57 protein-coding genes (2 of these 57 running past the window's edge) are annotated in these 54,650 nt (G+C 74.0%); 28 read left to right on the top strand and 29 right to left on the bottom strand.

What is annotated here, in order from left to right; translation table 11 throughout:
- The 4 genes from IE108_RS06510 to IE108_RS06495 all read right to left on the bottom strand — a co-directional run.
- On the bottom strand, positions 1-48 hold the start of the coding sequence (locus IE108_RS06510; RefSeq protein WP_064726568.1) for an N-acetylglucosamine kinase. Its footprint begins 930 nt before the window's first position; only the first 48 of its 978 coding nucleotides appear in the window; the start codon lies at positions 46-48; its stop codon lies off the left edge, out of view.
- Positions 45-722 carry a uracil-DNA glycosylase gene (locus IE108_RS06505; protein WP_064726567.1) on the bottom strand — a complete coding sequence of 226 codons (678 nt, stop codon included), beginning with the start codon at positions 720-722 and terminating at the stop codon, positions 45-47. The genes IE108_RS06510 and IE108_RS06505 overlap by 4 nt, the downstream gene beginning before the upstream one ends.
- A gap of 70 nt (positions 723-792) precedes the next feature.
- On the bottom strand, positions 793-1,956 hold the full coding sequence (locus IE108_RS06500; protein WP_064726566.1) for a WD40/YVTN/BNR-like repeat-containing protein: 1,164 nt from the start codon (positions 1,954-1,956) through the stop codon (positions 793-795).
- 106 nt (positions 1,957-2,062) lie between these two features.
- A complete protein-coding gene (locus IE108_RS06495) occupies positions 2,063-3,808 on the bottom strand; it encodes an acyl-CoA dehydrogenase family protein (RefSeq protein ID WP_064726565.1) in 1,746 nt (581 codons plus the stop codon).
- A gap of 110 nt (positions 3,809-3,918) precedes the next feature.
- Between IE108_RS06495 and IE108_RS06490 the strand changes: the two genes are divergently transcribed.
- Positions 3,919-4,671, top strand: coding sequence for a PaaX family transcriptional regulator C-terminal domain-containing protein (locus tag IE108_RS06490; RefSeq protein ID WP_064726564.1), 753 nt, complete (start codon positions 3,919-3,921; stop codon positions 4,669-4,671).
- A gap of 52 nt (positions 4,672-4,723) precedes the next feature.
- On the opposite strand, the gene IE108_RS06485 is transcribed toward IE108_RS06490, so the two are convergent.
- Positions 4,724-5,803: an NADH:flavin oxidoreductase/NADH oxidase gene (locus IE108_RS06485; protein WP_064726563.1), complete on the bottom strand. Its 1,080-nt coding sequence runs from the start codon at positions 5,801-5,803 to the stop codon at positions 4,724-4,726.
- A gap of 121 nt (positions 5,804-5,924) precedes the next feature.
- Here IE108_RS06485 and IE108_RS06480 point away from each other — a divergent pair, with 121 nt between their 5' ends.
- Both IE108_RS06480 and IE108_RS06475 read left to right on the top strand, forming a co-directional pair.
- Positions 5,925-6,287: an ArsR/SmtB family transcription factor gene (locus IE108_RS06480; RefSeq protein WP_064726562.1), complete on the top strand. Its 363-nt coding sequence runs from the start codon at positions 5,925-5,927 to the stop codon at positions 6,285-6,287.
- A 116-nt stretch (positions 6,288-6,403) separates the two neighbouring features.
- The gene (locus IE108_RS06475; protein ID WP_064726561.1) at positions 6,404-6,859 is read left to right on the top strand and encodes a DUF6214 family protein; all 456 of its coding nucleotides are present in this window, start codon (positions 6,404-6,406) and stop codon (positions 6,857-6,859) included.
- Between the two features lie 51 nt (positions 6,860-6,910).
- Here IE108_RS06475 and IE108_RS06470 read toward each other — a convergent pair whose 3' ends face one another.
- Positions 6,911-7,561 (bottom strand): DUF305 domain-containing protein, encoded by a 651-nt coding sequence (locus tag IE108_RS06470; RefSeq protein ID WP_064731643.1) that lies wholly within the window; start codon positions 7,559-7,561, stop codon positions 6,911-6,913.
- 208 nt (positions 7,562-7,769) lie between these two features.
- Here IE108_RS06470 and IE108_RS06465 point away from each other — a divergent pair, with 208 nt between their 5' ends.
- Entirely contained in the window at positions 7,770-9,272 is a 1,503-nt protein-coding gene (locus tag IE108_RS06465) for an LVIVD repeat-containing protein (protein WP_064726560.1), read from the top strand.
- On the opposite strand, the gene IE108_RS06460 is transcribed toward IE108_RS06465, so the two are convergent.
- From IE108_RS06460 to IE108_RS06445, 4 genes are all read right to left on the bottom strand, one after another.
- Complete coding sequence (locus tag IE108_RS06460) at positions 9,260-9,958, bottom strand: TetR/AcrR family transcriptional regulator (RefSeq protein WP_064726559.1); 699 nt, start codon at positions 9,956-9,958, stop codon at positions 9,260-9,262. The genes IE108_RS06465 and IE108_RS06460 overlap by 13 nt on opposite strands.
- 288 nt (positions 9,959-10,246) lie before the next feature.
- Positions 10,247-10,918, bottom strand: a complete 672-nt coding sequence (locus tag IE108_RS06455) for a phosphatase PAP2 family protein (protein ID WP_064726558.1) — start codon at positions 10,916-10,918, stop codon at positions 10,247-10,249.
- 66 nt (positions 10,919-10,984) lie between these two features.
- The gene (locus tag IE108_RS06450) at positions 10,985-11,920 is read right to left on the bottom strand and encodes a M56 family metallopeptidase (protein WP_064726557.1); all 936 of its coding nucleotides are present in this window, start codon (positions 11,918-11,920) and stop codon (positions 10,985-10,987) included.
- A gap of 109 nt (positions 11,921-12,029) precedes the next feature.
- A complete protein-coding gene (locus IE108_RS06445) occupies positions 12,030-12,575 on the bottom strand; it encodes a DUF5134 domain-containing protein (protein WP_064726556.1) in 546 nt (181 codons plus the stop codon).
- 210 nt (positions 12,576-12,785) lie between these two features.
- On the opposite strand from IE108_RS06445, the gene IE108_RS06440 reads away from it, so the two are divergent.
- Positions 12,786-14,498, top strand: coding sequence for an FUSC family protein (locus tag IE108_RS06440; RefSeq protein WP_079163429.1), 1,713 nt, complete (start codon positions 12,786-12,788; stop codon positions 14,496-14,498).
- Positions 14,495-15,052, top strand: coding sequence for a MarR family winged helix-turn-helix transcriptional regulator (locus IE108_RS06435; RefSeq protein WP_064726554.1), 558 nt, complete (start codon positions 14,495-14,497; stop codon positions 15,050-15,052). Before IE108_RS06440 ends, IE108_RS06435 begins: the two co-directional genes overlap by 4 nt.
- A 19-nt stretch (positions 15,053-15,071) precedes the next feature.
- Here the strand turns inward: IE108_RS06435 and IE108_RS06430 are convergent, their stop codons facing one another.
- Both IE108_RS06430 and IE108_RS06425 read right to left on the bottom strand, forming a co-directional pair.
- Entirely contained in the window at positions 15,072-15,836 is a 765-nt protein-coding gene (locus IE108_RS06430; protein WP_064726553.1) for a VOC family protein, read from the bottom strand.
- Positions 15,837-15,945: 109 nt separating this feature from the next.
- On the bottom strand, positions 15,946-16,338 hold the full coding sequence (locus tag IE108_RS06425; protein WP_064726552.1) for a VOC family protein: 393 nt from the start codon (positions 16,336-16,338) through the stop codon (positions 15,946-15,948).
- Between the two features lie 79 nt (positions 16,339-16,417).
- Here IE108_RS06425 and IE108_RS06420 point away from each other — a divergent pair, with 79 nt between their 5' ends.
- Entirely contained in the window at positions 16,418-16,957 is a 540-nt protein-coding gene (locus IE108_RS06420) for a GNAT family N-acetyltransferase (RefSeq protein ID WP_064726551.1), read from the top strand.
- Between the two features lie 4 nt (positions 16,958-16,961).
- Here IE108_RS06420 and IE108_RS06415 read toward each other — a convergent pair whose 3' ends face one another.
- Entirely contained in the window at positions 16,962-17,645 is a 684-nt protein-coding gene (locus IE108_RS06415; RefSeq protein WP_064726550.1) for a glycerophosphodiester phosphodiesterase, read from the bottom strand.
- Between the two features lie 228 nt (positions 17,646-17,873).
- Between IE108_RS06415 and IE108_RS06410 the strand changes: the two genes are divergently transcribed.
- The 4 genes from IE108_RS06410 to IE108_RS06395 all read left to right on the top strand — a co-directional run bounded on the left by IE108_RS06410 (position 17,874) and on the right by IE108_RS06395 (position 21,801).
- Entirely contained in the window at positions 17,874-19,271 is a 1,398-nt protein-coding gene (locus tag IE108_RS06410) for a DUF6421 family protein (RefSeq protein WP_064726549.1), read from the top strand.
- Between the two features lie 56 nt (positions 19,272-19,327).
- Positions 19,328-20,074, top strand: coding sequence for an SDR family NAD(P)-dependent oxidoreductase (locus IE108_RS06405; RefSeq protein WP_064726548.1), 747 nt, complete (start codon positions 19,328-19,330; stop codon positions 20,072-20,074).
- Entirely contained in the window at positions 20,071-21,141 is a 1,071-nt protein-coding gene (locus tag IE108_RS06400) for a threonine aldolase family protein (protein WP_064726547.1), read from the top strand. The genes IE108_RS06405 and IE108_RS06400 overlap by 4 nt, the downstream gene beginning before the upstream one ends.
- An 87-nt stretch (positions 21,142-21,228) precedes the next feature.
- Complete coding sequence (locus IE108_RS06395) at positions 21,229-21,801, top strand: transglutaminase-like domain-containing protein (RefSeq protein WP_064726546.1); 573 nt, start codon at positions 21,229-21,231, stop codon at positions 21,799-21,801.
- Between the two features lie 10 nt (positions 21,802-21,811).
- On the opposite strand, the gene IE108_RS06390 is transcribed toward IE108_RS06395, so the two are convergent.
- On the bottom strand, positions 21,812-22,540 hold the full coding sequence (locus tag IE108_RS06390) for a lysophospholipid acyltransferase family protein (RefSeq protein WP_064726545.1): 729 nt from the start codon (positions 22,538-22,540) through the stop codon (positions 21,812-21,814).
- A gap of 264 nt (positions 22,541-22,804) precedes the next feature.
- Here IE108_RS06390 and IE108_RS06385 point away from each other — a divergent pair, with 264 nt between their 5' ends.
- From IE108_RS06385 to IE108_RS06365, 5 genes are all read left to right on the top strand, one after another.
- Positions 22,805-23,185 (top strand): TlpA family protein disulfide reductase, encoded by a 381-nt coding sequence (locus IE108_RS06385; protein WP_079163428.1) that lies wholly within the window; start codon positions 22,805-22,807, stop codon positions 23,183-23,185.
- Positions 23,186-23,330: 145 nt separating this feature from the next.
- Complete coding sequence (locus IE108_RS06380; RefSeq protein ID WP_064726543.1) at positions 23,331-23,840, top strand: flavin reductase family protein; 510 nt, start codon at positions 23,331-23,333, stop codon at positions 23,838-23,840.
- A gap of 224 nt (positions 23,841-24,064) precedes the next feature.
- Positions 24,065-24,853, top strand: coding sequence for an electron transfer flavoprotein subunit beta/FixA family protein (locus tag IE108_RS06375; protein WP_064726542.1), 789 nt, complete (start codon positions 24,065-24,067; stop codon positions 24,851-24,853).
- Positions 24,854-24,935: 82 nt separating this feature from the next.
- A complete protein-coding gene (locus IE108_RS06370; RefSeq protein WP_064726541.1) occupies positions 24,936-25,898 on the top strand; it encodes an electron transfer flavoprotein subunit alpha/FixB family protein in 963 nt (320 codons plus the stop codon).
- Between the two features lie 162 nt (positions 25,899-26,060).
- Positions 26,061-27,359, top strand: a complete 1,299-nt coding sequence (locus IE108_RS06365) for a DUF6986 family protein (protein ID WP_064726540.1) — start codon at positions 26,061-26,063, stop codon at positions 27,357-27,359.
- Positions 27,360-27,423: 64 nt separating this feature from the next.
- On the opposite strand, the gene IE108_RS06360 is transcribed toward IE108_RS06365, so the two are convergent.
- Entirely contained in the window at positions 27,424-28,293 is an 870-nt protein-coding gene (locus tag IE108_RS06360; RefSeq protein ID WP_229851681.1) for a hypothetical protein, read from the bottom strand.
- Between the two features lie 13 nt (positions 28,294-28,306).
- The gene (locus tag IE108_RS06355; RefSeq protein WP_064726539.1) at positions 28,307-29,383 is read right to left on the bottom strand and encodes a LacI family DNA-binding transcriptional regulator; all 1,077 of its coding nucleotides are present in this window, start codon (positions 29,381-29,383) and stop codon (positions 28,307-28,309) included.
- A gap of 237 nt (positions 29,384-29,620) precedes the next feature.
- On the opposite strand from IE108_RS06355, the gene IE108_RS06350 reads away from it, so the two are divergent.
- The 3 genes from IE108_RS06350 to IE108_RS06340 all read left to right on the top strand — a co-directional run bounded on the left by IE108_RS06350 (position 29,621) and on the right by IE108_RS06340 (position 32,107).
- Positions 29,621-30,574, top strand: coding sequence for an ROK family protein (locus IE108_RS06350; protein WP_064726538.1), 954 nt, complete (start codon positions 29,621-29,623; stop codon positions 30,572-30,574).
- Between the two features lie 138 nt (positions 30,575-30,712).
- A complete protein-coding gene (locus tag IE108_RS06345; protein ID WP_064726537.1) occupies positions 30,713-30,907 on the top strand; it encodes a hypothetical protein in 195 nt (64 codons plus the stop codon).
- Positions 30,908-31,063: 156 nt separating this feature from the next.
- Complete coding sequence (locus tag IE108_RS06340; protein WP_064726536.1) at positions 31,064-32,107, top strand: NUDIX hydrolase; 1,044 nt, start codon at positions 31,064-31,066, stop codon at positions 32,105-32,107.
- A gap of 116 nt (positions 32,108-32,223) precedes the next feature.
- On the opposite strand, the gene IE108_RS06335 is transcribed toward IE108_RS06340, so the two are convergent.
- On the bottom strand, positions 32,224-33,579 hold the full coding sequence (locus tag IE108_RS06335) for a dipeptidase (RefSeq protein ID WP_064726535.1): 1,356 nt from the start codon (positions 33,577-33,579) through the stop codon (positions 32,224-32,226).
- 144 nt (positions 33,580-33,723) lie between these two features.
- Between IE108_RS06335 and IE108_RS06330 the strand changes: the two genes are divergently transcribed.
- From IE108_RS06330 to IE108_RS06320, 3 genes are all read left to right on the top strand, one after another.
- On the top strand, positions 33,724-34,956 hold the full coding sequence (locus IE108_RS06330) for a geranylgeranyl reductase family protein (RefSeq protein ID WP_064726534.1): 1,233 nt from the start codon (positions 33,724-33,726) through the stop codon (positions 34,954-34,956).
- A 540-nt stretch (positions 34,957-35,496) separates the two neighbouring features.
- Positions 35,497-36,732: a sensor histidine kinase gene (locus IE108_RS06325; RefSeq protein WP_107420068.1), complete on the top strand. Its 1,236-nt coding sequence runs from the start codon at positions 35,497-35,499 to the stop codon at positions 36,730-36,732.
- The gene (locus IE108_RS06320; RefSeq protein WP_064726532.1) at positions 36,729-37,394 is read left to right on the top strand and encodes a response regulator transcription factor; all 666 of its coding nucleotides are present in this window, start codon (positions 36,729-36,731) and stop codon (positions 37,392-37,394) included. Before IE108_RS06325 ends, IE108_RS06320 begins: the two co-directional genes overlap by 4 nt.
- Here IE108_RS06320 and IE108_RS06315 read toward each other — a convergent pair.
- Entirely contained in the window at positions 37,355-37,639 is a 285-nt protein-coding gene (locus IE108_RS06315) for a DUF6332 family protein (RefSeq protein WP_064726531.1), read from the bottom strand. The two genes, IE108_RS06320 and IE108_RS06315, sit on opposite strands and share 40 nt — an antisense overlap.
- 73 nt (positions 37,640-37,712) lie before the next feature.
- Between IE108_RS06315 and IE108_RS06310 the strand changes: the two genes are divergently transcribed.
- Positions 37,713-38,105 carry a MarR family winged helix-turn-helix transcriptional regulator gene (locus IE108_RS06310; RefSeq protein WP_064726530.1) on the top strand — a complete coding sequence of 131 codons (393 nt, stop codon included), beginning with the start codon at positions 37,713-37,715 and terminating at the stop codon, positions 38,103-38,105.
- Between the two features lie 22 nt (positions 38,106-38,127).
- Here the strand turns inward: IE108_RS06310 and IE108_RS06305 are convergent, their stop codons facing one another.
- From IE108_RS06305 to IE108_RS06280, 6 genes are all read right to left on the bottom strand, one after another.
- Positions 38,128-39,303 (bottom strand): MFS transporter, encoded by a 1,176-nt coding sequence (locus IE108_RS06305; RefSeq protein WP_064726529.1) that lies wholly within the window; start codon positions 39,301-39,303, stop codon positions 38,128-38,130.
- 187 nt (positions 39,304-39,490) lie between these two features.
- Positions 39,491-40,696, bottom strand: coding sequence for a cysteine desulfurase-like protein (locus IE108_RS06300; RefSeq protein ID WP_064726528.1), 1,206 nt, complete (start codon positions 40,694-40,696; stop codon positions 39,491-39,493).
- A gap of 97 nt (positions 40,697-40,793) precedes the next feature.
- Positions 40,794-41,858: an ABC-2 transporter permease gene (locus tag IE108_RS06295; protein ID WP_079163427.1), complete on the bottom strand. Its 1,065-nt coding sequence runs from the start codon at positions 41,856-41,858 to the stop codon at positions 40,794-40,796.
- Positions 41,859-41,975: 117 nt separating this feature from the next.
- A complete protein-coding gene (locus IE108_RS06290) occupies positions 41,976-42,566 on the bottom strand; it encodes a Dps family protein (protein ID WP_064726527.1) in 591 nt (196 codons plus the stop codon).
- 147 nt (positions 42,567-42,713) lie between these two features.
- Positions 42,714-43,409, bottom strand: a complete 696-nt coding sequence (locus IE108_RS06285) for a phosphatase PAP2 family protein (protein ID WP_064726526.1) — start codon at positions 43,407-43,409, stop codon at positions 42,714-42,716.
- A 242-nt stretch (positions 43,410-43,651) separates the two neighbouring features.
- Positions 43,652-45,946 carry a heavy metal translocating P-type ATPase gene (locus IE108_RS06280; protein ID WP_064726525.1) on the bottom strand — a complete coding sequence of 765 codons (2,295 nt, stop codon included), beginning with the start codon at positions 45,944-45,946 and terminating at the stop codon, positions 43,652-43,654.
- Between the two features lie 212 nt (positions 45,947-46,158).
- Here IE108_RS06280 and IE108_RS06275 point away from each other — a divergent pair, with 212 nt between their 5' ends.
- Complete coding sequence (locus tag IE108_RS06275) at positions 46,159-47,133, top strand: DUF8832 domain-containing protein (protein WP_064726524.1); 975 nt, start codon at positions 46,159-46,161, stop codon at positions 47,131-47,133.
- Positions 47,134-47,150: 17 nt separating this feature from the next.
- Here the strand turns inward: IE108_RS06275 and IE108_RS06270 are convergent, their stop codons facing one another.
- Positions 47,151-47,936 (bottom strand): DeoR/GlpR family DNA-binding transcription regulator, encoded by a 786-nt coding sequence (locus IE108_RS06270; RefSeq protein ID WP_064726523.1) that lies wholly within the window; start codon positions 47,934-47,936, stop codon positions 47,151-47,153.
- Between the two features lie 130 nt (positions 47,937-48,066).
- Here IE108_RS06270 and IE108_RS06265 point away from each other — a divergent pair, with 130 nt between their 5' ends.
- Together IE108_RS06265 and IE108_RS06260 are read left to right on the top strand one after the other, a co-directional pair.
- Positions 48,067-48,948: an SIS domain-containing protein gene (locus IE108_RS06265; RefSeq protein ID WP_064726522.1), complete on the top strand. Its 882-nt coding sequence runs from the start codon at positions 48,067-48,069 to the stop codon at positions 48,946-48,948.
- A gap of 52 nt (positions 48,949-49,000) precedes the next feature.
- The gene (locus tag IE108_RS06260) at positions 49,001-49,861 is read left to right on the top strand and encodes a class II fructose-bisphosphate aldolase (protein WP_064726521.1); all 861 of its coding nucleotides are present in this window, start codon (positions 49,001-49,003) and stop codon (positions 49,859-49,861) included.
- On the opposite strand, the gene IE108_RS06255 is transcribed toward IE108_RS06260, so the two are convergent.
- Positions 49,851-50,987: a methyltransferase gene (locus IE108_RS06255; protein WP_064726520.1), complete on the bottom strand. Its 1,137-nt coding sequence runs from the start codon at positions 50,985-50,987 to the stop codon at positions 49,851-49,853. The two genes, IE108_RS06260 and IE108_RS06255, sit on opposite strands and share 11 nt — an antisense overlap.
- A 96-nt stretch (positions 50,988-51,083) precedes the next feature.
- Between IE108_RS06255 and IE108_RS06250 the strand changes: the two genes are divergently transcribed.
- The gene (locus tag IE108_RS06250; protein ID WP_064726519.1) at positions 51,084-51,734 is read left to right on the top strand and encodes an alpha-ketoglutarate-dependent dioxygenase AlkB family protein; all 651 of its coding nucleotides are present in this window, start codon (positions 51,084-51,086) and stop codon (positions 51,732-51,734) included.
- A gap of 37 nt (positions 51,735-51,771) precedes the next feature.
- A complete protein-coding gene (locus tag IE108_RS06245) occupies positions 51,772-53,010 on the top strand; it encodes an ROK family protein (protein WP_064726518.1) in 1,239 nt (412 codons plus the stop codon).
- Between the two features lie 60 nt (positions 53,011-53,070).
- On the opposite strand, the gene IE108_RS06240 is transcribed toward IE108_RS06245, so the two are convergent.
- The 3 genes from IE108_RS06240 to IE108_RS06230 all read right to left on the bottom strand — a co-directional run.
- Positions 53,071-53,469, bottom strand: coding sequence for a VOC family protein (locus IE108_RS06240; protein WP_064726517.1), 399 nt, complete (start codon positions 53,467-53,469; stop codon positions 53,071-53,073).
- Entirely contained in the window at positions 53,463-53,858 is a 396-nt protein-coding gene (locus tag IE108_RS06235) for a tautomerase family protein (RefSeq protein ID WP_064726516.1), read from the bottom strand. Before IE108_RS06235 ends, IE108_RS06240 begins: the two co-directional genes overlap by 7 nt.
- A gap of 218 nt (positions 53,859-54,076) precedes the next feature.
- Positions 54,077-54,650, bottom strand: the 3' portion of a protein-coding gene (locus IE108_RS06230) for a DUF4865 family protein (protein WP_064726515.1). 14 nt of this gene lie beyond the right edge of the window; 574 of the gene's 588 nt are visible here — the last part of the coding sequence; its start codon lies beyond the right edge, outside the window; the stop codon is at positions 54,077-54,079.

Below are 54,650 nucleotides of genomic sequence, written 5' to 3'. Positions count from 1 at the left end.
GACGCGCAGACCCGAGCCGCCGGAGTCCACGGCCAGGAAGCCGCTCACGGCAGCCGCCAGTCGACCGGTTGACCCCCGAGCCGCACCAGCAGGTCATTGGCCCGGCTGAACGGGCGGGAGCCGAAGAACCCCCGGTCCGCCGACATCGGCGACGGGTGCGCGGACTCCAGGGCCGGGAGGTCGCCGAGGAGCGGCCGCAGGTTGCGGGCGTCGCGGCCCCAGAGGATGGACACCATCGGCTTGCCGCGTGCCGCCAGGGCCCGTATCGCCTGCTCGGTGACCTCCTCCCAGCCCTTGCCGCGGTGGGCGGCGGGCTTGCGCGGGGCGGTGGTGAGCGCCCTGTTGAGGAGCAGCACGCCCTGCCGGGTCCACGGCGTCAGGTCGCCGTTGGAGGGCTGCGGCAGATTCAGGTCGGTGTTCAGCTCCCGGAAGATGTTGAGGAGGCTGCCGGGCAGCGGACGCACCTCGGGCGCGACCGAGAACGACAGCCCCACGGCGTGCCCCGGGGTCGGGTACGGGTCCTGTCCGACGATCAGGACCCGGACGTCGTCGAAGGGCTGCTGGAAGGCCCGCAGGACGTTGGCCCCGGCCGGGAGGTAGGTGCGTCCGGCGGCGATCTCCGCGCGCAGGAACTCACCCATCGAGGTGATCCGCCCGGCGACGGGTTCCAGCGCCTTCGCCCAGCCCGCTTCGACGATTTCATTCAAGGGTCGTGGTGCCACGGGCGTCACCCTACTGCCGTCCGGGTGACGCCGATCAAGCGGTGGCCAAGGCCGGATCCCCCCACCCGGTTCACGCCAGGACCGCGGCCCGCACGCACAGCACGTCCGGCAGGTGGGAGGCCAACTGCCGCCAGCTGTCGCCGTCGTCGTCCGACGCGAACACCTCGCCGTTGCGGTTGCCGAAGTACACGCCCGACCCTTCCGCGCCCTCCGCGTCGTCCGTGCACAGGGCGTCGCGCAGCACCGTGCCGTAGTGGTCCTCCGCGGGCAGGCCCCGGGACAGCGGCTCCCAGCTCTTCCCCGCGTCCGAGGTGCGGAAGACGCGGCAGCGCCGGTCCGCGGGCACCCGGTCGGCGTCGGCGTTGATCGGGAAGACGTACGCCGTGTCGCCGCGGTGCGGGTGGGCGGCCACGGCGAAACCGAAGGTGGAGGGCAGGCCCTCGCCGATGTCCGTCCAGTGGGAACCGGCGTCGTCGCTGCGGTACACCCCCCAGTGGTTCTGCAGGTACAGGCGGTCCGGATTGGCCGCGTCCCGTGCGACCTTGTGCACGCACTGTCCGAACTCGGGGTCGGGGTCCGGCAGGAAGACCGCGGAGACACCGGAGTTGGACGGCTCCCAGCTGGCGCCGCCGTCGGCGGTGCGGAACACGCCGGCGGTCGACACGGCGACCGTCACCGACCCCGGGTCGCGACGGTCGGTGAGGACGGTGTGCAGCCCCTCCCCGCCGCCGCCCGGCACCCACTGGGACCGGGTGGGGTGCTCCCACAGGGGCCGGACCAGTTCGAAGCTCTCGCCGCGGTCCTCCGAGCGGTACAGCGCCGCCGGTTCGGTCCCGGCGTAGACCACGTCCGGTTCGGCGGCGGCCGGGTGCAGCTGCCAGACCCGCTCCAGCGAGGCGCCGGTGTCCTTGGGGAACTTGACGGCCGGAGCGCTCGGTTCGGTCCAGGTGCGGCCCAGGTCGTCCGAGTGGAAGACGGACGGGCCCCAGTGCGCGCTGTCCCCGCCGGCCAGCAGGCGGGGGGTGCCGCCGCGGAGGTCGAGGGCGACGGAGTAGACCGCCTGGGCGTTGAAGTACGGGCTCTCGTCGAACTCCCAGGCGCCACCCCGCCGGCGCCCGATGAACAGGCCTTTTCGGGTGCCCACGGCGAGCAGAACCTCGGTCATGCCGATCACCTCCGCGGCGTCCTCGTCGACGCCTTTGTCTCGGACACGGGCCAGTCTGCACCCAGCCACTGACAGTCACCTCTGGAGTCGACGTCGTCGCAGGTCGCAGCGGTGATGCGGAGTTCTCACCCGGCCCGCGAAGAAGCCGGGCCCCGTCCGGAACCCGACCCTCCGGCTAGTCGGCCGCCGGCAGCGCCCGCGCCAGGACGCCGTCGAGGTCGGCGGAGTCCGGCAGCGTGCCGAAGGCGTGTCCCCAGTCGCCGCCGAGCCGCGTCGCGCAGAAGGCGTCCGCGACGGCGGGCGGCGCGTGCCGGACCAGCAGGGAAGCCTGCAGGGTCAGGGCCATCAGCTCCACCAGCCGGCGGGCGCCGGTCTCCGAGGCCCCGGTCAGTCCCGTCTCCAGCCGGGCCACCGCCGCGTCCAGGCGGGCGTCCGCCCCGCGGGCGAGGGCGAGTTCCGCGAACAGGGCGTGCGCGGTGGCGGGGGAGCGGCCCAGCGCCCGCAGGACGTCGAGGGCGTTGACGTTCCCCGAGCCCTCCCAGATGGACAGCAGCGGTGCCTCGCGGTAGTGGCGGGGCATGCCCGACTCCTCCACGTAGCCGTTGCCGCCGAGGCACTCCAGGGCCTCCGCCGTGAACGCCGGTCCGCGCTTGGTCACCCAGTACTTGCCGACGGCGGTCGCGATCCTGCGGAACGCCGCCTCCGCGGTGTCCCCGCGCACCGCCCGGTCCGCCGCGCCCGCCAGCCGCAGGGTGAGGGCCGTCGCGGCCTCGGACTCCAGCGCCAGGTCGGCCAGCACGTTGCGCATCAGCGGCTGGTCCACGAGCCGGGCGCCGAAGGCGGTGCGGTGCCGTACGTGGTGACCGGCCTCGACCAGCGTCTTGCGCATCAGGGTCGCCGAGGACATCACGCAGTCCAGACGCGTGCAGTTGACCATCTCAATGATCGTCTTCACGCCCCGGCCCTCGGGGCCGACCAGCCAGGCGACGGTGCCGTCGAACTCGGGCTCGGAGGAGGCGTTGGACCGGTTGCCGAGCTTGTCCTTCAGCCGCTGGATGCGGAACGTGTTGCGGGTGCCGTCCGGCAGCACGCGCGGCACCAGGAAGCACGACAGCCCTTCGGGCGCCTGGGCCAGCACCAGGAACACGTCGGACATCGGGGCCGACGTGAACCACTTGTGGCCGCGCAGCGTGTAGACGCCGGGCTCGGCGGTCGGGGTGGCCGTGGTGGTGTTCGTGCGGACGTCCGATCCGCCCTGTTTCTCGGTCATCCCCATCCCGGCCAGCAGCCCGCGCTTCTCCGTGGGCGTGCGCAGCGCCGGTTCGTACTCCCGGGCGGTGAGCAGCGGCTCGTAGACCTCGGCCAGCTCCGGTGTCGCGCGCAGCGCCGGGACGGCGGCGTACGTCATCGACGTGGGGCACCCGTGGCCCGCCTCGGTGTGGCCCCACACCAGTCCGCCCGCCGTGCGCGCCACATGGGCGCCGGGCCGGTCGTCCGCCCAGGGTGCCCCCGCCAGCCCCTCGGCGACCGCCGCGCGCAGCAGGTGGTGCCAGCTCGGGTGGTATTCGACCTCGTCGACCCGGTTGCCGTACCGGTCGTGGGTGCGCAGCACCGGCTCGTGGCGGTTGGCCAGGTCGCCCCACTCCTGGGCCTGCGCGCTGCCGGCCCGCAGCCCCAGCCGCCGCAGCCCGTCCTCGGCCCACCCGGCGCCCTCCCGCCGCAGCCCCTCCAGCAGGGCCGGGTCGTCGGAGGCGTCGTAGGGGGCGAGGGGCGGGGGCTGGTTGGCGACGTCGTGCGTGGCGTACCCACGGGGGCGACCGGCGCCCTCCCCGTACGCCCCGTACGCCTCGTACGCCCCGTACGCCCCGTACGCCTCGTGCTCCTCGGATTCCTCGTACGGCTCCTGCGCGAGTGTCGTCATGCCCCGAGTGTTGCACCCTCGCTACGACCGCAGCAATAGTGCAACACTCAGGGCGTGCGTACAGTACGTGCTCATGTGGACGGACGACACGCGCCCGCGCGGATGAGCGGATGAACGGTTCCGAGGCCGGTGGCGGCGCGCCGCTGCGCCCGCTGTCCGCGCGGTCGGTCGTGCTGAGCCTGCTGCTCGGCACGCATCCGCCGGAGTTGCCGGTCCGGGAGCTGGTGCGGCTCGTGGAGGGCTTCGACGTCGGCGCGTCCACGGCGCGCGCGGCACTCAGCCGCATGGCCGCCGCCGGCGACCTGGCGCGCACGGAGAGCGGCTACCGGCTCAGCGAGCGGCTGCTGGAACGCCAGCGGCGCCAGGACGAGGCCGTACACCCGCACACCCGCGCGTGGGACGGTGACTGGGAGACGCTCGTGATCACCGCCACGGGCCGCGGGCCGGCGGAACGCGCGGAGCTGCGCACCCGGCTGACCGCCCTGCGCCTCGCGGAACTCCGGGAAGGCGTCTGGCTCCGCCCCGCCAACCTGCGCCGCCCGCTCCCCGAGGAGCTGGACGGGGTGGCGGAGCGCCTGGTCACCCGGCCGAAGCGCCCCGCGCCCGAACTGGCCGCGTGCCTGTGGCCGTTGGACGCGTGGTCCCGCACCGCGCGGGACCTGCTCACGCGGGGCGCCGCCGCGCGACGGCCGGCCGACCGCCTCACCGCCTTCGCGGCCGTCGTCCGCCATCTGCTGGCCGACCCGGGACTTCCGGCGGAACTGCTCCCGCCCGACTGGCCCGGTGCGGACCTGCGGGAGGCCTACACGGAGTACCAGCGGGAGCAGTCCGGCCGGGTCCGGGCGGGCGGCACCCGGACCTGAGGGGCACCGACCGGGCCGGGCGGGCGCCGCGCGGCGCCCGCGGAGCGCCGACTCACATGCCCCAGCCGTACTGGTCGGGCATCCGGAGGTCCGCGCCCAGCTCACGCGCCGCGTGCTGCGCCCAGGACGGGTTGCGCAGCAGCTCGCGACCCAGCAGGACCGCGTCCGCCTCGCCGTTGGCCAGGATCTTCTCGGCCTGCTCCACCTCGGTGATCAGGCCGACGGCGGCAACCGGCACGCCGGCCTCCGCCTTCACGCGCGCGGCGAACGGCACCTGGTAGCCCGGCCCGGTCGGGATCCGCACGCGCGGGACGTTGCCGCCGGTGGAGACGTCGATGAGGTCGACGCCGTGGGCCCTGAGGTCGCCGGCCAGCCGGACGCTCTCCTCCGCCGTCCAGCCGCCCTCCTCGAGCCAGTCGGTGGCCGAGACGCGGAAGAACAGCGGCTTCTCGTCCGGCCACACCTCGCGCACGGCGTCGACGACCTCCAGCGCGAACCGGGACCGGTTCTCGTACGAGCCGCCGTAGGCGTCGGTGCGGTGGTTGGAGTGGGGCGACAGGAACTCGTGGATCAGGTAGCCGTGGGCGCCGTGCAGCTCGACGATCTCGAAGCCGGCGGCGAGGGCCCGGCGCGCGGCGTCCGCGAACCGGCCCACCAGTTCCCGGATCTGCGGGACCGTCAGCTCGGTCGGCACCGGGTGCCGGTCGTCGAACGGCACCGGGCTCGGGGCGACCGGCTGCCAGCCGTAGGCGTCCGGTCCCACCGGGGCTCCGCCCTTCCAGGGCTGAGCGGTCGACGCCTTGCGGCCCGCGTGGGCGAGCTGGACAGCCGGCACGGTTCCCTGGGAGCGCATGAAGTCGGTGATCCGGCGGAACGCCTCGACCTGGGTGTCGTTCCACAGCCCCAGGTCCTGCGGGGAGATCCGGCCCTCGGGCGTGACGGCGGTGGCCTCCACCACGATCAGGCCGGTGCCGCCGGCCGCGCGTGCGCCGTAGTGCGCGAAGTGCCAGTCGCCGGGGACGCCGGCCAGCGGCCCCTCGGGCGCGGCCGAGTACTGGCACATCGGCGGCATCCAGACCCGGTTCGGGATGGTGGTCTCGCGCAGGTGCAGAGGCTGGAAGAGGGCGCTCATGGCGGGCTGCTCCCTGGGGGTGTCGGGTCGGGGTCAGCTCGTACGATAGCTCTCGTAGTACGGCGGATGTCAAACTACGGCGATCCTCGTACAATGAAGGCCCTCGACGAACGGAGCCGCCGTGCCCCCCGCCGCCACCGCCTCGGGCGCCCGTGAACTTCCGCACCCCACGCGCGCGGAGATCCGCCTGGAGGGCGTGCTGCACGCGCTCTCCGATCCGGTGCGGCTGCGGATCGTGCGGGACCTCGCCGCCGACAGCGACGCGCTGTTCTCCTGCTCGCACTTCGACCTGCCGGTCACCAAGTCGACCACGACGCACCACTTCCGGGTGCTGCGCGAGAGCGGTGTGGTGCGGCAGACCTATCGGGGCACGGCCAAGATGAACGGGCTGCGCAGGGGGGATCTGGACGCGGTCTTCCCCGGCCTGCTCGACGCCCTGCTGGCGGCCGCCGCCCGGCAGGCCGCCGTCCTCGGTGGCGACTGACCCGCGTGTTCCGTTCGTATGGAATGTGATCATTCGGTTACGTTGCGTATGTGCTCGAAGCATCCTTCTTTGATCGTTCTCTTCAGCTTTCCGATCGCTGTCCGGACGACGGTGAGATGTCCGTGCGGCACGCCTGGGTGGTGCGGGACGGTGGCGCCACGGCCTCCTGGTTCGACGTCCGGCTGGCGTTCGCCGACGGCGCGCGCGTGGACGCCCTCGCCGTGCTGTCCGGCCGCGAGGTGCGGGTGGAGGGGGTGCGGGCCGAGCCGCCGCTGTCCATCGACGACCTCGCCGTGCTCGCCGAATGGCTGGAGAACCCGCTCTTCGAGGCCTGCGTGCCGCCGCCCGCCCGGGGTGTGCCCGCCCCGTCGCGCCGGACGCGTCCCGCCCGCCCGCGCGGCCGGGAGGAGCGCCGGCTCGTCGCACGGGAGTACCGGGAGGCCCGCGAGGACGGGGCCGACCCCGTCCTCGCGGTGATGCGGGCGACCGGGCACAGCAGGCGCAAGTCCCTCAGGCTGATCGGGCAGGCCCGCGACGAGGGGTTCCTGGCGCCGCGCCGCGCCCGCCGCTGATCCCGCGCCTGCCGCTGCCCCCGCGTCCGCCGCCCCCTCGCGGGCCGGACGTCAGAGCATCTCGCGCATCCGGGAGATCTCGCTCGTCTGCTGGGCGGCCACGTCGTCGGCCATCTCCTCGACCTGCACGTTGTTGCCTTCCGACTTGACGTCGGTGGCCATGGTGATCGCGCCCTCGTGGTGGGTGATCATCAGAGTGAGGAAGAGCCGGTCGAAGGCGTCGCCCCGCGCCGCGCGCAGCTTCTTCAGCTGCGCCTCGGTCGCCATGCCGGGCATCGCGGCGTGGTCGTGCGCGCCGCCCGTTGCGTCCTCCTTCTCGCCGTGGTTCTTCAGCCAGCCCCGCATCGCCTCGATCTCGGGCCCCTGGGCCGCGGAGATCCTCTCGGCGAGCTTCCTGACCCGCTCCGACTCGGCCTGCCGCGGCACGAGTTCGGTCATCTCCAGGGCCTGCGCGTGGTGCTGGATCATCATCCGCGCGTACGAGACGTCCGCGGAGTTGGGGGAGTCGTCGTCGGCCCGCTGCTTCTCGGCGTCCTCGGCGGACAGCGTCCGGTTCCCCTCGCCCGGCCGGCCGGGAGCGATCACCGAGGGGCCGGTCGCGGCGGCCGACCGGGTCTCCGAGTCCGAGTCCGAATCGCAGGCGCTCAGGCCGAGCACGGCCAGTGCGGCCAGCGAGGCCGCGGCGAGGGACGCGCCGGACATCGCGGGGCGGAAGGGCACAACAGCCTCCTGTTGCAGGCGGGATGTGGAACACCTCGTGGGTGCGATGACCGTCCTAGCACGCTTCCGCGCGTCACTGATCAAAAAACTTCATTGCGTGTTTGTTGCCCCCTGTTGGTATGAGCATGGCGAAGACGATACTGCGTCGTGTGTGAACCGTTCCAACGGGAACGGAGCTAGGGAGGAAACAGTGACCCTGTTGAACGACCCGCGAACGCGGCGCAGACGCCTGGGAGTCGCGGCGGTCGCCGCCGGACTGCTTTCCGCGCTGCTCACCGCCGGCCCGGCCGTCGCGACCCCCGACCCCGGGGACAGCCCGGCCACGTCGAAGGAGGTGTCCAAGAGCGCGCGCGCCGAGGTGCGCGAGGCGATAGAGAGCGGCGAGATACCCGGTCAGGACGAGATCGTCCACTCGGACAACATCGAGCACCTGACGAACATCCCCAAGGACGCGCTTCCGGGCACCAACTCGGACCTGGCCTTCCAGGGCCGGTACGCCTTCGCCGGCAACTACGACGGCTTCCGCATCTTCGACATCAAGAACCCGAAGAAGCCGAAGACCGTCGCCCAGGTGCTGTGTCCCGGCTCGCAGAACGACATCTCCGTCTCCGGCGATCTGCTGTTCCTGTCGACCGACTCCTCGCGCAGCGACAGCAGTTGCAACAGCACCACGCAGCCGGCGACCGAGAAGTCCTCCTGGGAGGGCATGAAGGTCTTCGACATCAGCGACAAGCGGAACCCGAAGTACGTCGCCGCCGTCGAGACCGCCTGCGGCTCGCACACCCACACGCTGGTGCCCGAGCGCAAGGACGTCTACGTCTACGTCTCGTCGTACTCGCCGAGCGCCGCGTACCCCGACTGCCAGCCGCCGCACGACGGCATCTCCGTCATCAAGGTGCCGCGCAAGGCGCCCGAGCGGGCTGCGGTCGTGGACTTCCCGGTGCTGTTCCCCGGTGAGGGCCCCGACGGCGGCGGCAACCCGGGCGGACCGACCAACCCGGGCGTCTCCAAGACCACCGGCTGCCACGACATCACCGTGCTGCCGTCCGAGGACCTGGCCGCCGGCGCCTGCATGGGTGACGGCATCCTGTTCTCCATCAAGGACCCCGAGCGCCCGAAGGTCATCGACCGGGTCCAGGACAACGTGAACTTCGCGTTCTGGCACTCGGCGACCTTCAACCAGAAGGCAGACAAGGTCGTCTTCACCGACGAGCTGGGCGGCGGCGGTGCGGCCACCTGCAACGCGGAGATCGGCCCGAACCGGGGCGCCGACGGCATCTACGACCTCGTCGGCCGAGGCGACCACCGCAAGCTGGTCTTCCGCAGCTACTTCAAGATCCCGCGCCACCAGGCGGACACCGAGAACTGCGTCGCCCACAACGGCTCGCTGATCCCGGTCAAGGGCCGCGACATCATGGTGCAGGCCTGGTACCAGGGCGGCATCTCCGTCTGGGAGTTCACCGACTCCAGGCGCCCGAAGGAGATCGCCTACTTCGAGCGCGGACCGCTGACCACGGACGGCATGACCACCGGCGGTTCCTGGTCGGCGTACTACTACAACGGCTACATCTACTCGAACGACATCGCCAAGGGCTTCGACGTCCTCAGGCTCGACGACCGGCGCACCGACCCGGCGAAGCGTGTCCGCCTCGACGAGCTGAACACGCAGACGCAGCCGGACTACTTCGACTGAGCCGCACCGTCCGGGCCGCCGGTCTCCGGACCGCCGGTCGCGAAGAACCGCGACAGATCCGTGTCGCACCCCGTCCCGTCGGGCGCCTCGGCGTCCGGCGGGACACCCGTCCTCCACTCCAGCCGGTAGCGCTTGAACAGCTCGGCGCGCAGCACCGGCACGGGCATCGGCACGCCCGGCACCAGGGCCGCGAAGACGGCGCCCATCAGCAGTGCGCGCAGCATCGGGTAGTCGCGGTCGACGTCCCGCGACCCGTGCCGGGCGACGGTGTCGCGCAGCAGCTCCGCCAGCCTGCGCTGCTCGGGGCACGGCACGAAACCCACCTCGGCTTGGAGCAGGCCCGCCATGTGCTGGCGCATCAGCACCGGCCGGTCACGGGCCAGGCCCAGGATCGCGTCGATGGCCCGTGCCATCCGCTCCGCGCCGTCGGAGGTGGCCGGCTCGCGTTCCAGCGCCTCCTCCAGCGTGCGGTGCATCAGCCGGTGCACGGCGGACTGCACGAGCTGGCGTTTGCCGGGGAAGTAGTAGGAGACCAGACCGCGTGCCGACCCCGCCCGGTCGGCGATGGCGCCCAGCGTGGTCGCCTCGTACCCGAACTCGCCGACCAGCTCCACCGCGGCCTGCAGAAGCCGCTCCTTCGAACGCCGCCGCAACTCTTCATTGACCGAGGCGCTGCGCGGGGACATGCTGTACTCCTGCGTTGACTGGCTGGCAGCCAACTATACTCGGCGCAGACCGACCGGCCCTCGTGGTCCGGTCCTGTCATCGTCCGTCCCGGGCGACACGGGGGATCGTCCGGGACGGACTCACCCCGGCGCGGTGGTTGCCCCGGGCTACGGCCTCCAGGTTGGGGCGCACCAGGTCGAGCACCGGCAGCGGTCCCGCCGGGCAGCGCCCCCGGCGGCCTCCAGGGGGAGAAGTCGAACAGCACGGCGTCCACGGGCGGATCCTGCGAGGCGCCGCGGGTGCCGGACTCAGGGATGGCGGCGCCGGTGCACCAGCACGGCGGCCACCGTGACCAGGACGCCGAGGAGCCAGCCGCCGGCCACGTCCGTCGCCCAGTGCACGCCCAGCCACACCCGGGTCACACCGACACCCGCCACGGAGACCGCGGCCACGGCCCAGGCGGCGCGGCGCAGGGCGGGAGAGGCGCCGTAGTAGTGGACGAGCCACACCAGGAGGCCGCACACGAAGGTCGCCGTCATGGCGTGGCCGGACGGGAAGGCCGCGTAGTGGGCGGAGTCCACGGGGTCGGGCCACACGGGGCGGGGGCGGTCCACCGCCGCCTTCAGGACCTGCTGGAGGAGGCTGCCCAGCACACAGGCGGCCCCCAGCCATACGGCGGTCCACCGGTCGCCGCGCCGGAACCACAGCCACAACACGACCACCGCGCACAGCAGTCGCATCGTCCAGGTGTCCCACACCCAGTCCGTGAGGACCCGCATGACCTGGGTGACACCGGGTTCGTCCACGGCCCAGCGGTGCGTCGTGGTGGCGATGTCGTCGTCGAGGCGGATCAGCGGCCCCCACTCGACGGCCACCAGCGTGAGCAGCAGCGCGGAGCACACCGCCAGCACCCAGGCGGCGCCGAGCGCCGTACGGGGGCGCGGTTCGGTGGGCGGGGAGTCGACCGGCGGCGTCTGCATGCTGCGATACTCGCCGACCAGGTGGCCCGGAGGCGAATTCCCGGGGTACGTGCGGTGTGCGGCCGGTCACCCCAGGGCGCGCAGCCCCGGCGCGAACGCCACCAGCACCGGCACCGCCGGCACCAGTGCGGCCGCCGCCGTCAGCCGCAGCCGGCGCGCCGCCGAGAGCCGGTCGGGCGGCGTGAGCAACCGGTGCACCCGCTGCGGGACCTGGGCCTGCGGGGTCGGGCACGGGCCGAACACGCCGCGGTCCTCGTTGAGTTCCACCAGCGCCAGGGCGGTCGTCAGGCGGCCGAAGCGGCGGGACGCCACGTCGTCGGCGGCCAGTTCCACCAGGCGGTGCATCTCGTCGCGGAACGCGGCGAAGACCGGAACCTGCGGGAACCCGTCCGCCAGCGCCGCCGAGCAGTGCAGCAGCCAGTCGTGCCGCGCCTGCGCGTGCCCCTTCTCGTGGGCGAGCACCGCGTCCAGCTGACGGCCCTTGAGGCGGGCCAGCGCGGCGGTGGTGACGACCAGTTGCGGGGGAGTGCCGGGCAGCCACCAGGCGTCCGGCCGTTCGCCCTCCAGCACGACGAGCCGGTCCGGGCCGGGCTCCTCACCCGGCAACAGCGGTGCGCGGAGCAGCAGTTCGGCCCGTCGGACCCGGCGCCTGGCCCGCGCCCGGACGACCTCCCGCACCAGCATCGCCGCGCTCCACAGCCCGGCGCAGGCCAGGGTGAGGGCGGTCGTGTCCGCCCAGAGGCCGGACGTGCCCAGGGCGTACGCCTCGACCACCGGGCCGGGCGCGGTCGCGAACACCGGTCCGCCCACCGCGTGCCAGGCCGCCGCCGCGCTGAACGTCATCGACAGCGCGCAGCACACCAGCACCGCCGCCACCACGCACTGCCACACCCACAGCGCGACCACCGGTTCGCGGTCCGGCCAGTCCGCCCGGGCCAGCAGCCTCGGGGCGAGCACGGCCGTCAGGGCGCCGAGCAGCAGCAGTGCCGCGGGGAGAATCATGGGGGCAGCCTATGAGCGCGGTACCGCCCGGCAGTACGGACCGGCGCGCAAAGTGACGCAGGCAACGATTGCGCCCCGGCGCCCCCGGTCACGGCGGGCCGGTGGCCGGTCACATCGGGGCCAGCATGGCCAGCATCGCGATGCCCATCGAGAGGCGGCAGGCCCGGGCCAGCTCCGGCCGGTCGCCCCACCCCGGCGCCGGTCCGCCCCCGGCGACGGCCGTCACCGGCAGCAGGCGCACTCCGGTCAGCAGGACGTACCCGGTGAAGTAGAGGAGCAGTGCGCCGGTCGCGGCCGGCGGGCCCGAGGCGCCGTGGGCGTGGGCGGGTGAGCCGGCCATCACCACCGCCATGTAGACCATCGCCGCGGCCCCGACGAGGTGGTGCAGGTGGTGTCCGCCGTACCGCGCGGCCGCCCACAGGGCACGCAGCCCGGCCGCGCCGAACACCGTCGCGTAGCCGGCCCAGGTCCACGCCGGCGGGGTGAAGACCGCCGCGGGCACGGCCATCACGGCCATGCCGAACCCCATCAGGGCCTCGCCGCCAGCCGCGCGGCGGGCCTCCTCGTCACGGCTGCGCATCCGCAGCAGGCAGTAGGCGCCGGTCGCCGCGCACAGCGCGACCAGCAGCCATCCGGGCGACGCCGGTCCGTGCACACGCACCTCCCCGTTCGGCGGTCCACGGTCGGACAAGGCCTGCCCCGGCCGTGCGGCGCGCACGCGAGCGCAAGGGGTCACGCAGGGGGTATTCGGGGGAGCGCGGGGGATCGCCGCTGGTCGGGGCGGTGGTGGGGGAGTGCGTCGAGGCGAGGGCGGTGCCGTCAACGTCAATAATTCACGGGTAAAACACCTGTTAAGCTCGTTGCCATGAGCAGTGCGCCCCCCTCCGCCCCTTCTGGTTCTCCCGGCTCTCCCGCCCCGCGGCGGCGCCGACACCTGTCCCTGACCGGAGTGCTGCGGCTGCGCCGGCCCTCCGAGATCTGGTTCAAGCCCGCCCTGAGTTCGGTCGCCGCCGTCGCCCCGCCCAACCTGCTCCTGCTGGCGCTCGGCCGGCTCGACCTGGCGATGTACACGATGGCCGGGTCCCTGTGCGCGCTCTACGCCCACAACCGCCCCTACGCCGCCCGCGCCCGGGTCCTCGCCGGGGTCGTCCTCGGCATGCTCGGCGGGGTCGCCGTCGCCCTGGTGACCGCCTCGCTCACCCGGAACGCCGTCGTCCTGGTCACCGTCGGGGCGCTGCTGGCGGCCGTGCAGAAGGCCCTGTGCGACGCCACCCGCGTCGGACCGCCGGGCAACGTGGTCCTGACCTTCATCAGCTCCGCCGCCCTCTTCGTCCCGCAGACCCTCGCGCAGATCCCCGCCCACCTGGCGCTGGCCGCGGCGGCCGGTGCCTGGGCGTGGCTGGTCGGCATGGCACCCTCCCTGGTCCGGCCGCACGGCCCGGAACGCCGGGCCACCGCCCAGGCCCTGAACGCGGCGGCCGCCTGCGCCGGCGACCGAGGTGCCGGTGACGGTCACGCCGCCGCCCGCGCGGCCGGGTACGCCGCGGTGCAGAACGCCTGGCAGACGCTGCTGGCCGTCCCCGCCACCGGCGCGCGGGCCGGCACCCGGCACGCCCTGGAGCGCCTCGTCGTCCGCGCCGAGGTGGCGCTCGCCGCCCCGGCCGACACCGACCCCGAGCCCCTGCGCGCCTGGGCCCGCGCGCTGCGCGGCTCCGGACGGGTCCCGCGCACCGGCGACGGTCCCGCCGTCGCAGACGAACTCCTCGGCGCCGACGCCGAACTCGCCGCCAGCCCGGCCCCCCTGCGGCGCCGGCTCGGCCCGACGGTCCCGGTCGCGGTACGCACCGCCCTGGGCTGCGCCCTGGCCGGCTACGCCTCGCTGGCCCTCGGCATCGGCCGCCCCTACTGGGCGCTGGTCACCGCCGCCGCCCTGTACCAGGCCAACCTCACCCTCACCTGGAGCCGGGCCGTGCAGCGCGTGGTCGGCAACCTCGCCGGAGTGCTGCTCTTCGCCGCCATAGCACCCCTCGCGCACCTGGGACCGGCGCCGCTCGTCCTGCTCTGCCTGGCCCTGAACTTCGGCGCCGAGGCACTCATCACCCGCAACTACTGGCTGGGCAGCGTCTGCGTGACCCCGATGGCGCTGCTCATCACCGAGTTCGCCGGGTATCAGGAACCGGGCTCCCTGATCACGGAGCGGGTGGTGGACACCGTCGTCGGCGCCCTGGTCGGCTTCCTGGCCGCCGTCGCCGTCACCGACCGGGGTGCCGGGAACCGGGTGGAGCGGGCCCTGCTCGCCGCCGACCGGGCCCGGGAGCACACCGCGCGCGTCCTGGCGGACCCGGAGCCGTCGCCCCGCGCCCTGGAGCCGGCCCGCCGGGCCCTCGCCGCCGCGCTGACCGACCTGCGGGCCACCGTCGACGCCGCGGCCGGCGAATGGTGGGGACGCGCGCTGCCGCAGGAGAGGGTCGTGCTCGCCGAGCAGTCCGGACACCGTACGCTCGCCGCAGCGGTGCGGCGCCGGGCGGCGCGCCCGGAACTGGACACGAGCGCGAGAGCGGAGGACGTACGGCCATGACGGCAACCGACGGGGGCTCGGCGACCGGGGGCGACCGGAGAGGGGGGCCGGGCGGCGACACCGTGGCCGCGGTCGTGCGGCAGTGGCGGGCGGTCCACCCGGACCTCGACACCGGGCCGATGGAGATCATCGGCCGGATCAACCGCTGCGCCGCGCTCCTCCAGCAGGCCGAGGACGCCCCGCTCCGCCGGGCGGGCCTGAGCCGGGCCGAGTTCGACCTGCTCGGCGCGTTGCGCCGCACCGGCCACGAGCTGACCCCTGGCGACCTCGCCCGCGAGACCTTCTCCTCCGGCGCCGCGGTCACCAAGCGCCTCAAGCAGCTCACCGAGCGAGGCCTGGTGGATCGGCGCGGCGACACCCGCGACCGCCGCGTCGCGCACGTCCGCCTCACGGACGGCGGACGCGACCTCGTCGACGGCATCCTGCCCGAGCAGCTCTCCTACGAGGCCGCCGTCCTCTCGGGGGTCGACGGGCGGCGGCAGGACGAGCTGGCGACGCTCCTCGGCGGGCTGCTCGGCCAGCTGGAGGGCCGGCTCGACGCGCTGCGGGTCTGAAGCCGCGGCGGCGACTCCCTCAGCGCTCGTCCCCCGCCCGGTACACGCCGAACATCGCGCCCCGCGGGTCGCGCAGTACCGCGATCCGCGGTCCGTCGGGCGGTGAGACGGGCTCCATCAGCACCGTGCCGCCGCCGTCGGTGGCGCCGGCCGCCGCGGTGTCCACGTCCGTCACGGCGAAATAGGGCAGCCAGTGCGCGGGCACCTCGTGCGGGAACTTGTCGTCCATGGTCACCATGCCCCCGAAGTCCGCGCCGCCGATGCCCCACTGCGGGTAGTACGCCGAGGCGGTGACGGTCCAGCCGAACACCGTGGTGTAGAAGTCGGCGGCGCGGTCGGGCTCGCGGGTCAGCAGCTCCACCCAGCCCAGCGAGCCGTGCGCGTTCAGCACTCCCGCGCCGGTGAAGGAGCCGGGTTGCCACAGCTGGAACAGCGCTCCGGTGGGGTCCACGACCACCACGAAGCGGCCGTGGCCGGGCACGTCCACGGGTCCCTCGGCCACCGTCCCGCCGGCCGCCGTCACCTGGCGGACCGCGGTGTCCGCGTCGCGCACGGCGAACACCACGTCCCACGCGACGGGCTGCCCGGGCCGCGACAGGGGGGTCAGGCCGGCCACCGCGGCGCCGCCGAGGCGGGCGACGGTGTGGCCACTCGCCCGCTGCCCCGGCTCCGTCTCGGGCCGCCAGCCGAAGAGTCCGCCGTAGAAGCGTTCGGCCGCCGCCAGGTCGTCGGTGCCCAGCTCCGCCCAGCAGGGGCCGCCGGTCACCGGTTCGTGGAGCTTCATCGCGTGGGGCCTCCTCCGCCGGGACACGAGCCGTCCGCCCCTCCCAGCACGCTAAGGCCGCCCCGGTGCCGGGGCCATCCGGCGGGGGACTGCGCCTTCCGCAGGCCCCTCAGATACCGGGCCGGTAACGCAGCGGGTGCCCTGCGGGCACCTCCACCAGGACGATCCGGGTTCCGTCCGGATCCGCGATCCACATCTCCACCAGCCCCCACGGCTCCTCGACCGGCGGCCGCACGATCTCGACGCCCTCGGCGCGCAGTTCGTCGTGGGCCGCCGCGGCGTCCTCGACCTGGAGCCACACCTGGAGCGCCGGGGACGGCGGGGCCTCGGAGCGCCCGGACACTTCGAGGAAGCCGCCGCCCAGGAAGTACACGGTGCCCCGCTCGGGGCCGGTGCCGAACTCCCGGTGGACGGCGAGGCCGAGCTGCTCGCCGTAGAAGGCGCGGGAGCGTTCGGGGTCGGTGGGCCGGAGCAGGATCCGGCTGCTGAGTACATGCACCATGCGTCCCGACCCTACTGGCGGCGTTACGCTCGTCGGTGCCCGCGCCGCGCCAGCGAACGAACCGGAGAACGCCCCACCCATGGACACCACCGCCAGCCCCCTGAGCTACCGCGACGCCACCGAAGCCGACGTGGACGGGATCGTGGCACTCATCCAGTCCGCGTACCGCGGCGAGTCCAGCCGGGCCGGGTGGACCACCGAGGCGGACATCCTCCAGGGACAGCGCACGGACCCCCAGGGCGTGCTGGACGTCGTGAAGTCGCCGGACAGCCGGCTGCTGACGGTCGAGCGGGAGGGCCGCGTCGTGGCCTGCTGCCAGCTGGAGCACCGCGGGACGAACGCCTACTTCGGCATGTTCGCCGTCAGCCCCGTGCTCCAGGGCGCGGGCCTGGGCAGGGCGATCCTCGCCGAGGCGGAACGGCGGGCCCGCGAGGAGTGGGGCGTCGCGGAGATGCACATGACCGTCATCTCCGTCCGAGAGGACCTCATCGCCTGGTACGAGCGCCGCGGCTACCGCCGTACGGGAGAGATGACCCCCTTCCCGTACGGCGACGAGCGCTTCGGCGTCCCCCAGCGCGACGACCTGCGGTTCGAGCTGCTGGTCAAGCCGCTGGCCTGAGCCTTCAGGCGGTGAAGCGGCCGGTGCGCTTGATCTCCGGGTAGTCGGTCGTCGCACCGTCGAGGCCGAGGGCGCGCACCAGCCGCAGCTGGTCCTGGGTGTTGACGGTCCAGGAGAAGACCCGCAGCCCCGCCTTGCGGGCGCGCTCCACGATCTCCAGCGTGATCCGGTTGATGTCCAGGCACAGGGTCCCGGCGCCCGCCTCCACGGCCCGGTCCACGACCTCGGGGCCGTAGTACTGCGCGACCAGGGCGGTGCGCACCCCCGGCACCAGCCGGGCGATCTCCACGATGGCCTCGTCGTGGAACGAGATCACCTCGACCCGGTCCACCAGGTCCCGGCGGAGCATCACCTCGGAGAGCGTGCGGGCGGCCGCCGCGTCCTTGATCTCGGCCTGCAGCGGCACGGAGACGGCGTCCAGCACCTCCTCGAAGACCGGGACGCGCTCCCCGCGGCCCGCGTCCAGCGCGCGCAGCTCCTCGAGGGTCTTCTCGGCGATCGCACCCGTGCCGTCGGTGGTGCGGTCCACCTCGGCGTCGTGCATGACGACGAGCGCGCCGTCCTTGCTGAGGTGCAGGTCCAGTTCGACGACGTCGAGGCCGGCCTGCTCGGCGGTGACGAAGGAGCGCAGGGTGTTCTCGGGTTCGAGACCCATCGCTCCGCGGTGACCGATGGTGAGGAAGTTCAAGGCTCGACTCGCTTCCGTCGACGTCGGCGGTGGCAGGGCGGCAGCCTAACGGCCCTGCGGGACCGTTTCCCCTCTGCCGCGCGTGGTATACGAGCCTGGGCGTCCCGCAGGAAAAAATGCGGTGGAGCACCGGGTGCGGCAGGATAATTTACGGGGGCTCCCCTTGCTGGGAGAAACCTCGTACGCATACGGTGTCCTGACGCAAGCTTCTCTTGTGGAGGATGGGACATGACGGAAATTCTTGTGCAGGTGGGTGCGGAGGGAAACATTCCTCCCGCGAGCAGGGTGGTGGAGCACCCGGCGTGGCCCGTGCTCAAGGATGCCGTGGAGCGGATCCGGCCATGGCAGTCCAAGGACGGGTCGATCGACTTCGACGCCGAGGGCGCGCCGGGGCGCGGTGCGGCCGAGGACGCCGTACGCCGTGTCGCCGAGGCGGTCCGCGAGCTGTCCCCGCTCCTGCCGCACGACCGTGCCTACCACGAGGCCCTGGTGACCGACCTCGGCCGCTGGGCCGACGGCGGCTTCGGGGTGCCCGACTTCCTCGACTCGCTGCTGGCCTTCCAGCCCGCCGCCAACCGCGCGGACGGCCTCCAGCACCTGGTCGTCTTCCCGATGTACACGCAGAACGGCAATCCGGACCGCAACTTCGAAGCGGTCGTGCTGCGCATGGTCTGGCCCGACTGGCTGGCCGAGCTGGAGCGCACCCGCTACGACAACCCGTTGTTCTGCGGCATCACCTTCGAGGACTTCACGGCCGGCTACGACACCAACTCGGCCGTCCTCTTCCCGGAGACGATCGCCGTGCGCGAGGCCCCCGAGCGCTTCTCCTGGGGCGGCATCTTCTGCGACCGCGAGGCCGCGCGCTTCCGCCGCGTCACGGAGGCCGCCGTCGGCATCCTGGGCGTCGAGCTGCCCGCGGACGTCGCCGCGATGGTGGACGACCAGAAGCGCTGCGAAGAGGCCTTCGTCCTGTGGGACATGGTCCACGACCGCACCCACAGCCACGGCGACCTGCCGTTCGACCCGTTCATGATCAAGCAGCGCCAGCCGTTCTGGATGTACGGCCTGGAGGAGCTGCGCTGCGACCTCACCGCCTTCCGCGAGGCCGTGCGGCTGGAGGCGGACGGCGTGCCGCAGGCCCGCGACGTGCAGATCGCGGTCCTCTTCGACCGCATGTTCCGCTTCCCGGTCACCGGTGAGCGCGTGCGCAACTACGACGGGCTCGGCGGTCAGCTCCTCTTCGCCTACCTGCACAAGCACGACGTCGTGCGCTGGACCGACAACAAGCTGTTCATCGACTGGCAGCGCGCCCCCGAGGTCACCAACCAGCTGTGCGCCGAGATCGAGACGCTCTACCGGGACGGCATCGACCGCCCGAAGATCGTCCACTGGTTCGCCGGCTACGAGCTGGTCTCCACCTACCTCGCCCCGCACCCGGGCTCGAAGTGGGCGAAGGGCCCCGACGCCCTCGACCTGACCCTGCCCCCGCGCAAGCTGGTCGACGACGTGCTGCCGGACGAGTTTCCGCTGAGCATGTTCTACGAGGCGCTGTCCAAGAAGCTGAAGAAGGTGATTGCCTCTACCCGGGGCATCACCGCGGCCGGCGCCGAGCGGGCCGCCGCGTGAGCGACGGCACCGGACAGGCACGGACGCGGCAGGCACAGGCTCGGGAGGCGAGGACCATGGGCAACGGGGCGCTCGACGGCGCGGTGATCGCGGTGGCCGGGGCGGGCGGACCCGCCGGACGGGCCGCCCTGCTGCGGCTCGCCGAGGCGGGCGCGACGGTCGTCGGCTCGGACAACGACCCGGAACGGCTCGCGGAGGCCGTCGACGCGGCCCGCTACGCGCACGGCGGCGCCAGCGTCACCGGCGAGACCGTGGACCTGCTCGACCGGGACGCTGCCCAGGCCTGGGCCGACCGCACCGAGCAGGAGTTCGGGCGGGTCGACGGCCTCGTCCACCTGGTCGGCGGCTGGCGCGGCAGCCAGAGCTTCACCAAGACCAACCTCGACGACTGGGACCTGCTGGAGCTGCTGCTGATCCGCACGGTCCAGCACACCTCCCTCGCCTTCCACGAGGCGCTCCAGCGCAGCGACCGGGGCCGGTACGTGCTGATCAGCGCCGCGGGCGCGAGCAACCCCACCGCGGGCAACGCCGCGTACTCCGCCGCCAAGGCCGCGGCCGAGGCCTGGACCCTGGCGATGGCGGACTACTTCCGCAAGGCGGGGGGCGAGCAGGGCCCGACGTCGGCGGCTGCGATCCTGGTGGTGAAGGCGTTGGTGCACGACGCGATGCGCGCCGAGCGTCCCAACGCGAAGTTCGCGGGCTTCACGGACGTGCGTGACCTCGCCGAGGCCGTCGCCGGAGTCTGGGACAAGCCCGCCGCGGAAGTGAACGGAAACCGTCTGTGGCTGACCGAGAAGCCGTGAACCCCCCGAAGACCGACGCGCGTCGCCATCACGACCCCGGGGTCCGCGGTTTCGCCAGCGACAACTACGCGGGCGCGCACCCGGAGGTGCTCGCCGCGCTGGCGCTGGCCAACGGCGGGCACCAGGTGGCGTACGGCGAGGACGAGTACACCGAGAACCTCCAGCGGGTGATCCGCAGCCACTTCGGCTCCGGCGCCGAGGCCTTCCCGGTCTTCAACGGGACCGGCGCCAACGTCGTCGCGCTCCAGGCGGTCACCGACCGCTGGGGCGCGGTGATCTGCGCCGAGAGCGCGCACATCAACGTCGACGAGGGCGGCGCCCCCGAGCGCATGGGCGGGCTGAAGCTGCTCACCGTGCCCACGCCCGACGGCAAGCTCACCCCCGACCTCATCGACCGGCAGGCGTACGGCTGGGACGACGAGCACCGCGCGATGCCGCAGGTCGTCTCGATCACCCAGAGCACCGAGCTGGGCACGCTCTACACGCCCGACGAGATCCGGGCCATCTGTGAACACGCCCACGCCCACGGCATGCGGGTGCACCTGGACGGCTCCCGCATAGCCAACGCGGCCGCCTCCCTGGACGTCCCCATGCGGACGTTCACCAACGCCGTCGGCGTCGACCTGCTCTCGCTCGGCGGCACCAAGAACGGCGCCCTGTTCGGCGAGGCGGTCGTCGTCCTGAACCGGGACGCCGTCCGCCACATGAAGCACCTGCGCAAGCTGTCCATGCAGCTCGCCTCCAAGATGCGCTTCGTGTCGGTGCAGCTGGAGGCGCTGCTCGCCAAGGACCTGTGGCTGCGCAACGCCCGGCACGGCAACGAGATGGCGCAGCGCCTCGCCGAGGGCGTGCGCGCCGTGCACGGCGTGGAGATCCTCTACCCGGTGCAGGCCAACGCGGTCTTCGCCCGGCTGCCGCACGACGTGAGCGAACGGCTCCAGAAGCGCTTCCGCTTCTACTTCTGGGACGAGGCCGCCGGCGACGTCCGCTGGATGTGCGCGTTCGACACCACCGAGGACGACGTCGACGCGTTCGTGGCGGCGCTCAAGGAGGAGATGGCGCGCTGACCGGCCCGGCCCGCATGTGTGCATAGATATGCGGTCACCTGAAAAGTCATTGACGTTCGGGTGGCCGCGTTTCTATGCTCTGCGGCCATGGAGCTGATCCAGAAGACGCCCGACCTGTCCGCCTATCTGGCCGCCGACGAGGTCATCGACCACGACCACCCGCGGGTGAGGGAGGTGGCCGGCGGACTGGCCAAGGAGGCGGCCGACTCGTATGCCTATGCACGCCTGGCCTTCGAATTCGTGCGGGACACCATCCCGCACTCCCAGGACTCCGGGGACCCGCGCGTCACCTGGCGGGCCTCCGACGTCCTGGAGCGCCGCACCGGCATCTGCTACGCCAAGGCCCATGCGCTGACCGCCCTGCTGCGGGCCGAGGACATCCCGACCGCCCTGTGCTACCAGCGCTTCGACGTGGTGCACGGACTGGTCGCCGTACGCTTCAACGGCGCCTGGCACCGCCAGGACCCGCGCGGCAACAAGCCCGGCGTCGACGCGCGGTTCTCCCTGGCGGGGGAGCGGCTCGCCTTCACGCCGGACCGCGCCGCCGGCGAGGAGGACTACCCCGAGCTGTACGCCGCGCCGCACCCGGCCGTCCTGGCCGCCCTGAAGGCGGCCACCGACCGGCCGCACCTGTGGGCGACCCTCCCCGCGGCGCTCTGACCCGCCCGGCTCAGTGCGCCTGGGCCGCGCGCAGCTGCTCCTGCGTCGGCGCCGTGCCGCCGAGGTGGGCCGGCATCCACCAGGTGTCGTCCGCGCCCTTGGGGCGCACCGGGTACGCGCGCTGCGCCGCCTCCAGCAGCTCCTGCACACGCTCGCGCAGCCGGCGGGTGATCGCGCCCGCGTACTGCTCGCGGGACGCCTCCATCGCCTCGCCCACCCGGATCGTGATCGGGGTGTGGCTGCGCTTGAAGTTGCGCGGGTGCCCCTTGGTCCACAGCCGCTGCGTGCCCCACAGCGCCATCGGGATCAGCGGGACGCCGGCCTCCTGGGCCAGGCGCGCGGCACCCGACTTGAAGCTCTTCAACGTGAACGACTCGGAGATCGTCGCTTCCGGGAACACCCCGACGATCTCGCCCGACCGCAGTGAGTCCAGGGCGTGCGCGTACGCCGCCTCGCCCTGCTTGCGGTCGACCGGGATGTGCTTCATGTTGCGCATCAGCGGCCCGGAGACCTTGTGCCGGAAGACCGACTCCTTCGCCATGAAGCGCACCAGCCGCTTCTGGGGCAGCGCCGCCAGGCCGTCGAAGATGAAGTCCAGGTAGCTGATGTGGTTGCTCACCAGCACGGCGCCGCCCGAGCGCGGGATGTTCTCCGAACCCTGGCAGTCGATCTTGAGGTCCCACACCTTGAACAGGGTGCGGGCGAGACCGATGGCCGGGCGGTAGGCGAGTTCTGCCATGGGCGGGTCGGACCCTTCCTTGTCAGCCTGGGAAGGGGGCTCCCAGTCGAAAGTTACGCAGCCGTAGGTTTACGGCTTGTCGCAGATCGTGCCCCAAGAACGGCCCGTGTACCAGCCTTGGTGCCCGTATGCGGCGAGATCCTCATCACTCGTCCGCCCGTCCGGTGGCCGGAAGACGATGGTCGACGGGAATCTCCACGCCGCCGCGGGTGCTGCACCTGGGGACGACCGAACCGGCGGTGCGCCATGTCGGCGTGCCCATGAGTGCCGCGCGAGCGGCGGAACGGGGGCGCGCCGGTGGGCGGGCAGGACGACGGCGGACGGTCCGGGCACCCCGGCCCGCGCATCGAGGCGGCCGACCTGGGGGAGGAACTGGGCGCCCGGGCGACGCTGGTGCAGTTCTCCAGCGCCTTCTGCGCCCCCTGCCGAGCCACCCGGCGGGTGCTCGGCGAGGTGGCCCGCATGGTCCCGGGGGTCGCCCACGTCGAGATCGACGCCGAGGCCCGCCTGGAACTCGTCCGCTCCCTCGGCGTACGGAAGACCCCGACCGTGCTGGTGCTCGACGCGGGCGGCCGGGTCGTGCGGCGCGCCGTCGGGCAGCCGCGCAAGGCGGACGTGATCGCCGCGCTGGGCGAGGCGGTGTGATCACCGCCACGCCGGAGGTGAGGCGCCCCCCACAGCCCCCACGCCCCGGTGCGTACTTGACTGTGCGGGCCATCCGTCGTCAGCCTGCCCCCATGACCGCTCCCCGCCGCCGGGACCGTCGCGCCACGCAGAAGGGCACCTCCGTATGACGGCCACATCCGACGTCGCCGCGCAGCGGCTCGCCACCGACGACCTGCTGCGGTCCGTCTTCCGGCGGCACGCTGCGGGGGTCGCCGTGATCACCGCGGCCGGCTCCTCCGGCCCGGTGGGCTTCACCGCCACGTCCCTCACGTCGGTCTCCGCGCGGCCCCCGCTGCTCTCCTTCGGCATCGGCACCGGCTCCTCCAGCTGGCCCGCGCTCGCCGCGGCCGAGTACGTCGGCGTGCACGTGCTGGGCGAGCACCAGCGGGAGCTGGCCGCCACGTTCGCGCGCAGCGGCGCCGACCGCTTCGGGGCCCCCACCGCCTGGCGCCCGGGCCCGCACGGTGTGCCCGTGCTGGACGGCGTGCTCGCCTGGCTCGTGTGCCGCGTCGCCGCCCGGGTGCCCGCGGGGGACCACCGCATCGTGCTGGCCGAGGTGCTGACCGGCGATCCGGCGGGCGCCGGCGGGCCGCTGCTGTACCACCAGGGCGGTTACACCGGTCTGCGCGACTGACCGCGGCCGGTGGCGGCCGCTTCTGCGGAGGCGTCGAGTTCCGGTTACGCTGCGTTGCGAAGGTCACAGTTCAAAGCGCTTGCTTAGCGGGAAAGAACTGGGTGTACTGACGAGTAATATTCCGGTGCGGAGCACAGGTCGCCCCGCCCGGGATCGGCCGCTTGGGGCGCCTATGCTGCCTGCAAGAGGCAGCACTGAAATGTCGACGCAGTAGGAGAGCCGGCGTGAGCTTGAGGATCGTTGTCACTGTGAAGTACGTGCCCGACGCCACCGGCGACCGGCACTTCGCCGATGACCTGACCGTCGACCGGGACGACGTGGACGGTCTGCTCTCCGAGCTCGACGAGTACGCGGTCGAGCAGGCGCTGCAGATCTCCGAGAATTCCGACGACGACGTGGAGATCACTGTCCTGACGGTGGGCCCGGAGGACGCCAAGGACGCCCTGCGCAAGGCGCTGTCCATGGGCGCCGACAAGGCGATCCACGTCGAGGACGACGACCTGCACGGCACCGACGCCATCGGCACCTCCCTGGTCCTGGCCAAGGCCGTCGAGAAGGCCGGCTACGACCTGGTCATCTCCGGCATGGCCTCCACCGACGGCACCATGGGCGTCGTCCCCGCGCTGCTCGCCGAGCGCCTGGGCGTGCCGCAGGTGACGCTGCTGTCCGAGGTCTCCGTGGACGGCGGCACGGTCAAGGGCCGCCGGGACGGCGACACGGCCACCGAGCAGCTGGAGGCCTCGCTGCCCGCCGTCGTGTCGGTCACCGACCAGTCGGGCGAGGCGCGTTACCCGTCCTTCAAGGGCATCATGGCGGCCAAGAAGAAGCCGGTCGAGTCCTGGGACCTCTCCGACCTCGACATCGACGAGGACGAGGTCGGCCTGGAGAACGCCTGGACCGCGGTGGACTCCGCGACCGAGCGCCCGGCGCGCACCGCGGGCACGATCGTCAAGGACGAGGGCGAGGGCGGCAAGCAGCTCGCCGCCTTCCTCGCGGAGCGAAAGTTCGTGTAACAGCCTGGCGGGCCAGAAGTTCATCTGAGCCCCGCTCCGCCGACCGCCCCTCATCTTTCGCAAGCAGGAGAGAAGAAGTCCCATGGCTGAAGTTCTCGTCTACGTCGATCACGTGGACGGTGCCGTCCGCAAGCCGACCCTGGAGCTGCTGACCCTGGCCCGCCGCATCGGCGAGCCGGTCGCCGTCGCGCTGGGCAACGGCGCCGCCGACACCGCCGCCGCGCTCGCCGAGCACGGCGCGGTCAAGGTCCTCACCCACGAGGCCGCCGAGTACGCCGACTACCTGGTCGTGCCGAAGGTCGACGCCCTCCAGGCGGCCGCCGAGGCCGTCTCCCCGGCCGCCGTGCTGGTCCCGTCCTCCGCCGAGGGCAAGGAGATCGCCGCCCGCTTGGCGCTGCGCCTGGGCTCCGGCGTCATCACCGACGCCGTCGACCTCGAGGCCGGCGACCAGGGCCCCGTGGCCACCCAGTCGGTGTTCGCCGCCGCCTTCACCACCAAGTCCCGCGTCTCCAAGGGCACCCCGGTCATCACGGTCAAGCCCAACAGCGCCGCAGTCGAGCCCGCCCCCGCCGCCGGTGCGGTCGAGGCGCTGTCGGTGTCCTTCTCCGCCGCCGCGACCGGCACCAAGGTCACCGCGCGCACGCCGCGCGAGTCGACCGGCCGCCCGGAGCTGACCGAGGCCGCGATCGTCGTCTCCGGCGGCCGCGGCGTCAACGGCGAGGAGAACTTCGCGATCATCGAGGCGCTCGCCGACTCCCTCGGCGCGGCCGTCGGCGCCTCGCGCGCCGCGGTGGACGCGGGCTGGTACCCGCACACCAACCAGGTGGGCCAGACCGGCAAGTCCGTCTCGCCGCAGCTGTACATCGCCTCGGGCATCTCCGGCGCGATCCAGCACCGCGCGGGCATGCAGACCTCGAAGACGATCGTGGCGATCAACAAGGACGCCGAGGCCCCGATCTTCGACCTGGTCGACTACGGCGTGGTCGGCGACCTCTTCGACGTCGTCCCGCAGCTCACCGAGGAAGTGAAGTCCCGCAAGGGCTGATCGTCCCGCCGCCTCGCCGAGGCCCCCGCGACCGTCGTCCTGGTCGCGGGGGCCTCGGCGTCTGCGCAGGATGGTGTTGACCGGCGGGGAACCGGCGGATAACTTCGCTCTACGGATGTTTGATTCCGGTCAGCGGAAAAGTAGTAGCCAGGAGGGTGTGGGATGGGTCAGCAGGAGAAGGTGGCAACGAGCCTCGCGGGCGCCGTCGGCGAGGAGATCAGTGCCTCCCTCGCACCGGTCGACGCGGAGCTGGAGCGCCGCTACCCCGGAGACCCGGGCACCCGCCAGCCCGTCCACACCGTGTACGTGCCCGGGGACGTCTTCGACGCCGGCACCATCCGCTCCTGGGGCGACCAGGCCCTCGCCGCCCTCGACGAACACGCCCCGGACGCCGCGTCCTTCGCCCGGGTCCTCGGGCTCACCGACGACCTCGCCGAGCCCGTGTACGGCCGCGTACGCGCCAAGCTGGAGCGCGAGCCGATCGAGGACCTGCGAGTCGACTTCGAGGACGGCTACGGCAACCGCACCGACGCCGAGGAGGACGAGGCCGCCGCGCGTGCCGCCCGTCTGATCGCCGAGGCGTACGAACAGGGCACGGCCGCCCCGTACATGGGCATCCGCATGAAGTGCATGGAGGCTCCGGTGCGGGCCCGCGGCATCCGCACCCTCGACGTGTTCCTCAGCGGCCTGATGGAGGCCGGCGGCCTGCCCGACGGGCTGGTCCTCACCCTGCCCAAGGTGACCTACCCCGAGCAGGTCACGGCCATGGTGCGGCTCCTGGAGGCCTTCGAGAAGGCGCGCGGTCTGACGCCCGGCCGGATCGGCTTCGAGATACAGATCGAGACCAGCCAGTCCATCCTGGCAGCCGACGGCACGGCCGCCGTCGCCCGCATGATCCAGGCCGCCGAGGGCCGCGCCACCGGCCTGCACTACGGCACCTTCGACTACAGCGCCTGCCTCGGCGTCTCCGCCGCCCACCAGGCCAGCGACCACCCCGCCGCCGACCACGCCAAGGCCGTCATGCAGGTCGCCGCCGCCGGCACCGGCGTACGCGTCTCGGACGGCTCGACCAACGTGCTGCCGGTCGGTCCCACCGCCAAGGTGCACGACGCCTGGCGCCTGCACTACGGCCTCACCCGCCGCGCCCTCGCCCGCGCCTACTACCAGGGCTGGGACATGCACCCCGGCCACATCCCCACCCGGTACGCGGCGGTCTTCGCCTTCTACCGCGAGGGCTTCGAGCAGGCCGCCGGCCGTCTCGCCCGCTACGTGAACCGCGCCGGCGGCGACGTCATGGACGAGCCCGCCACCGCCAAGGCCCTCAGCGGCTACCTCCTGCGCGGCCTGGACTGCGGCGCCCTCGACAACGGCGAGGTCGCCCGCCTCACCGGCCTGACCCGCACCGACCTGGAGTCCTTCTCGGCGCCCCGCCGCGGGGACCTGACGGCCTCGGCGCAGTAGGGCGCCCCGGCCGGCCGGACGACCGCTCCGGCCGGCGCCGCGCCGCGTCGCCCCCCCCGCCGCCCTACGGTGCCGGCGGGGCGGGCGGTGGGCCGGGTTCACCGTCCCGGTCCCGGCGCACGTACCGCTCCAGACCGGACGCCGTCACCCGCCGTTCCTCGGCGAACAGCCGCGTGCCCCGGTCGCACAGCGCGCGGTCGGCGCGGGCCCGTGCGCAGAACTCCTCGGGCGTGGTTCCGAACAGGGCGCGCAGCCGGGGCGACGCGCGCAGCAGGCCGGTGATCAGGGGCCGCTGCTCACCCGGGTGGCGGCGCGGGGCGCCGGTGCCGTCGTGCAGGACCCCGTGCCGGTTGACGTAGACGTGGGCGCCGCCGAGCACCGCGCCGTCGGGCGCCCGCACCTGGACGTCGTCCGCGGGGAGCCAGGCGCGGTCGAAGTTGCCCCCGGCCATGGGCACGCCCTCGCTCGCGTCGACCACGGCGAGCTGCTCGGGGTCCAGCCACAGGACGAACAGCTCCCGTACGACACCGGGGGCGCGCACCGGTGAGGCGGAGACGTAGCCCATCCGGCTCACGTGAGCGGAGACCCCGACGTCCAGGCCGGTGACCCGGCTGCGGACCATCGGGATCGGCGAGTCGACGCCGAACTCGGCCATCTTGTGGCGCAGCTGACCCGGGCTCGCGTTGGAGCCGATCGCCAGCACCGGGACCCGGTCGTCGCCGTCCCCGCGCACCGGCCGGTCCAGCGGCAGCAGCCGGTCGCCGTCGAGCAGCCCGGACTCCCGGGGCCACGCGCCGGGGTACAGCAGCGGCTGCTCACGCGGCACGCCGGCCAGGCCGAGCGCCTCCAGCGTCCGGTCGTCGCCGTCGGCCGGCGCGGCCGCGCGGGTTCCCTCGGGAGGCCGCCTCGGGGAGCCTTCGCCCGGTGGTGGCATCGGCACGGCCGCCTCAGACCGCGGGCGGCAGCTCGCCCGAGCCGCGGGTGACGAGCCTGGTCGGCAGCTCGATGCGGTCCGGGGCCAGGAGTGTGCCGTCCAGCTGGCGGAAGAGGCGCTCGGCGGCGGTCCGGCCGAGGGCGGCGGCGTCCTGCGCGACCACGGTGACGCCGGGCTGGAGCAGGTCGGCCAGCTCGATGTCGTCGAAGCCGACCAGCGCGACGCGGGCGGTGTGCTCCGCCAGGACGCGGATGACGGTGACGGTCACCCGGTTGTTGCCGGTGAAGACGGCGGTGACCGGACGCGGGTCCGCGAGCATCTCCTCGGCGGCCCGCCGCACCCGCTCGGGGTCGGTGACGCCGAGGGACATCCAGGAGTCCTCCACCGGGATGCCCGCGTCCTCCATGGCGGCCCGGTAGCCGCGCAGCCGCTCGGCGGCGGTGTGGATGCGGGGCATGTCGCCGATGAAGCCGATCCTGCGGTGCCCGTGCGCGATGAGGTGGGCCACGCCGTCGCGGGCGCCGCCGAAGTTGTCGGACACCACCACGTCCGCGTCGATCTGGCCCGCCGGGCGGTCCACGAACACCGTCGCGACCCCGGCCTTCAGCTCGGGTTCGAGGTACCGGTGGTCGTCCCCGGCCGGGATGACCACGAGACCGTCGACGCGGCGCGCGCACAGCGCCAGCACCAGCTCCTGCTCGCGGTCCGGGTCCTCCGCGCTCGACCCGTTGATCAGCAGTGCGCCGTGCGCGCGGGCGACCTCCTCGACGGCGCGGCTGAGCGGTCCGTAGAACGGGTCGGCCAGGTCCTCCAGGACCAGGCCGATGCTCGCGGTCCGGCCCTTGCGCAGCACCCGCGCGCTGTCGTTGCGGCGGAAGCCGAGGGCGTCGATGGCCTCCTGGACCCGGCGCTCGGTCTCCGGGGTGACGCCGGGCTCCCCATTGACGACCCGGGAGACGGTCTTCAGGCCGACCCCGGCACGGGCCGCGACGTCCTTCATGGTGGGGCGATTGCCGTAGCGGTTCCCGGGGAGGCGGTCTGCGCGGCGGGTCGTGTCGGGCACGATGCGGTGTCCTGTCCTGTCGTCCACGGGAGTGCGTCGGCTCCTGTCGTCCACGGGGGATGTGTCGGTCATGCGTTTGTATGAGGATGTGGCGTCGAGCATAGAGCCTGGACAACGTTGTCAGATGCGGGAGACACTGTCCATCGCACTCTCCGGTCCTCGTCCCCACCGGGGACCGGCCCCGGGTGCGCCCTTGTGTTCGCCTTCTTCGCTTGTTTTTTCGCTAGTTTTTCGTTTTCGGTCCGACGGGGAGATCCGACTCTGATGCACACCGACCTCGTGGCAGCGCTGGACATCGGCGGCACCAAGATCGCCGGCGCGCTGGTGGACGGCGACGGCCGCATCCACGCGCGTGCCCAGCGTCCGACGCCCGCCCAGGAGGCCGGCGACACCGTGATGGGCGCCGTCGAGGCCGTCCTCGCGGAGCTGACGGCGTCGCCGCTGTGGGGGCGGGCCACGGCCGTCGGCATCGGCAGCGCGGGCCCGGTGGACGCCTCCGCCGGCACGGTCAGCCCGGTGAACGTGCCCGGCTGGCGCGACTACCCCCTGGTCCGCCGGGTCCGGGACGCCGTCGGTGACCTGCCCGTCGAGCTGATCGGCGACGGCGTGGCCATCACGGCGGCCGAGCACTGGCAGGGTGCCGCCCGGGGGCACGACAACGCGCTCTGCATGGTGGTGTCCACGGGCGTCGGCGGCGGCCTGGTGCTCGGCGGCCGGCTCCACCCGGGGCCGACGGGGAACTCCGGCCACATCGGCCACATCAGCGTGGACCTGGACGGCGACCCCTGCCCGTGCGGTGCGCGCGGCTGCGTGGAGCGCATAGCGAGCGGCCCCAACATCGCCCGGCGCGCCCTGGACGCGGGCTGGCGGCCCGGGCCGGACGGCGACACCTCCGCCGCCGCGGTCGCCGCCGCGGCCCGCCTCGGCGACCCGGTGGCGGTCGCCTCCTTCGAACGCGCGGCACAGGCCCTCGCCGCCGGCATCGCCGCCACGGCGACCCTCGTCGAGATCGACATCGCCGTGGTGGGCGGCGGCGTGGGCAAGGCGGGCGACGTCCTCTTCACCCCGCTGCGCAAGGCGCTGACCGACTACGCCACGCTCTCCTTCGTGCAGCGCCTGGTCGTCGTACCCGCCCAGATGGGGACGGACGCCGGGCTCGTGGGCGCGGCGGCGGCCGCGCTGACCAAGGCGCCGGGGGCCAGGCCCGCGCACGTCTGAGTCCCGGCGGACGTGGCGCCGGGAGCGCGGCGTGGTGGCCGGTGGCAGCCGGGCGGGGCTTGCGGGCCCACCGGCCGGGCCGACGGCTTTCCCGGCGCGCACCCGTGACCACGGCGCCGCCCCGTAGTTGAACGGGGCATGAAGAAGCGCAGCATGCTCGCCCTCGCGTCCCTCGCCACCGGCTTCGTCGTCGCGGCCGTCACCCCGTCCCACGCCGCTCCGAGCGAGCTCCCGCTCGGCCTCGACGTGGAGGACACGGTCAGCACCGTCGAGGACACGGTGGCCACCGACAGCCTGACCCTGGACGAGGACTCCCTGGGCCGCCTGGGCTGACGCCCGCCGCACCTTCCGCACCCGCCCGGCCGCACGGCGCCGGTGCCCCTGTCCCCGGGGGCGCCGGCGCCGCTGTCGTAGGCCCTCAACTGGGCCTGGTTTCCGTGGCAGGGTGGAGCGGGCAAGCCACAGGGGGCCAACAGAAGAGGGGGACCTGTGACCGTCGTCTGGATCAACGGCGCGTTCGGTGCGGGGAAGACCACCACCGCACGGGAACTGATCGAACTGATCCCGAACAGCACGCTCTTCGACCCCGAGGTCATCGGCGGGGCACTGGTGCACCTGCTGCCGCCCAAGCGGCTGGCCGAGGTCGGCGACTACCAGGACCTGCCGATGTGGCGGCGCCTGGTGATCGACACGGCGGCCGCGATGCTCGCCGACCTCGGCGGGACCCTGGTGGTCCCGATGACCCTGCTCCGCCAGGAGTACCGGGACGAGATCTTCGGCGGCCTGGCCGCCCGCCGGATCGAGGTCCGCCACGTCCTGCTGGCCCCGGCCGAAACGATCCTGCGGGAGCGCATAGCGAGCCGCGAGACACCCGAGGACCTGCCGGACGGGGAGATACGCGTACGCCAGTGGTGCTACGACCACATCGAGCCGTACCGGTCCGCCCTGGCGTCCTGGCTCACGGCCGACGCCCACCCGGTCGACACCGGCACCCTCACGCCGTACGAGGCCGCCGCCCGGGTCGCGGAGGCCGTCGGCTCCGGCGCCGTCCCCGTGTGCGACATCGTGCAGACGCCCGAACCCACCGGTGAGACCGTCGCCGCCGGTGTCCTGCTCTTCGACGACCACGACCGCGTGCTGCTCGTCGACCCCACCTACAAGCCGGGCTGGGAGTTCCCCGGCGGCGTCGTCGAACCCGGCGAGGCGCCCGCCCGCGCGGGCATGCGGGAGGTCCGGGAGGAGACCGGCCTCCTCCTCGACGACGTACCCGCCCTTCTGGTCGTCGACTGGGAACGGCCCGCACCGCCCGCCTACGGCGGCCTGCGGATGCTCTTCGACGGCGGGCGCCTCGACTCCGCCGACGCCGGGCGGGTGCTGCTCCCCGGCCAGGAACTGCGCGACTGGCGCTTCGTCACCGAGGACGAGGCGGCGGGGCTGCTGCCCCCCGTCCGCTACGAGCGGCTGCGCTGGGCCCTGCGGGCCAGGGAACGCGGCGCCGCCCTCTACCTGGAGGCGGGCACCCCCGTCGGCTGAGGCCGGACGACCGCCCCGTGGCCCCGCGCGGCGCCCCGCTCGCGGCCGGCGCGAGCGGGGCCCCTCGTCGGCGAGGACCTCTGCCGCCGACGGTGTTCCCGGGCGGCGGCTCCGGCTCAGCTCGCCGCGTAGTTCCGCAGGAACAGCGCCTCGGCCACCGACAGCCGCTCCAGCTCCTGCGGGGACACGCTCTCGTTCACCGCGTGGATCTGCGCCTCCGGCTCGCTCAGTCCGATCAGCAGGATCTCGGCCTCCGGGTAGAGCGACGCCAGGGTGTTGCACAGCGGGATGGACCCGCCCTGGCCGGCGTACTGCATCTCCTCGCCGGGGTACGCCACTGCCATCGCGTCCGCCATGGCCTGGTAAGCCGGGCTGGTGGTGTCCGCGCGGAACGCCTGCCCCTGGCCGATCTGCTCGACGGCGACCCGGGCGCCCCACGGCGTCCGCGCCTCCAGGTGCGCCTGGAGCAGCTTCGTGGCCTCGGCGGCGTCGACGCCCGGCGGCACCCGGAGGCTCACCAGCGCGCGGGCGCCCGCCTGGACCGACGGGGTGGCGCCGACGACCGGCGGGCAGTCGATGCCGAGCACCGTGACGGAGGGCCGGGCCCAGATCCGGTCCGCGACCGAGCCGGAGCCGATCAGCTCCACGCCGTCCAGTACCCGCGCGTCACGGCGGAACTGCTCCTCGTCGTAGGCCAGGCCGTCCCAGGTGCTGTCCGCCGCCAGCCCGTCGACGGTCGTCGAGCCGTCCTCGGCGCGCAGCGAGTCCAGGACCCGGATGAGCGCGGCCAGCGCGTCGGGCGCGGCGCCGCCGAACTGGCCGGAGTGCAGGTTCCCTTGCAGCGTGTCCACGCGCACGCGCAGCAGGGTCATGCCGCGCAGCGTCGAGGTGACCGTCGGCAGGCCCACCCGGAAGTTGCCCGCGTCGCCGATGACGATCGTGTCGGCGGCCAGCAGCGCGGGGTGCGCCTCGGCGTACCGCTCCAGACCGCCGGTGCCCTGCTCCTCCGAGCCCTCGGCGATCACCTTGACGTGCACCGGCACACCGCCGTTGGCCTTGAGCGCGCGCAGCGCGAGCAGGTGCATCAGCACACCGCCCTTGCAGTCGGCCGCGCCGCGCCCGTACCAGCGGCCGTCGCGCTCGGTCAGCTCGAAGGGCGGGGTGTCCCAGCCGGCCTCGTCCAGCGGGGGCTGCACGTCGTAGTGCGCGTAGAGCAGCACCGTCTTGGCGCCCTCGGGCCCCGGCAGGTAGCCGTACACCGACTGCGTGCCGTCCGGCGTGTCGAGCAGGTCCACGTCCTGGAAGCCCTCGGCGCGCAGGGCCGACGCTATCCAGTTGGCGGCGCCGACGCTCTCGCTGCGCGGGAACTGGTCGAAGTCCGCCACCGATTTGAAGGCCACCAGCGCGGCGAGTTCCTCCTTCGCCCGGGGCAGCAGCGAGGAAACGGTCTCGGCGACCGGATTCGACGACATGGGCACGCTCCTTGTGGGTGCGACGTTGTACCAAGGAGTACTTGGATTGACGGGCCGATCCTCCCACAGTGGCCTGCGGCGATGGCCGCCGTAGGATGCGGGGGTCAGGTGCGGCATGCGGTTTGATCGGAGCAGTAGACCATCGTGAGCAGCGAGAACTCTTCGGCGGACGACGCGCGTCAGGTCTGGGACGTCGTCGTGGTGGGCGCGGGACCCGCGGGGGCCTCGGCCGCCTACGCGGCGGCGGTCGCGGGGCGCCGCGTGCTCGTGCTGGAGAAGGCGGAGCTGCCCCGCTACAAGACGTGCGGCGGCGGCATCATCGGTCCCTCGCGGGACACCCTCCCGCCCGGCTTCGACCTGCCCCTGCGGGACCGTGTGCACGCGGTGACCTTCTCGCACAACGGGCGCTTCACCCGGACCCGGCGCTCCCGGCAGATGCTCTTCGGGCTGATCAACCGGCCCGAGTTCGACCAGCAGCTCGTCGAGCACGCGCAGAAGGCCGGCGCGGAGGTGCGCACCGGGGTGACGGTGACGCGGGTGGAGCAGCACGGCTCGGCGGTTCCGGACCGGCGCACGGTCGCCGTCGTCCTCCAGGGCGGGGAGACGGTGCTGGCGCGGGCGGTCGTCGGCGCGGACGGCAGCGCCAGCCGGATAGGCGCGCACGTCGGGGTGAAGCTGGACCAGGTCGACCTCGGTCTGGAGGCGGAGATCCCGGTGCCGGACACGGTCGCCGAGGACTGGAAGGGGCGCGTCCTCATCGACTGGGGGCCGATGCCGGGCAGTTACGGCTGGGTGTTCCCCAAGGGCGACACGCTCACCGTCGGCGTGATCTCCGCGCGCGGTGAGGGCGCGGCGACCAAGCGGTACCTGGAGGACTTCGTCGGGCGGCTCGGCCTCGCCGGCTTCGAGCCCAGCATCTCCTCGGGCCACCTCACCCGCTGCCGCGCCGACGACTCACCGCTCTCCCGGGGCCGGGTCCTGGTGTGCGGCGACGCGGCGGGCCTCCTGGAGCCCTGGACCCGTGAGGGGATCTCCTTCGCGCTGCGGTCGGGCCGGCTCGCGGGGGAGTGGGCGGTCCGGATCTCCGAGGCGCACGACGCGGTGGACGCGCGCAGGCAGGCGCTGAACTACGCCTTCGCCATCAAGGCCGGGCTGGGCGTGGAGATGAGCGTCGGCAAGCGGATGCTGGCCGTCTTCGAGCGCCGCCCGGGCCTGTTCCACGCGGCGCTGACCGGCTTCCGGCCGGCCTGGAAGGCGTTCAAGGACATCACGCAGGGTTCGACCTCCCTGGGCGAACTGGTCCGCGGCCACCCGCTGGCCCAGCGCGCCCTGGCAGCGATGGACCGCCGCCCGTCTCCGACGGAGGACGCGACCTGACGGGGTAGTGGGGAGCTGCTCCGTAGCGGGCCCGCCGCCCCACGCATGGTCGTACGGCACGGGAGCAGCACCGTCGCCGGGCACTCTGGGGTCCCCCGAGCCCCTTGGTCGGCGGCCCCGCATGGACCCACCCGGGGGCGCGCAGCACGGAAGCTCCCCACCCCCTGGCCGGGTGTCGCGCGGACCCACCCAGGTACGCCGAGCAGGGAGGCTCCCCACCCCCTGGCCGGGTGTCGGGTGGACCCACCCAGGTACGCCGAGCAGGGAGGCTCCTCAGCTCTCAGGCCGGACGCCGCGTGCACCCACCCAGGCGCGCCGAGCACGGAGGCTCCCCACCCCCTGGCCGGCGCCGCGTGCACCCACCCAGGGGCGCGGGGAACTGCGCGCCCAGCCACATCCCACCCGCACCCGACCCCCGGCAGAAGCCCCCACCTCCGGACGCCCCACCCCGCGGAGCCCCGCCGTACTTCTCAGGGAGTACCCCTGATCACCCCACTCGGCTGACGCCGCCGCACGCCCCCGGCGTCTAGCGTGGCCGGCATGGACGCACAGCACGAGCGCGGCGCCGGGCCCCCGCGGTGGTGGCGGCACGGCCCCCCGTGGTGGGACCGGCGCGGCGACGAGGACCGCCCCCGGTGGCCCTGGCGTTCCACCGCGCTGATCACGGCGTTCGTGTTTATCGGCTCCAACTTCGCCGCCCACGCCCAGGAGGGCGAGCGCGCCGCCCTGGACCCCTTCGCGCGGGCGCTGCTCCTCGTCACCGGCGCCGCCCTGCTGTGGCGCCGGCGCCACCCCGTGGCCGTGGTGTTCTGCACGGCGGCCACCACCCTGGTCTACCTGGGCGCCGGATACCCGTACGGGCCGGTGTTCCTGGCCGTCGCGGTGGCCTGCTTCAGCGCCCTGGTCGCCGGGCACCGCCGCGCGGCGTGGGCGGCGATGGCGACGCTGTGGGCCGGACACGTGCTGGTGGCGCACTGGCTCTTCCGCTGGCTGCCGCCGTCCGGTGACGACGCCGCGCCCTGGGGGCAGGAGATCGTGATCGCCACCTGGGTCGTGGCGATCGTGGCCCTGTCGGAGCTGGTCAGGACCCGGCGCGAGCAGTGGGCGAGGGACCGGGCCGAACGCGCCGAGGCGGCGAAGCGCCGCGCGGACGAGGAGCGCCTGCGGATCGCCCGCGAACTCCACGACGTCCTCGCGCACAGCATCTCCGTCATCAACGTGCAGGCGGGCGTGGGTCTCGCCCTGCTCGACTCGGACCCGGAGCAGGCGCGCGCCGCGCTCACCACCATCAAGGACCAGAGCAAGGAGGCACTCGGCGAAGTGCGCCAGGTCCTCGACACCCTGCGCACCCCGGGCGACGCCCCACGCACCCCGGCCCCCGGGCTGGACCGGCTGCCCGAACTGGTCGAACAGGCGGCGAGCGCGGGCCTCACCGTGGAGGTCGAGGGGAAACCGCCACGGCTGTCACCGGGGACCGACCTGGCGGCGTTCCGCATCGTCCAGGAGGCGCTCACCAACGTGGTGCGGCACTCCGGTTCGCGGCACGCGCGCGTGCTGCTCGCCAGGGACGGCCGCACCCTGCGGCTGCGCGTCGACGACGACGGACCCGCCACCGGCGCCGACGCGGGCGGCGGCGGCAACGGGCTGGCCGGGATGCGGGAGCGGGCGGCGGCGCTGGGTGGCACCATCGAGGCGGGCCCGCGCGCCGACGGCGGCTTCCGCGTGCTCGCCGCCCTGCCGATCGACGTGGCCCGCACGAAGGAGGAGGACCGGTGATCCGCGTACTGCTCGCCGACGACCAGTCCCTGGTGAGGGCCGGCTTCCGGGCCCTGCTGGACGCCCAGGCCGACATCGAGGTGGTCGCCGAGGCCGCCGACGGCGAGGAGGCGGTGCGCCGGATCCGCGAACTGCGCCCCGACGTCGTCCTGATGGACATCCGCATGCCCGTGCTCGACGGCCTGGCGGCGACCCGCCGCATCACCGGGGAGGACACGCTGCGGGAGGTGCGGGTCGTCATGCTCACCACCTTCGAACTCGACGAGTACGTCTTCGAGGCGATCCGCTCGGGCGCCTCCGGCTTCCTGGTCAAGGACACCGAACCGGAGGAACTCCTGCGCGCCGTAAGGGCGGTGGTGGGCGGCGACGCACTGCTGTCGCCGGGGGTGACCCGGCGGCTGATCTCCGAGTTCGCCGCCCGCTCCAAGGAGCCCGCGGCGGCCGCCGGGATGGCCCGGCTCACCGAGCGGGAGCGGGAGGTGATGGCGCTGGTCGGCATCGGCCTGTCCAACGAGGAGATCGCCCGCAGACTGGTCGTCAGCCCGCTCACCGCGAAGACCCACGTGAGCCGCACCATGGTGAAGCTGGGCGCCCGCGACCGCGCCCAACTGGTCGTCCTCGCCTACGAGTCCGGGTTGGTCCGGCCGGGCTGGCTGGGCTGACCCCCGCGCCCGAACCGCACCAGCACGCTCACCACCCGCACCAGGAACACCACCCCGCCCAGCGCGGCCCCCACGGCGACGAGCGCGCTCCGCGCACCGTCCGGCAGGGAGAAGAGGTACGCCGGTCCGGCCACCGCGCCGAACAGCACCGCCGCCGCGAACGCCGCGCTGCACAGCGCGTAGCCGATCTCGACCGTCATGGCGTCCCGTTCGCCCTGGGTGCGCCGGCCCCCGTATGTCTCCATGCCGGCAAGTCTCCCAGAGCCGGCCCCCGTTGCGACCGGTCGTGGTCCGGGCGGGCGCTGCTACGGTGCGCCCATGGCGGGGGACGGGTCCGAACAGGCGCTGGTCGCGCGGTGGCGCGACATGCTGGCACTGCACGCCAGGACCCAGTGCGAACTCGACCGCGCGCTGCACCGGCACGGCCTGTGCGGAAGCGACTTCGAGGTACTCGACATCCTGGCGGCCTCACCGGACGACGACGGCTCCTGCGGCTACCGCGTGCAGCAGATCTCCGAGCGGGTCCACCTGAGCCAGAGCGCGCTGTCCCGGCTCGTCGCCCGCCTGGAGCGGGACGGTCTGGTCGAACGCTCGCTGTGCCCGGAGGACCGGCGCGGCGTACGCGTGGCCCTCACCCCGGAGGGACGCGCCCGGTACGGCGAGGCGCTCCCGGTGCAACGGGCGGTGCTGAACCGGATGCTGGCGCGCTGACCCTCCCTGGGGACCGCGCGGATCAGCCCGCCGCCGCGGCCCGCCGGGTGGCGACGGCGACTAGCACCGCCACGGCCGCGAGCGCCGCCACGCTGGTGAGCGCGGCCGACAGCGAGAACCAGTCCGCCATGAAACCGATCGCGGGCGGCCCGAGCAGCATGCCGCCGTAACCCAGCGTGGACGCGGTCGCGACCCCGCTCGGCCCGCCCAGGGCGCCGGCCCGCTCGACGGCGACCGGGAAGATGTTGGCGAGTCCGAGTCCGGTGATCGCGAAGCCGAACAGCGCCGCCCACACCGACGGGGCGAGCGCGCCGATGAGCATGCCGGCCACGGCGGTGGTGCCGCCCGCCACCACCGTGGTGGTCCGGCCCAGCCGCTCCAGCAGCGTGGTCCCCGTCAGTCGGCCGACGGTCATCGCGAGCGCGAAGCAGGAGTAGCCGGCCGCGGCCAGACCCGGCGAGGCGTCCAGGTCCTGCTCCAGGTGGAGCGCCCCCCAGTCGGCCATGGCTCCCTCGCCGTACGCGGTGCACAGGGCGATCAGGCCGAAGGTGATCACGAGGCGGCGGGTACGGCGGTCCGGGCGGCGCGGGGAGCCGTCGTCCCCGGCGGCCGGGCGGTCCGGCGGCGCGGCCGGCTCGCACCGGAGCAGGGCGCGGCCCGCGACGAGGGTCACGAGCAGCCCGATCAGGGTGAGCCCGAACAGGTGCCGCGTGGGGGACAGCGACCCGGCGACCAGTCCGCCCAGTCCGGCGCCGACCATGCCGCCGAGGCTGAACGCCGCGTGGAAGCTCGGCATGATCGGCCGCCGTAGCACGGCCACCAGGTCGACGGCGGCGCTGTTGAAGGCGACGTTGATCCCGCCGTACGCGCTGCCGAACACCAGCAGGACGGCGCCCAGGGCGAGCGCCGAGTGGGTGAGCGGGGGCAGCGCGATGCTGAGGCAGAGCAGGACCGCGCAGGCGACGGTGACGGGATGGCTGCCGTAGCGGCGGACCAGCCGTCCCGTGAGCGTCATGGTGACGACGGCACCGGCCGAGACGCCGAGCAGGGCCAGCCCGAGGGCGCTGGCGGAGGCGCCGGTCTGCTCCTTGATGGCGGGGATTCGGACCACCCAGCCGGCGAAGACGAAGCCGTCCAGGGCGAAGAAGGCGGTCAGGGCGATGCGGAGGCGGGTGAGATCGTCGCGGGAGCCCGGCACGGCGCTGTGCGAGCGGGTTTTGTTTATTGGCGGCACAAAGTCAGGCTAGGTGCCGGACGGGGACCGCGGCAAGGCACGGTTCCCGGTCCGTGCCACCCGGCGGACCCGCCGGTGATCCCGGACCGCGCCGGGGCGGGGGGCGCTGTGCACGGTCCCTCCCGGAGGAGCGCCGGTCGCGCGCCGCCGGTCAGCCGGTGGTGAGGGAGGCGAGAGCCGTCAGCAGGCGGTCCACGTCGTCGGCGCTGGTGTACGGGGCGAGGCCGACGCGGACGCCGCCCTCGTCGCCCAGGCCCAGGTGGCGTGCGGCCTCCAGCGCGTAGAAGGTGCCGGCGGGCGCGTCGACGCCGCGTTCGGCGAGCCGCCGGTACACCTCGGCCGGGCTCAGACCCGCCACGGTGAACAGCAGGGTGGGCGTGCGCCGCGCGGCGCGGGAGTGGACCGTGACCCCGTCGAGGCCGGCCAGGCCCTGCTCGATCCGGCCGCGCAGCGCGTCCTCGTGTGCCTCCAGGGCGGCGAAGGAGGCGACGAGGCGCTCCCTGCGCGTGCCGCCCGCCTCCGTTTCGAGTCCGGCGAGGAAGTCCACCGCGGCACGGGCGCCGGCCAGCAGCTCGTACGGCAGCGTGCCCAGCTCGAACCGCTCCGGCACGGCGTCGCTCGACGGCAGCAGCTTGTCCGGGCGCAGCGTCTCCAGGAACTCGGGCCGCGCCGCCAGCACGCCGAGGTGCGGGCCGAGGAACTTGTAGGGCGAGCAGACCAGCGTGTCCGCGCCGAGGGCCGCCGGGTCCACGACCGCGTGCGAGGCGTAGTGCACGGCGTCCACGTGCAGCAGCGCGCCGGCGCCGTGGGTCAGACGGGCGACGGCCGGCAGGTCGGGCATGGTGCCGATCAGATTGGAGGCCGCCGTCACGGCGACCAGCCGGGTGCGCGGGGAGAGCACCGCCTCGATGTGCTCGGGCAGCAGCTCCCCGGTGGCCGGGTCGAAGTCCGCCCACCGCACGCTCGCGCCCGCCGCCTCGGCCGCCTGGATCCAGGGCCGGATGTTGGAGTCGTGGTCGAGGCGTGTGACGACCACCTCGTCGCCCGGGCCCCAGTCCTTCGCGAGCGTGCGGGCCAGGTCGTAGGCGAGCTGGGTGGCGCTGCGGCCGAGGACGATCCCCCGCGGCTCGGTGCCCAGCAGGTCGCCCAGCGCACCGCGGGCGTCCGCGACGATGCCGTCCGCGTTGCGCTCGCCCTCGGTGGTCCGGCCCCGGTTGGCCAGCGGGTTGGCCAGCGCCTCGGTGATGGCGTCGATGACCGGCTGCGGGGTCTGGGTGCCGCCCGGCGCGTCGAAACGGGCCGAGCCGGACTTCAGAGCGGGTATCTGCGCGCGGATCGCGTCGACGTCCAGGGCCATGTGCACTCCAACCGAAGGCGGACAGTCCGCCCTCATGATCGCAGCCGGGGCGCGGTCGGAACAGACGGGGCGGTCGGCGGGCTCCCCGGCGCGCGGTTCAGGCGCCGTCCGCCGCCGCCGCGTCCTTCTCGCGCCCGCCGGGGTGCCGGTGCCGCCAGATCCAGAAGACCACGCAGGACAACAGGGCCCAGCCGCCCAGCACGAGGAAGGGGAACACGTGCTGGTGCCCCTGGAAGTACACGGCGGTGTGCTGCGCGTTGACCGACCCGCCCGGCGGCAGCCACCGGCCGATCACCCCCAGCGGGGACGGCAGCAGCGGCCAGGAGACCGCGCCGCCGGACGACGGATTGCCGAGGATCACCATCAGGCCCCAGGTCGGCAGCATCGCCCAGCGCCCGAACAGGGTGTTGAACATGGTGAAGACCATGCCGGAGGTGAACAGGGTGAGCGCCAGGATCAGCCACGACTCCGCGAACGGCAGGTCGAGCGCGCCCAGCAGCCAGTCCACCGTCGCCGCGATGGCGAAGCCGCCGAGCAGCGCGTAGGCCAGCGTGAACAGGATGCGCTCGAACGGCAGCAGGGACGACGCGTTGACACTGAGCTGGATCGCCCCGACGAAACCGATGATCACCGCCGCCAGCGAGATGTAGAAGATGGCCAGTCCGCGGGGGTCGCCCTCCTGGAGGGGGTTGATGTCCCGTACGGACACCTGGACCCCGGTCTTCCGCCCTACTGCCGGTGCCGCGTCGGAGAGCAGCTCGGCGACCGAGGCGCCCGACGCGCTGGACAGGTCGAGGACGGCGGTCCGGCCCCCTTCGCGCAACTCGAAGATCGCGAAGACCTCCTGGTCCTGCAGGGCCCCGACCGCCGCGGCCCGGGTGTCGTAGGTGTGCACCTTCACCGAGGCGCTCAGCGCCTGCTCCAGCCCGCCCAGGAAGGCCCGGCCGCGCGCCTGGTCGTACGACCCCACCACCGCCGTGGGGATCGAGCGGGGCGTCGGGTCCGCCATGGAGTAGGTGTACGAACCCGCGAAGAGGCCCGCGGCGGCGGCGAGGATCAGCACCAGCACGGTGGCCGGCCAGAACGGCGACTGCCGGAACGCGGACCAGCGCCGCCCGCGGGCCGGAGGCCTGCCGTGAGCGCCGTGGGACATGTGGGCCATGTCCCGGACGCTTCCACAGCCGTACCGAAAGGGCATCAGGAGCGCCCTCGCCCGGGGGTGCACGGAGCGTGAGGGGAGTGGCCCCCGGCGAGGGCGCGGGACTTCGGGGCGGTGGGGTCAGACGTGCACCAGCGGCGTGTCGACCAGGTGCTCCGCGACGAACCACGCCTGGAGTTCGTTGGTGCGGATCACTTCGGACACCAGCAGGTCGTTGGTGCCGTCGTCGCCCAGCTCCTGCGTGCGGGCCGCGGCGTCATGGCACTCCGTCAGGATCAGTTCGTGCGCCTCGAGGAGCCGCGAGAGCATCGCCGGCACCTCCTCCACGCCGTCCGGGGGGCGCGGCACGGTGGTGATCTCGGCGACGTGCCGGGGATCGCCGACCGCCACGCCGCCCAGCGTCTGGACGCGTTCGGCGAGGGTGTCGACCAGTTCGAGCTGTTCACCGGCGTGCTTGTCCAGCAGCAGGTGCAGTTGGTAGAACGTCGCACCGCGCATCAGCCAGTGGTACTTCTTGTACAGGTCGTGCAGGATCCGGGTGTCCGCCAGGACCTTGTTGAGCCGCTGGCCGGAGTAGAGGCGCGTCTCCATGCTCAGCGCCACGGGGAACTGCTTGACGGTGCCGAACTCCTGGATGATCCGGCCCTTCTGGTGCAGCCACGGCTGGCTGCCGTCGGACCGGTGTTCCGCCGACGACGACTTCGACCTCACGCCTGGACTCCTTCGGGAGGGGACTGAAGAGCGGACCGGCGCCCGGCGCCGGCTTCGGTTCCCCCCGCGCGACAGTCGACCAGCACCGCGCCGACCCCGCAAACGCTGGCCGCGCCCCGGGCGGCGGCGTGGGCCCGCCGCCGCCGACTACCGGGGGGCGACGGGGGCCGGCGGTGCGGTGTCGGGGGCGTAGACCGACCGGACGCCCGATACCGGCGCCGCCGCCGCGGCGGCCAGCGCGGCGGCGGCGCTGGCGATGCCCACGACGGCGCCCGCGGCGACGTCGCCCGGGTAGTGGACGCCGGTGTGGACCCGGGAGTAGCCGACCGCGCTCGCCAGGGCGCCCAGGGGCACGGCGGCCGCCGGCAGGACGACGCCGACGGCCGTGGCGAAGGCGACGGCGGCGGCCGTGTGCCCAGAGGGGAAGGAGGCCGACGCGGGCATCGGCACGTACCGGTCCACGGTCACCCGCGCCGACTCGCGGTCCGGCCGCGCCCGGTGCACCAGGCGCTTGCCCAGCAGGTTGGTGGTGGCCGAGGCCACGGCGACCGCACCCGCCCCGACGAGGGCGGCCCGCCGCGCCCGCGCACCGCTCAGGGAGAGGGCGGCGGCGATCCCGAGGGAGACCTTCGAGTGGTCGGCGGCGTGGGAGAGGCGGCGCAGCGCCCGGTCGAGGGTGGGCGTGGGGGTGGCGGCGACGGCCGCGTAGAGGGCGCCGTCGACCGCGCGCAGGTCCCCGAGCACGGCCGCTACGGCCCGGCCCGGGGTGCGCCGGACGGACGGGCGCGGGACTCGTGGGCCACGGGTGGTGCCGGCCCGGCCGGTGCTGGTCGGTTCGGTCATCGGCTCCTGCTCCCTGGGGAGACGGCCGGGATCGCCCGGTGCGTCGAGTAACGGGGTGCCGGGCGTGGTCCGTCGCCGTACCACCCTGGTCCGCCTCGGCGCCCGCGGCGCGTCGGCGGGGTCCGTCCGGGGGAGCCGGGGACCCGTCCGGGGGACGCGGGCATCCGGCGCCCCTCGGGTGCGGGGGGCGAAGCCTTGCCGGGACCGGGCCCGCCCCCGCCGCCCGTCGCGGCGGCGGCCGGTCAGCCGACGGGCCGGAAGGACCGCAGGCGCAGGGAGTTCCCCACGACGAAGACCGAGGAGAAGGCCATGGCCGCCCCCGCGATCATCGGGTTGAGGAGCCCGGCCGCGGCGAGCGGCAGCGCGGCGACGTTGTAGGCGAAGGCCCAGAACAGGTTGGACCGGATGGTGCCCAGCGTCCTGCGGGCCAGCCGGATCGCGTCGGCGGCGGCGCGCAGGTCGCCGCGGACCAGGGTGAGGTCGCCGGCCTCGATCGCGGCGTCGGTGCCGGTGCCCATGGCGAGCCCCAGGTCGGCCTGTGCGAGCGCCGCCGCGTCGTTCACCCCGTCGCCGACCATCGCCACCGAACGCCCCTCGGCCTGGAGGCGCTTGACCACGTCGACCTTGTCCTGCGGCAGCACCTCGGCGACGACGTCGCCGGCGTCGATGCCGACCTCGCGGGCGACGGAGGCGGCCACGGCACGGTTGTCGCCGGTGAGCAGCACCGGCCGCAGCCCGAGTGCGCGCAGCCGGCGGACCGCTTCGGCGCTGGTCTCCTTGACCGCGTCGGCGACCTCCAGGACCGCGCGTGCCTCCCCGTCCCAGGCGACGGCGATCGCGGTCCGCCCGGCCGCCTCGGCCTCCTCCCGCGCCCGGGCCAGGTCGGCCGGCAGGGTCATCGCCCACTCGCCGAGCAGCCGTTCGCGGCCGACCAGGACCGCGTGGCCGTCGACGACACCCTGCACGCCGAGCCCGGGGACGTTGGCGAAGTCCTCGGGCGTGGGCAGGGTGCCGCCCAGCCGTTCCCGCGCCCCGTCGGCGACGGCGCGTGCGACCGGGTGCTCCGACGCGTGCTCCAGGGCACCGGCCAGCCGCAGTACGTCGGCCTCGTCGGTGGCGCCGGTGGTGTGTACGGCGAGCAGGGTCATCCGGCCGGTGGTGACGGTGCCGGTCTTGTCGAGGACGACGGTGTCGACGGAGCGGGTGGACTCCAGCACCTCGGGTCCCTTGATGAGGATGCCGAGCTGGGCACCGCGGCCGGTGCCGACCATGAGGGCGGTGGGCGTGGCCAGTCCCAGGGCGCAGGGGCAGGCGATGATCAGCACGGCGACGGCGGCCGTGAACGCGGCCGTGGGCCCCGCGCCGTTGCCGAGCCAGAAGCCCAGGGTGGCCAGGGCCAGCGCGATGACGACGGGGACGAAGACGCCGGAGACGCGGTCGGCGAGACGCTGCGCTGCGGCCTTGCCGTTCTGCGCGTCCTCGACGAGCCGCGCCATCCGGGCCAGCTGCGTGTCGGCGCCGACCCGGATCGCCTCGACCACCAGCCGGCCGCCCGCGTTCACGGTCGCGCCCGTGACGCCGTCACCGACACCGACCTCGACGGGCACCGACTCGCCCGTGAGCATGGAGGCGTCGACCGCCGAGGAGCCCTCCACGACGGTGCCGTCCGTGGCGATCTTCTCGCCGGGGCGGACCAGGAAGCGGTCGCCCACCGCCAACTCGGCGGTGGGAACGGTCCGTTCCCGTCCATCGGCGCCGAGGACGGTGACCTCCCGGGCGCCCAGCTCCAGCAGGGCCCGCAGTGCGGCGCCCGCCTTGCGCTTGGCGCGGGCCTCGAAGTAGCGCCCGGCCAGGAGGAAGGCGGTCACGCCCGCGGCCGCCTCCAGGTAGATGTTCCCGGAGCCGTCGCCGCGCGCGATGGTCAGCTCGAAGGGGTGGGTCATGCCCGGCGTCCCCGCCGTTCCGAGGAACAGGGCCCACAGCGACCACAGGAACGCCGCCGACGTGCCGACCGAGATCAGCGTGTCCATGGTGGCCGCGCCGTGCCGGGCGTTGGTGAGCGCGGCGCGGTGGAAGGGCCACGCGGCGTACGTCACCACGGGTGCCGCGAGGGTCAGCGAGAGCCACTGCCAGTACTCGAACTGCAGCGCCGGCACCATCGCCATCGCGATGACGGGGACGGCGAGCACCACGGCGGTGACGAGCCGCTGCCGCAGGGGCCGCAGCGCGTCTGTGTCTCCTCCGGACTCCGCGGACCCGGAGGCCGCGCTCGTTCCGTCGCCGGGCGCGGGACCCGCGCGTACCGGCTCGGGTTCGCGGGCCGTGTACCCGGTCGCCTCGACCGTGGCGATCAGGTCCGGTACGGAGACCTCGCCCGCGTAACTGACCTTCGCCTTCTCGGTGGCGTAGTTGACGGTGGCGCTGACCCCGTCCATCCGGTTCAGCTTCTTCTCGATCCGGGCGGCGCACGAGGCACAGGTCATGCCGCCGATGGCGAGTTCCACCTCGGACGGTGCGCTGGTCGTGCTGGTGGTCATGGCTGCTCCTGACGGATGCGCGGCACACGGCTGCGTGCTGCTGCGTGCGAATACGGGGAGGGGGTACCCTCGCCGTAGCTCCATGTATACCCAGAGGGGGTATCGAACGCAAGGCTTCCCCGGGCTTGACTGAGTACCCCCTAGGGGTATCGTGAAATGCAAGAAGGGTCACCCCGTCCGCCGGGACCCCGGAATCCGAGGAGACGACCGCCATGCACACCGGACTGAGGATCACCGCGTTCGCCGCGGCGCTCGCCGCGACCTTCGGCACCGCCTACGGGGTCGGTCAGGGAGTGGGCCCCGTCGTCAAGGAGAGCGCCCCGCCCGCGCCCCACGACGAGCACGACGGGCCGGCTGCCCGAGAGCCGGACGGTGGCGGCCACCAGGGACACGAGAGCACCCCGCCCGGCGGCCTCCAGGTCTCCGAGAAGGGCTACACGCTCGACCTCGGCACCCCGCGCGTCAAGGCCGGAGAACGCACCGAACTGCGCTTCACCGTCCGGGACTCGGCCGGCCGGCCCGTCACCGGGTACCAGCGCGAACACGAGAAGGAGCTGCACCTCGTCGTGGCCTCACGCGACCTGGTCACCTACCGCCACCTGCACCCCGTCCGCGCCGCCGACGGCACCTGGAGCACACCCGTCGACCTGCCCCGGGCCGGCGGCTACCGCGTCTTCGCCGACTTCACCCCGGCGGCGAAGGGCGCCGAAAACCTCACCCTCGGCGCCGACCTGGCCGCCTCCGGCCGCTACGAGCCGGCCCGCGTGCCTGCCCCCGACGACACCGCACGGACCCATGGCTACCAGGTCGAACTCGCCGGATCCCTGCGCCCGGGCAAGGCGAGCGAGCTGAAGTTCCGGGTGTCCCGCGACGGCGAGCCCGTGAACGACCTCCAGCCGTACCTCGGCGCCTACGGCCACCTCGTCGCCCTGCGCTCCGGTGACCTCGCCTACCTGCACGTCCACCCGCGCGGCGAGGCCGGCGACGGGACCACCGCGCCGGGCCCGGACGTCTCCTTCACGGCCACCGCGCCCAGCGACGGCACCTACCGCCTCTTCCTCGACTTCAAGCACCGCGGCGAGGTCCACACCGCCGCCTTCACGGTCCGGGCCGGATCCGCCACCCCCGACGCCTCCGGAACGGCCCCCTCCGCGCCCGCCGACCACGTGGGCGGACACGGGCACTGAGGCCGCGACGCCTGTTCCTAGGAGCCGGCCGTGACCACCCGGACCCCGCACTCCTCGAACCGCCGCACCAGGTCCGGGTCGGCCGCGGTGTCCGTGACCAGCGTGTCCACCGCCTCGGTCGCGCAGATCCGGGCGAACGCCCTGCGGCCCAGCTTGCTGGAGTCGGCGGCCACCACCACGCGCTCGGCGCGCTCGCAGAGCACCCGGTTGATCGCCGCCTCCGCCTCGTCGTGCGCGGCGGCGCCGTGCACCGCGTCGAAGGCGACGACCCCCAGCACCGCCACGTCCAGCGTCACCTGGCCGAGCACGCCGTCCGCGAGCGGCCCGATCAGCTCGTACGACTGCGCGCGGGCCACCCCGCCGGTCACCACGATCTTGAACTGCGGCCGAACGGCCAGCTCGTTGGCGATGTTGAGCGCGTTGGTGACCACCGTCAGCGCCGGCGTGCCCGCGGCCAGGTCGGCGCGCACGGCCAGGGCCCGCGCGACCTCCGTGGTGGTCGTGCCCCCGGTCAGCCCGACCGCCTCACCGGGCGCCACCAGGGCGGCCACCGCCCGTGCGACGTGCTGCTTCTCCGAGACGCGGCGCGCGGTCTTGTAGCGCAGCGGCAGCTCGTACGACACGCCGTGCACGACCGCGCCCCCGCGCGTGCGCACGAGCATCTGCTGCTCGGCGAGCCGGTCGAAGTCGCGGCGGATGGTCGCGGCCGAGACCTCCAGCTCGGTCGCCGCCTCCTCGACGTCCAGCCGGCCCCGCTCCACGAGCAGTTCCAGCAGCGCCTTCCAGCGGGCGTCGCGCGACATCCGCGCCTCCGTTCCTCGATCTCCCGCCGACCCTAGCGCACGGTGCTCTTCCCCAGATTGCTTGATTGTGCTCGAAAGCTCGCTATATCTTGCAGGAACAAGCAGATCGGTCGATCGGGGAGTGTGCGGCATGACGCATGTCGAGGACGAACTCAACAGCCAGCCCGAGTGCTGGACCCGCGCCGCCGCGGAGGCGGCCCGGCACACCACGGCGCTGCCCGCCGCGGGGGAGCGCGTGGCCGTCGTCGGCTGCGGCACCTCGTACTTCATGGCGCAGTCCGCGGCGGCGCTGCGCGAGGGCGCCGGACAGGGCGAGACCGACGCCTTCGCCGCCTCCGAGTTCCCGCGGGGGCGCGCGTACGACCGGGTGGTCGCCCTCACCCGGTCCGGCACCACCACCGAAGTGCTGGAGCTGCTGGCGGACCTGAAGGGCCGCACCCGCACCGTCGCCCTCACCGCGGACCCCGAGACGCCGGTCATGGCCGCCGCCGACGACGTGGTCGTCCTCGACTTCGCCGACGAACGGTCGGTCGTGCAGACCCGGTTCGCCACCACCGCCCTCACCCTGCTCCGCGCCCACCTGGGCCTGCACACGGACGCGGTCGTCGCCGACGCCCGCACGGCGCTCTCCGCCGCGCTGCCCGAAGGGCTGGTCGACCGCACCCAGTTCACCTTCCTCGGCCGGGGCTGGACCGTGGGGCTGGCCAACGAGGCCGGGCTGAAGATGCGCGAGGCCTCCCTGTCCTGGACCGAGGCGTATCCGGCGATGGAGTACCGGCACGGGCCCATCAGCATCAGCACCGCCGGCACGGCCACCTGGATGTTCGGCGAGGCCCCCGAGGGGCTGGCCGAGCAGGTCCGCGACACCGGCGCGATGTGGGTGCCGGGGGAGCTGGACCCGCTCGCCGAACTGGTCCGCGCCCAGCGGCTCGCCGTCGCCGTCGCCGCCGCCCGCGGCCTCGACCCGGACCGCCCGCGCCACCTCACCCGCTCGGTGATCCTCGCTCCCTGACCCCCCAACCGCACCCGACGCCCGTGCCGAAACGCGCGGGAAGGGAGACACCGTGCCCCTCGCCAGCACCGGCGACCTGGTCGGCCGCGCCGCCGCCGCGCGCTCCGCCGTGGCCGCCTTCAACATCATCACCCTGGAGCACATCGAGGCCGTCGTCGCCGGCGCCGAGTCCGCGGGCATGCCCGTCGTGCTCCAGGTCAGCGAGAACGCCGTCAAGTACCGCTACGGCCGCCTGCTGCCGCTCGCGGCCGCGGCCGTCGCCGCCGCCGAGGGCGCCGCCGTGCCCGTCGCGCTGCACCTCGACCACGTCCAGAGCGACGCCCTGCTGCGCCAGGCACCGGACGCCGGCTTCAGCTCCGTGATGTACGACGCCTCCCGGCTGCCCTACGCGGAGAACCTCGCGGCGACCCGGGCCGCGGCCGACTGGGCGCACGCCCAAGGGCTCTGGATCGAGGCCGAACTGGGGGAGGTCGGCGGCAAGGACGGCGCCGCGCCGCTGGACGCCCACGCCCCCGGCGCCCGCACCGACCCCGCCGAGGCCCGCGCCTACGTCGCCGACTCCGCAGTGGACGCCCTCGCGGTCGCCGTCGGCAGCTCCCACGCCATGACCACCCGCACCGCGGCCCTCGACCACGACCTGCTCAAGGAGCTGTCGGGCGCGCTGGACGTACCCCTCGTCCTGCACGGCTCGTCCGGCGTCCCCGACGCCGAACTCGCCTCGGCCGTCGCGGGCGGCATCGCCAAGGTCAACGTCGGTACCGCCCTCAACATCGCCATGACCGGCGCGATCCGCGAACACCTCACCGCCCGCCCCGACGCGGTCGACTCACGGGGCTATCTCACCGCCGGGAGGGAGGCCATGGCCCGGACGGTGGCGACGATCATCCAGGTCGTCGCCGGCGCTAGGTCCTGACGGCCCTCAGCACCACGAACCGGCTGTCACCGGCCACCAGGTCGCAGTCGCCGAACAGGCGCTTCAGTTTGACGTGGTGGCCCAGGTGCCGGTTGCCGACCACCCACAGCTCGCCGCCGGGGCGCAGCACGCGCCGCGCCCCGGTGAACATGCGCCACGCGGTGGCGTCGGTCGTCGCCTGGTGGGAGTGGAAGGGCGGGTTGTTGAGCACCAGGTCGACACTGCCGTCGGGCACCCCGGTCAGTCCGTCGCCGACCCGGAACTCCGCCTGGCCGGTCGCCCCGTTGGCCTTGTACGTCGCCTCCGCCGAGGCCGCGGCCTGGAACGACTCGTCGGTGAACAGCACTTCCGCACCGGGGTCGGCAAGCGCCATCGCCGTACCGACCACTCCGTTGCCGCAGCCCAGGTCGACCACGCGGCGGGCCCCGCCGGCCGACGGCAGGTGCCGCAGGAAGAAGCGGGTGCCGACGTCCAGCCGGTCGGCGCAGAACACGCCCGCGTGGTTCACGACCGTCCGCCCCGAGAGCAGCGGGCCGACGTCGTCGGGGAGCCGGTAGGTGAGCGGCCAGGGACTGACCGGCCGCCGCAGCGCGGGGTCCGGCGTGGCGAAGATCAGCCGGGCCTTCTTCACGGCCAGCGAGGTCCTGGTCGGGCCGACGATCCGCTCGAACAGCCGGAGCGTCGAGGTGTGGATCTCCTTGACCATCCCGGTGCCGACGACGACCGTGCCCTCGTGCAGCGCGGGCGCGAGCCGCAGCAACTGGTCCTCCAGCAGCCCGAGGCTCTTCGGCACCCGCACCAGCAGCACGTCGACACGGTCCGGCGGCGGGTCCTGCGTGGTCAGCAGGCGCACGGTGCCGGGCTCGGCGCCGGCCCGCTCCAGGTTGATCCGCGTCGCCTCCCGGGTGAGGTGGGAGTCGGTGATCTGCACCGGCCCGTGGGCGGCCAGCGCCGTCACCAGAGCGCCCCAGCGGTCCCCGACCGCGACGACCGTGCCGGTCAGCGGCACCTCCCGCTCCGCGAGGTGCCCGAGCAGGTACTCGTCGGAGGCGTCCCAGGCGCGGAGCCGGTCGCGCGGGTCCTCGGGGAAGCGGGTCAGCACCTGCTCGCCCCATGGCGTCGTCATACGGTCGCTGCGGTCGTTCATCGTGTGCCCAGGCTAACCGAGCCGCAGCTCAGGCCCCTCGCGCGGACGGCGGGGCGACGGAGGCAGGATGGAGGCATGGACGCCGAGCTGTTCCCCAGGGACCGTACCGAGCCCGCGCCCGGCGCCGTCCACCTGCCGGACTGGCTCCCGCCCGCACGGCAGCGCGAGCTGCTGAGGGCCTGCCGCGAGTGGGCCCGCCCCCCGGCCGGACTGCGCACCGTCCACACCCCGGGCGGCGGCACCATGACCGCTCGGCAGGTCTGCCTCGGCTGGCACTGGCATCCGTACGCCTACGCCCGCACCGTCGTCGACGGGGACGGTGCGCCGGTGAAGCCCTTCCCGGCCTGGCTCGGCGAGCTGGGCCGGGGCGCGGTGACCGACGCGCTGGGCGCCGACGCCGCCGCGTCCGCGCCGTACGACATCGCGCTGATCAACTTCTACGACGCCGACGCCCGGATGGGCATGCACCGCGACGCCGACGAGCGGTCCGACGCGCCCGTGGTCTCCCTGAGCCTCGGCGACACCTGCGTCTTCCGCTTCGGCAACCCGCGGACCCGGACCCGCCCCTACACCGACGTCGAACTGCGCAGCGGAGACCTGTTCGTCTTCGGCGGCCCCTCCCGCCTCGCGTACCACGGGGTGCCGAGGGTGCACGCGGGCACCGCACCACCGGAGTTGGGCCTCACCGGGCGGCTGAACATCACGCTGAGGGTCAGCGGCCTCTAGGCACGCCACCCCGGCGGATCATGGGAGACTCCCCTCCATGAGCGGCAAGGCGGACCCCCGGACGGCGGGGGAAGGGACCACCTCCAGGACGCGGCTGGAACGGGGGCGCGGCGCGCTCGGACCCGCGTTGGAGCTCGTGCACACCGGACGAGCCCCCACCCGGGCCGTCCTCACCGCGGAACTGGGCGTCACCCGCGCCACCGCAGGCGCCGTCGCCGCCGAACTGGAGGCGCTCGGCCTGATCCGGGTCGACGCCCGCCCCGGCGCGGCGGCCGGTTCGCAGGGCCGCCCCTCGCACCGCCTCGAGGTCGCGGACGACGGCCCCGTCGCGCTCGCCGCGCAGGTCCACGCCGACGGCTTCCGCGCGGCGCTGGTCGGCCTCGGCGGCCGCATCGTCGCCACCGCGCCGGGCTGCGAGGTCGTCGACGCCGACCCGGCGAAGGTCCTCGGCTCCGTCGTGGAGACGGGCGCGGAGCTGCTGCGGGAGACCGGGCGGCGCTGCGTCGGCGCGGGGCTCGCCGTCCCGTCCGCCGTGGCGGAGCCGGAGGGCCTGGCCCTGAACCCCCTGCACCTGGCCTGGCCCGCGGGCGCGCCGGTGCGGCGCATCTTCGCCGAGCAGGTGCGGGCCGCCGGGATCGAGGGGCCCGCGTTCGCCGCGAACGACGTCAACCTCGCGGCGCTCGCCGAACACCGGCACGGTGCCGGGCGCGGTGCGCGTGACCTGCTGTGCGTGGCCACCGGCCACCGGGGTGTGGGCGGCGCGCTGGTCCTCGACGGCCGCCTGCACATGGGCAGTTCGGGACTGGCCCTGGAGGTGGGGCACCTCGCCGTCAACCCCGAGGGGCGCCCCTGCCACTGCGGCAGCCGGGGCTGCCTGGACGTGGAGGCCGACCCGCTCGCCTTCCTCACCGCCGCCGGCCGCGAGCCGGGACCCGAGGTGTCCCTGCTCCAGCAGTCCTACGACCTGATCCGGGACCACTACACCGACCCGGCCGTCCGCACCGCCACCGAGGCGCTCATCGACCGCCTCGGCCTCGGTCTCGCCGGCCTGGTGAACATCCTCAACCCGGACCGCATCATCCTCGGCGGACTCCACCGCGCCCTGCTCGACGCCGACCCCGAGCGGCTGCGGGCCGTCGTCGCCGACCGCAGTCTGTGGGGCCAGAGCGGCGGGGTGCCCATCCTGCCGTGCGGACTGGACCACAACAGCCTCGTGGGCGCGGCCGAGTTGGCCTGGCAGCCGGTCCTGGACGACCCGCTCGGCGCACTGGGCTAGGGCCTGTCGACGCCGGCCCATCCGAACGACAGGCCCCAGGTCGTGCGGCGCGGGTGCGCCTCAGGCCGCCGGTGCTCCGCCGCCGCTGGGGGCCCTGCTCAGGTCGACGACGCAGAAGACGTTGCCGTCGGGGTCCGTGAGGACGACGAAGTCGGGGTCGGGCGGATAGCGGTCCCAGTCCGCCTCCCGGGCGCCGAGCCCCACCAGCCGCCGCACCTCGGCCTCCTGTTCCTCCGCGGAGTCCGTGTAGAGGTCCAGGTGGAGGCGGGGACGCCGCTCGGCCGGCGACTCGCTGCGCATCAGACCGAGGGCCCGCCCGGAGCCGTCGGCGTGGTCCAGGGTGCGCCAGGTCTCGCTGCGCCACTCCTCCGTGGCCACCAGCCCGAGCGCGGCCGTCCAGAACGCCTCCGCGCGGGCCACGTCCCTGACACCGACGACGGGTACACCGATTCTCAGCATGGGCCCGAGCCTACGTACTGCGCGAGTCCGTGGCCGAGCGACCAGTCGGCGCAGGAGTTCTCGGTCAGGGTGACGAAGACGTTCCGGGGCTCGGTACCCGCGTACGCCTCGGCGAGTTCGGCGATCCGCCGGTACAGCGCCTGCTTGCGGCCGGTCGCGCGGCCCGCGCGCAGCGTGATCGACACGAAGACGACGCCCTCGTCCCGGTGGACGCCGAGGTAGTCGTCGTACCGCAGCGTGCCGCGGGTGCGGTCGTGGGCGGTGAGGACCTGGAACCGGTCGTCGTGCGGAATGCCGAGCGTCTCGACCAGGGCGTCGTGGACGGCCCGGCCGAGCGCGTCCAGGCGGCCGGCCTGGGTGTCGTGGGCGTCGATGCGGACGAAGGGCATGCGGTGGTCTCCCGGTCGGACAGCGGGGGTGTGCGGATCGCGGGCGGGTGGCAGGGCCGCTCAGGGCCCCGACGGCGGCCCGGAGGCGGGGTCGGCGCCAGGCTGCTGCGCCGATCTCGCGCCGACCGCCCCGTTGGCGGCGAGGGACAGGCGCTCGTCGGCCCCGCACCCTCCCCACTCGCCCGGAGACACGTCGCCGGGGGCCGGGAGTACGACGGTCACCACTGGCGCCCCCGCGGCAGCCGCGCGCGTTCCGGTGCCGACACGTGCAGCACCTGGAAGACCTCGCCGTCCACCTCGTCCGGCGCCTCCTCGGCGTGCAGCGAGAAGCGCACCAGTTCCCAGCGACTGGTGTCCACGACCGCCGCCGCGAGCACCACGCCGTCCCGGGCCGCCAGCAGCGCGGTCTCCCGCACCGCCTCGGCGGCCGCCTCCGCCAGGGGCACCCCTTCCGGTACGGCCCGCCGGTGCCGGACGGCCGCCCGCGCGGGGGAGTCGCCGGCGCCTCCCTCCTCGTAGGCCAGGCCCGTCCACTGCCGCACCGCGGGCCGGCCGAAGTCGTCGGCGGGCCGCTGGAAGGCGCCCTCCCACAGGAAGGAGTTCATCCCCGCGACCGTGCGCCACAGGTAGAACGGCGCGTACTGGTTGACCGGCGAGCCGTGCACTCCTCGCTCGCGCATCAGATACGCCTTGGCGCCGAGGCCCGGCCAGTCGTCCAGGAGGTGACCGGTGCGGGCGACCCGCTCCCGGACGACGTCCATCGCGTAGTCGGCGGGCAGGGTGAACTCGTAC

The sequence above is a fragment of the Streptomyces parvulus genome (genome assembly GCF_014648855.1).
GTDB classification, from domain to species: Bacteria; Actinomycetota; Actinomycetes; order Streptomycetales; family Streptomycetaceae; genus Streptomyces; species Streptomyces parvulus.
The sequence above is the reverse complement of the archived record's forward strand: the minus strand, read 5'-3'. Positions and strand labels throughout refer to the sequence as shown.

Excerpts from the sequence above, each read along its gene's own strand:
- IE108_RS06360 (WP_229851681.1), bottom strand. The coding sequence starts at position 28,293 with ATGCCACCACCGGGCGAAGGCTCCCCGAGGCGGCCTCCCGAGGGAACC.
- IE108_RS06250 (WP_064726519.1), top strand. The coding sequence starts at position 51,084 with ATGGACGCCGAGCTGTTCCCCAGGGACCGTACCGAGCCCGCGCCCGGC.
- IE108_RS06265 (WP_064726522.1), top strand. The coding sequence starts at position 48,067 with ATGACGCATGTCGAGGACGAACTCAACAGCCAGCCCGAGTGCTGGACC.
- IE108_RS06240 (WP_064726517.1), bottom strand. The coding sequence starts at position 53,469 with ATGCTGAGAATCGGTGTACCCGTCGTCGGTGTCAGGGACGTGGCCCGC.
- IE108_RS06325 (WP_107420068.1), top strand. The coding sequence starts at position 35,497 with ATGGACGCACAGCACGAGCGCGGCGCCGGGCCCCCGCGGTGGTGGCGG.
- IE108_RS06390 (WP_064726545.1), bottom strand. The coding sequence starts at position 22,540 with ATGGCAGAACTCGCCTACCGCCCGGCCATCGGTCTCGCCCGCACCCTG.
- IE108_RS06380 (WP_064726543.1), top strand. The coding sequence starts at position 23,331 with ATGACGGCCACATCCGACGTCGCCGCGCAGCGGCTCGCCACCGACGAC.
- IE108_RS06275 (WP_064726524.1), top strand. The coding sequence starts at position 46,159 with ATGCACACCGGACTGAGGATCACCGCGTTCGCCGCGGCGCTCGCCGCG.
- IE108_RS06285 (WP_064726526.1), bottom strand. The coding sequence starts at position 43,409 with ATGACCGAACCGACCAGCACCGGCCGGGCCGGCACCACCCGTGGCCCA.
- IE108_RS06460 (WP_064726559.1), bottom strand. The coding sequence starts at position 9,958 with ATGTCCCCGCGCAGCGCCTCGGTCAATGAAGAGTTGCGGCGGCGTTCG.
- IE108_RS06335 (WP_064726535.1), bottom strand. The coding sequence starts at position 33,579 with ATGTCGTCGAATCCGGTCGCCGAGACCGTTTCCTCGCTGCTGCCCCGG.
- IE108_RS06315 (WP_064726531.1), bottom strand. The coding sequence starts at position 37,639 with ATGGAGACATACGGGGGCCGGCGCACCCAGGGCGAACGGGACGCCATG.
- IE108_RS06470 (WP_064731643.1), bottom strand. The coding sequence starts at position 7,561 with ATGTCCGGCGCGTCCCTCGCCGCGGCCTCGCTGGCCGCACTGGCCGTG.
- IE108_RS06270 (WP_064726523.1), bottom strand. The coding sequence starts at position 47,936 with ATGTCGCGCGACGCCCGCTGGAAGGCGCTGCTGGAACTGCTCGTGGAG.
- IE108_RS06370 (WP_064726541.1), top strand. The coding sequence starts at position 24,936 with ATGGCTGAAGTTCTCGTCTACGTCGATCACGTGGACGGTGCCGTCCGC.
- IE108_RS06295 (WP_079163427.1), bottom strand. The coding sequence starts at position 41,858 with ATGGCCCACATGTCCCACGGCGCTCACGGCAGGCCTCCGGCCCGCGGG.
- IE108_RS06410 (WP_064726549.1), top strand. The coding sequence starts at position 17,874 with ATGACGGAAATTCTTGTGCAGGTGGGTGCGGAGGGAAACATTCCTCCC.
- IE108_RS06490 (WP_064726564.1), top strand. The coding sequence starts at position 3,919 with ATGAACGGTTCCGAGGCCGGTGGCGGCGCGCCGCTGCGCCCGCTGTCC.
- IE108_RS06235 (WP_064726516.1), bottom strand. The coding sequence starts at position 53,858 with ATGCCCTTCGTCCGCATCGACGCCCACGACACCCAGGCCGGCCGCCTG.
- IE108_RS06405 (WP_064726548.1), top strand. The coding sequence starts at position 19,328 with ATGGGCAACGGGGCGCTCGACGGCGCGGTGATCGCGGTGGCCGGGGCG.
- IE108_RS06300 (WP_064726528.1), bottom strand. The coding sequence starts at position 40,696 with ATGGCCCTGGACGTCGACGCGATCCGCGCGCAGATACCCGCTCTGAAG.
- IE108_RS06450 (WP_064726557.1), bottom strand. The coding sequence starts at position 11,920 with ATGATTCTCCCCGCGGCACTGCTGCTGCTCGGCGCCCTGACGGCCGTG.
- IE108_RS06485 (WP_064726563.1), bottom strand. The coding sequence starts at position 5,803 with ATGAGCGCCCTCTTCCAGCCTCTGCACCTGCGCGAGACCACCATCCCG.
- IE108_RS06440 (WP_079163429.1), top strand. The coding sequence starts at position 12,786 with ATGAGCAGTGCGCCCCCCTCCGCCCCTTCTGGTTCTCCCGGCTCTCCC.
- IE108_RS06245 (WP_064726518.1), top strand. The coding sequence starts at position 51,772 with ATGAGCGGCAAGGCGGACCCCCGGACGGCGGGGGAAGGGACCACCTCC.
- IE108_RS06280 (WP_064726525.1), bottom strand. The coding sequence starts at position 45,946 with ATGACCACCAGCACGACCAGCGCACCGTCCGAGGTGGAACTCGCCATC.
- IE108_RS06365 (WP_064726540.1), top strand. The coding sequence starts at position 26,061 with ATGGGTCAGCAGGAGAAGGTGGCAACGAGCCTCGCGGGCGCCGTCGGC.
- IE108_RS06435 (WP_064726554.1), top strand. The coding sequence starts at position 14,495 with ATGACGGCAACCGACGGGGGCTCGGCGACCGGGGGCGACCGGAGAGGG.
- IE108_RS06495 (WP_064726565.1), bottom strand. The coding sequence starts at position 3,808 with ATGACGACACTCGCGCAGGAGCCGTACGAGGAATCCGAGGAGCACGAG.
- IE108_RS06350 (WP_064726538.1), top strand. The coding sequence starts at position 29,621 with ATGCACACCGACCTCGTGGCAGCGCTGGACATCGGCGGCACCAAGATC.
- IE108_RS06255 (WP_064726520.1), bottom strand. The coding sequence starts at position 50,987 with ATGACGACGCCATGGGGCGAGCAGGTGCTGACCCGCTTCCCCGAGGAC.
- IE108_RS06430 (WP_064726553.1), bottom strand. The coding sequence starts at position 15,836 with ATGAAGCTCCACGAACCGGTGACCGGCGGCCCCTGCTGGGCGGAGCTG.
- IE108_RS06475 (WP_064726561.1), top strand. The coding sequence starts at position 6,404 with ATGTCCGTGCGGCACGCCTGGGTGGTGCGGGACGGTGGCGCCACGGCC.
- IE108_RS06455 (WP_064726558.1), bottom strand. The coding sequence starts at position 10,918 with ATGCAGACGCCGCCGGTCGACTCCCCGCCCACCGAACCGCGCCCCCGT.
- IE108_RS06345 (WP_064726537.1), top strand. The coding sequence starts at position 30,713 with ATGAAGAAGCGCAGCATGCTCGCCCTCGCGTCCCTCGCCACCGGCTTC.
- IE108_RS06425 (WP_064726552.1), bottom strand. The coding sequence starts at position 16,338 with ATGGTGCATGTACTCAGCAGCCGGATCCTGCTCCGGCCCACCGACCCC.
- IE108_RS06420 (WP_064726551.1), top strand. The coding sequence starts at position 16,418 with ATGGACACCACCGCCAGCCCCCTGAGCTACCGCGACGCCACCGAAGCC.
- IE108_RS06310 (WP_064726530.1), top strand. The coding sequence starts at position 37,713 with ATGGCGGGGGACGGGTCCGAACAGGCGCTGGTCGCGCGGTGGCGCGAC.
- IE108_RS06395 (WP_064726546.1), top strand. The coding sequence starts at position 21,229 with ATGGAGCTGATCCAGAAGACGCCCGACCTGTCCGCCTATCTGGCCGCC.